This window comes from Bacillus testis (genome assembly GCF_001243895.1).
Taxonomy (GTDB): Bacteria; Bacillota; Bacilli; order Bacillales; family DSM-1321; genus Bacillus_AD; species Bacillus_AD testis.
This window is the reverse complement of sequence record NZ_LN851186.1, coordinates 935920-993590: the sequence shown is the minus strand read 5'-3', so window position 1 is coordinate 993590 and position 57671 is coordinate 935920. Positions and strand designations below refer to the sequence as shown.

General features: G+C 41.4%; 50 protein-coding genes, 25 tRNA genes, 2 rRNA genes, 4 pseudogenes and 1 other annotated feature (2 of these 82 only partly in view). Of the genes and pseudogenes, 17 read left to right on the top strand and 64 right to left on the bottom strand.

All coding sequences use genetic code 11. From position 1 onward, the window contains the following. Nucleotides 1–1019: the 5' portion of an N-acetylmuramoyl-L-alanine amidase gene (locus BN1765_RS05555; protein WP_050614174.1), read on the bottom strand. 388 nt of this gene lie to the left of the window's left edge; the window shows 1019 of its 1407 coding nt (coding positions 1–1019); it begins with the start codon at nucleotides 1017–1019; the stop codon falls past the left edge of the window. A gap of 507 nt (nucleotides 1020–1526) precedes the next feature. Here BN1765_RS05555 and BN1765_RS05550 point away from each other — a divergent pair. Continuing rightward, nucleotides 1527–2471, top strand: coding sequence for a YsnF/AvaK domain-containing protein (locus BN1765_RS05550; RefSeq protein WP_050614173.1), 945 nt, complete (start codon nucleotides 1527–1529; stop codon nucleotides 2469–2471). 225 nt (nucleotides 2472–2696) lie between these two features. On the opposite strand, the gene BN1765_RS05545 is transcribed toward BN1765_RS05550, so the two are convergent. Then, entirely contained in the window at nucleotides 2697–3290 is a 594-nt protein-coding gene (locus tag BN1765_RS05545; RefSeq protein WP_147554152.1) for a hypothetical protein, read from the bottom strand. 66 nt (nucleotides 3291–3356) lie between these two features. Here BN1765_RS05545 and BN1765_RS20560 point away from each other — a divergent pair, with 66 nt between their 5' ends. Continuing rightward, nucleotides 3357–3485 carry a hypothetical protein gene (locus BN1765_RS20560; protein WP_261797552.1) on the top strand — a complete coding sequence of 43 codons (129 nt, stop codon included), beginning with the start codon at nucleotides 3357–3359 and terminating at the stop codon, nucleotides 3483–3485. A gap of 186 nt (nucleotides 3486–3671) precedes the next feature. Here the strand turns inward: BN1765_RS20560 and BN1765_RS05540 are convergent. The 4 genes and pseudogenes from BN1765_RS05540 to BN1765_RS05525 all read right to left on the bottom strand — a co-directional run bounded on the left by BN1765_RS05540 (nucleotide 3672) and on the right by BN1765_RS05525 (nucleotide 8335). Next, nucleotides 3672–4460: pseudogene (locus tag BN1765_RS05540) on the bottom strand (SDR family oxidoreductase). A 106-nt stretch (nucleotides 4461–4566) separates the two neighbouring features. Beyond that, complete coding sequence (locus BN1765_RS05535) at nucleotides 4567–6471, bottom strand: endonuclease MutS2 (protein ID WP_050614171.1); 1905 nt, start codon at nucleotides 6469–6471, stop codon at nucleotides 4567–4569. A gap of 651 nt (nucleotides 6472–7122) precedes the next feature. Next, the gene (locus BN1765_RS05530) at nucleotides 7123–7347 is read right to left on the bottom strand and encodes a hypothetical protein (protein ID WP_050614170.1); all 225 of its coding nucleotides are present in this window, start codon (nucleotides 7345–7347) and stop codon (nucleotides 7123–7125) included. Nucleotides 7348–7426: 79 nt separating this feature from the next. Continuing rightward, complete coding sequence (locus tag BN1765_RS05525) at nucleotides 7427–8335, bottom strand: SDR family oxidoreductase (protein ID WP_050614169.1); 909 nt, start codon at nucleotides 8333–8335, stop codon at nucleotides 7427–7429. Between the two features lie 142 nt (nucleotides 8336–8477). Here BN1765_RS05525 and BN1765_RS05520 point away from each other — a divergent pair, with 142 nt between their 5' ends. Together BN1765_RS05520 and BN1765_RS05515 are read left to right on the top strand one after the other, a co-directional pair. Next, nucleotides 8478–9293, top strand: a complete 816-nt coding sequence (locus BN1765_RS05520; RefSeq protein ID WP_069202996.1) for an MBL fold metallo-hydrolase — start codon at nucleotides 8478–8480, stop codon at nucleotides 9291–9293. A gap of 108 nt (nucleotides 9294–9401) precedes the next feature. Next, nucleotides 9402–10142 (top strand): thermonuclease family protein, encoded by a 741-nt coding sequence (locus tag BN1765_RS05515; protein WP_050614168.1) that lies wholly within the window; start codon nucleotides 9402–9404, stop codon nucleotides 10140–10142. Nucleotides 10143–10189: 47 nt separating this feature from the next. On the opposite strand, the gene BN1765_RS05510 is transcribed toward BN1765_RS05515, so the two are convergent. After that, entirely contained in the window at nucleotides 10190–10672 is a 483-nt protein-coding gene (locus BN1765_RS05510; protein ID WP_050614167.1) for a hypothetical protein, read from the bottom strand. 428 nt (nucleotides 10673–11100) lie between these two features. Then, complete coding sequence (locus tag BN1765_RS05505) at nucleotides 11101–12522, bottom strand: hypothetical protein (protein ID WP_050614166.1); 1422 nt, start codon at nucleotides 12520–12522, stop codon at nucleotides 11101–11103. A gap of 492 nt (nucleotides 12523–13014) precedes the next feature. On the opposite strand from BN1765_RS05505, the gene BN1765_RS05495 reads away from it, so the two are divergent. Continuing rightward, on the top strand, nucleotides 13015–13239 hold the full coding sequence (locus BN1765_RS05495) for a hypothetical protein (RefSeq protein ID WP_147554151.1): 225 nt from the start codon (nucleotides 13015–13017) through the stop codon (nucleotides 13237–13239). A gap of 68 nt (nucleotides 13240–13307) precedes the next feature. On the opposite strand, the gene BN1765_RS05490 is transcribed toward BN1765_RS05495, so the two are convergent. The 37 genes from BN1765_RS05490 to BN1765_RS05305 form a co-directional block, all read right to left on the bottom strand. Beyond that, nucleotides 13308–14147, bottom strand: coding sequence for a manganese catalase (locus BN1765_RS05490; RefSeq protein ID WP_050614163.1), 840 nt, complete (start codon nucleotides 14145–14147; stop codon nucleotides 13308–13310). Nucleotides 14148–14260: 113 nt separating this feature from the next. After that, nucleotides 14261–14953, bottom strand: coding sequence for a hypothetical protein (locus BN1765_RS05485; protein WP_050614162.1), 693 nt, complete (start codon nucleotides 14951–14953; stop codon nucleotides 14261–14263). Between the two features lie 153 nt (nucleotides 14954–15106). Continuing rightward, nucleotides 15107–15874 (bottom strand): hypothetical protein, encoded by a 768-nt coding sequence (locus tag BN1765_RS05480; protein WP_050614161.1) that lies wholly within the window; start codon nucleotides 15872–15874, stop codon nucleotides 15107–15109. A gap of 129 nt (nucleotides 15875–16003) precedes the next feature. After that, nucleotides 16004–16732 (bottom strand): YqjF family protein, encoded by a 729-nt coding sequence (locus BN1765_RS05475; RefSeq protein ID WP_050614160.1) that lies wholly within the window; start codon nucleotides 16730–16732, stop codon nucleotides 16004–16006. 362 nt (nucleotides 16733–17094) lie between these two features. Then, nucleotides 17095–17168 (bottom strand) — tRNA-Arg (locus tag BN1765_RS05470). Nucleotides 17169–17178: 10 nt separating this feature from the next. Beyond that, nucleotides 17179–17269 (bottom strand) — tRNA-Ser (locus tag BN1765_RS05465). 10 nt (nucleotides 17270–17279) lie between these two features. Beyond that, a tRNA-Asn gene (locus BN1765_RS05460) sits at nucleotides 17280–17354 on the bottom strand. An 18-nt stretch (nucleotides 17355–17372) separates the two neighbouring features. After that, nucleotides 17373–17449: transfer RNA gene (locus tag BN1765_RS05455), tRNA-Ile, on the bottom strand. A 10-nt stretch (nucleotides 17450–17459) separates the two neighbouring features. Further along, nucleotides 17460–17533, bottom strand: a tRNA-Gly gene (locus BN1765_RS05450). Between the two features lie 5 nt (nucleotides 17534–17538). Next, nucleotides 17539–17613, bottom strand: a tRNA-Gln gene (locus tag BN1765_RS05445). 13 nt (nucleotides 17614–17626) lie between these two features. Then, nucleotides 17627–17702: transfer RNA gene (locus BN1765_RS05440), tRNA-His, on the bottom strand. Between the two features lie 29 nt (nucleotides 17703–17731). Next, nucleotides 17732–17815, bottom strand: a tRNA-Tyr gene (locus tag BN1765_RS05435). 115 nt (nucleotides 17816–17930) lie between these two features. Then, nucleotides 17931–18006, bottom strand: a tRNA-Asp gene (locus BN1765_RS05430). 7 nt (nucleotides 18007–18013) lie between these two features. Further along, nucleotides 18014–18087 (bottom strand) — tRNA-Met (locus tag BN1765_RS05425). A gap of 15 nt (nucleotides 18088–18102) precedes the next feature. Beyond that, nucleotides 18103–18195: transfer RNA gene (locus BN1765_RS05420), tRNA-Ser, on the bottom strand. Nucleotides 18196–18208: 13 nt separating this feature from the next. Next, nucleotides 18209–18284 (bottom strand) — tRNA-Ala (locus BN1765_RS05415). 17 nt (nucleotides 18285–18301) lie between these two features. Then, nucleotides 18302–18378 (bottom strand) — tRNA-Pro (locus BN1765_RS05410). Nucleotides 18379–18403: 25 nt separating this feature from the next. Next, nucleotides 18404–18480: transfer RNA gene (locus BN1765_RS05405), tRNA-Arg, on the bottom strand. A gap of 9 nt (nucleotides 18481–18489) precedes the next feature. After that, nucleotides 18490–18564: transfer RNA gene (locus BN1765_RS05400), tRNA-Gly, on the bottom strand. Between the two features lie 3 nt (nucleotides 18565–18567). Next, nucleotides 18568–18652: transfer RNA gene (locus BN1765_RS05395), tRNA-Leu, on the bottom strand. Nucleotides 18653–18661: 9 nt separating this feature from the next. Further along, nucleotides 18662–18737: transfer RNA gene (locus tag BN1765_RS05390), tRNA-Lys, on the bottom strand. Nucleotides 18738–18753: 16 nt separating this feature from the next. Beyond that, nucleotides 18754–18829: transfer RNA gene (locus tag BN1765_RS05385), tRNA-Thr, on the bottom strand. A 14-nt stretch (nucleotides 18830–18843) separates the two neighbouring features. Continuing rightward, nucleotides 18844–18919 (bottom strand) — tRNA-Val (locus BN1765_RS05380). 10 nt (nucleotides 18920–18929) lie between these two features. Continuing rightward, nucleotides 18930–19004: transfer RNA gene (locus BN1765_RS05375), tRNA-Glu, on the bottom strand. Between the two features lie 9 nt (nucleotides 19005–19013). Continuing rightward, nucleotides 19014–19129 (bottom strand): 5S ribosomal RNA (gene rrf / locus BN1765_RS05370). 114 nt (nucleotides 19130–19243) lie between these two features. Next, nucleotides 19244–21148 (bottom strand) — a sequence feature (most likely nonfunctional fraction of RNA operon). Beyond that, a tRNA-Leu gene (locus tag BN1765_RS20385) sits at nucleotides 20031–20097 on the bottom strand. (Overlaps the previous feature by 67 nt.) Then, nucleotides 20115–20190: transfer RNA gene (locus BN1765_RS20380), tRNA-Lys, on the bottom strand. Next, nucleotides 20207–20282, bottom strand: a tRNA-Thr gene (locus BN1765_RS20375). After that, nucleotides 20297–20372, bottom strand: a tRNA-Val gene (locus tag BN1765_RS20370). Next, a tRNA-Glu gene (locus BN1765_RS20365) sits at nucleotides 20383–20457 on the bottom strand. Before the next feature lie 330 nt (nucleotides 21149–21478). Beyond that, nucleotides 21479–23028 (bottom strand): 16S ribosomal RNA (locus tag BN1765_RS05335). 523 nt (nucleotides 23029–23551) lie between these two features. Continuing rightward, nucleotides 23552–24259 (bottom strand): ABC transporter ATP-binding protein, encoded by a 708-nt coding sequence (locus BN1765_RS05330; RefSeq protein WP_050614159.1) that lies wholly within the window; start codon nucleotides 24257–24259, stop codon nucleotides 23552–23554. Then, nucleotides 24259–25041, bottom strand: coding sequence for an ABC transporter ATP-binding protein (locus tag BN1765_RS05325; protein WP_050614158.1), 783 nt, complete (start codon nucleotides 25039–25041; stop codon nucleotides 24259–24261). Before BN1765_RS05325 ends, BN1765_RS05330 begins: the two co-directional genes overlap by 1 nt. Further along, a complete protein-coding gene (locus BN1765_RS05320; RefSeq protein ID WP_050614157.1) occupies nucleotides 25016–25978 on the bottom strand; it encodes a branched-chain amino acid ABC transporter permease in 963 nt (320 codons plus the stop codon). The genes BN1765_RS05325 and BN1765_RS05320 overlap by 26 nt, the downstream gene beginning before the upstream one ends. A gap of 13 nt (nucleotides 25979–25991) precedes the next feature. Continuing rightward, entirely contained in the window at nucleotides 25992–26870 is an 879-nt protein-coding gene (locus tag BN1765_RS05315; protein WP_050614156.1) for a branched-chain amino acid ABC transporter permease, read from the bottom strand. Nucleotides 26871–26997: 127 nt separating this feature from the next. After that, complete coding sequence (locus BN1765_RS05310) at nucleotides 26998–28176, bottom strand: ABC transporter substrate-binding protein (protein ID WP_050614155.1); 1179 nt, start codon at nucleotides 28174–28176, stop codon at nucleotides 26998–27000. Nucleotides 28177–28519: 343 nt separating this feature from the next. Then, nucleotides 28520–28897: a winged helix-turn-helix transcriptional regulator gene (locus tag BN1765_RS05305; protein WP_230199500.1), complete on the bottom strand. Its 378-nt coding sequence runs from the start codon at nucleotides 28895–28897 to the stop codon at nucleotides 28520–28522. A gap of 133 nt (nucleotides 28898–29030) precedes the next feature. Here BN1765_RS05305 and BN1765_RS05300 point away from each other — a divergent pair, with 133 nt between their 5' ends. The 4 genes from BN1765_RS05300 to ligD all read left to right on the top strand — a co-directional run bounded on the left by BN1765_RS05300 (nucleotide 29031) and on the right by ligD (nucleotide 33839). Next, nucleotides 29031–29669: a nitroreductase family protein gene (locus BN1765_RS05300; protein ID WP_050614154.1), complete on the top strand. Its 639-nt coding sequence runs from the start codon at nucleotides 29031–29033 to the stop codon at nucleotides 29667–29669. 1096 nt (nucleotides 29670–30765) lie between these two features. Then, on the top strand, nucleotides 30766–31608 hold the full coding sequence (ku, locus tag BN1765_RS05290) for a non-homologous end joining protein Ku (RefSeq protein WP_050614152.1): 843 nt from the start codon (nucleotides 30766–30768) through the stop codon (nucleotides 31606–31608). Nucleotides 31609–31640: 32 nt separating this feature from the next. Then, a complete protein-coding gene (locus tag BN1765_RS05285) occupies nucleotides 31641–32582 on the top strand; it encodes an ATP-dependent DNA ligase (RefSeq protein ID WP_050614151.1) in 942 nt (313 codons plus the stop codon). Between the two features lie 15 nt (nucleotides 32583–32597). Beyond that, the gene (ligD, locus tag BN1765_RS05280; protein WP_050614150.1) at nucleotides 32598–33839 is read left to right on the top strand and encodes a DNA ligase D; all 1242 of its coding nucleotides are present in this window, start codon (nucleotides 32598–32600) and stop codon (nucleotides 33837–33839) included. 61 nt (nucleotides 33840–33900) lie between these two features. On the opposite strand, the gene gshAB is transcribed toward ligD, so the two are convergent. The 5 genes from gshAB to BN1765_RS05260 all read right to left on the bottom strand — a co-directional run bounded on the left by gshAB (nucleotide 33901) and on the right by BN1765_RS05260 (nucleotide 39775). Next, entirely contained in the window at nucleotides 33901–36186 is a 2286-nt protein-coding gene (gene gshAB, locus BN1765_RS05275) for a bifunctional glutamate--cysteine ligase GshA/glutathione synthetase GshB (protein ID WP_050616677.1), read from the bottom strand. Between the two features lie 528 nt (nucleotides 36187–36714). Further along, nucleotides 36715–36864 carry a hypothetical protein gene (locus tag BN1765_RS20230; RefSeq protein WP_187119423.1) on the bottom strand — a complete coding sequence of 50 codons (150 nt, stop codon included), beginning with the start codon at nucleotides 36862–36864 and terminating at the stop codon, nucleotides 36715–36717. 211 nt (nucleotides 36865–37075) lie between these two features. Further along, nucleotides 37076–38287, bottom strand: a complete 1212-nt coding sequence (locus tag BN1765_RS05270) for a Bcr/CflA family multidrug efflux MFS transporter (RefSeq protein ID WP_050614149.1) — start codon at nucleotides 38285–38287, stop codon at nucleotides 37076–37078. Nucleotides 38288–38502: 215 nt separating this feature from the next. Then, nucleotides 38503–38940 (bottom strand): ferritin-like domain-containing protein, encoded by a 438-nt coding sequence (locus BN1765_RS05265; RefSeq protein WP_050614148.1) that lies wholly within the window; start codon nucleotides 38938–38940, stop codon nucleotides 38503–38505. A 133-nt stretch (nucleotides 38941–39073) separates the two neighbouring features. Continuing rightward, nucleotides 39074–39775 carry a YoaK family protein gene (locus BN1765_RS05260; protein WP_050614147.1) on the bottom strand — a complete coding sequence of 234 codons (702 nt, stop codon included), beginning with the start codon at nucleotides 39773–39775 and terminating at the stop codon, nucleotides 39074–39076. Between the two features lie 236 nt (nucleotides 39776–40011). Here BN1765_RS05260 and BN1765_RS05255 point away from each other — a divergent pair, with 236 nt between their 5' ends. The 4 genes from BN1765_RS05255 (at nucleotide 40012) to BN1765_RS05240 (ending at nucleotide 42991) form a co-directional block, all read left to right on the top strand. Further along, entirely contained in the window at nucleotides 40012–40443 is a 432-nt protein-coding gene (locus BN1765_RS05255) for a MarR family winged helix-turn-helix transcriptional regulator (protein ID WP_050614146.1), read from the top strand. Further along, nucleotides 40444–41634 carry an MFS transporter gene (locus BN1765_RS05250; RefSeq protein ID WP_050614145.1) on the top strand — a complete coding sequence of 397 codons (1191 nt, stop codon included), beginning with the start codon at nucleotides 40444–40446 and terminating at the stop codon, nucleotides 41632–41634. It begins immediately after the preceding gene. Between the two features lie 290 nt (nucleotides 41635–41924). After that, nucleotides 41925–42239 (top strand): metal-sulfur cluster assembly factor, encoded by a 315-nt coding sequence (locus tag BN1765_RS05245; protein WP_050614144.1) that lies wholly within the window; start codon nucleotides 41925–41927, stop codon nucleotides 42237–42239. Between the two features lie 26 nt (nucleotides 42240–42265). Beyond that, nucleotides 42266–42991 carry a class I SAM-dependent methyltransferase gene (locus BN1765_RS05240; protein ID WP_050614143.1) on the top strand — a complete coding sequence of 242 codons (726 nt, stop codon included), beginning with the start codon at nucleotides 42266–42268 and terminating at the stop codon, nucleotides 42989–42991. A gap of 135 nt (nucleotides 42992–43126) precedes the next feature. On the opposite strand, the gene BN1765_RS05235 is transcribed toward BN1765_RS05240, so the two are convergent. The 8 genes from BN1765_RS05235 to BN1765_RS05200 all read right to left on the bottom strand — a co-directional run bounded on the left by BN1765_RS05235 (nucleotide 43127) and on the right by BN1765_RS05200 (nucleotide 49791). Beyond that, complete coding sequence (locus tag BN1765_RS05235; RefSeq protein ID WP_050614142.1) at nucleotides 43127–43804, bottom strand: Crp/Fnr family transcriptional regulator; 678 nt, start codon at nucleotides 43802–43804, stop codon at nucleotides 43127–43129. Between the two features lie 533 nt (nucleotides 43805–44337). Next, nucleotides 44338–45141 (bottom strand): arsenite methyltransferase, encoded by an 804-nt coding sequence (locus tag BN1765_RS05230; RefSeq protein WP_050614141.1) that lies wholly within the window; start codon nucleotides 45139–45141, stop codon nucleotides 44338–44340. 270 nt (nucleotides 45142–45411) lie between these two features. After that, on the bottom strand, nucleotides 45412–45696 hold the full coding sequence (locus BN1765_RS05225; RefSeq protein ID WP_050614140.1) for an iron-sulfur cluster biosynthesis family protein: 285 nt from the start codon (nucleotides 45694–45696) through the stop codon (nucleotides 45412–45414). A 30-nt stretch (nucleotides 45697–45726) separates the two neighbouring features. Continuing rightward, the gene (arsA, locus tag BN1765_RS05220; RefSeq protein WP_050614139.1) at nucleotides 45727–47487 is read right to left on the bottom strand and encodes an arsenical pump-driving ATPase; all 1761 of its coding nucleotides are present in this window, start codon (nucleotides 47485–47487) and stop codon (nucleotides 45727–45729) included. Nucleotide 47488: 1 nt separating this feature from the next. Continuing rightward, nucleotides 47489–47857 carry an arsenite efflux transporter metallochaperone ArsD gene (arsD, locus tag BN1765_RS05215; protein ID WP_050614138.1) on the bottom strand — a complete coding sequence of 123 codons (369 nt, stop codon included), beginning with the start codon at nucleotides 47855–47857 and terminating at the stop codon, nucleotides 47489–47491. 107 nt (nucleotides 47858–47964) lie between these two features. Then, nucleotides 47965–48387, bottom strand: coding sequence for an arsenate reductase (thioredoxin) (gene arsC, locus BN1765_RS05210; protein WP_050614137.1), 423 nt, complete (start codon nucleotides 48385–48387; stop codon nucleotides 47965–47967). Nucleotides 48388–48413: 26 nt separating this feature from the next. Next, entirely contained in the window at nucleotides 48414–49472 is a 1059-nt protein-coding gene (gene arsB, locus BN1765_RS05205; RefSeq protein ID WP_050614136.1) for an ACR3 family arsenite efflux transporter, read from the bottom strand. 16 nt (nucleotides 49473–49488) lie between these two features. Further along, nucleotides 49489–49791, bottom strand: a complete 303-nt coding sequence (locus tag BN1765_RS05200) for an ArsR/SmtB family transcription factor (protein ID WP_050614135.1) — start codon at nucleotides 49789–49791, stop codon at nucleotides 49489–49491. 339 nt (nucleotides 49792–50130) lie between these two features. Between BN1765_RS05200 and BN1765_RS19450 the strand changes: the two are divergent. Continuing rightward, nucleotides 50131–50598, top strand: a pseudogene (locus BN1765_RS19450) (SDR family oxidoreductase); the annotation flags it as partial. On the opposite strand, the pseudogene BN1765_RS05190 reads toward BN1765_RS19450, so the two are convergent. Together BN1765_RS05190 and BN1765_RS05185 are read right to left on the bottom strand one after the other, a co-directional pair. Further along, nucleotides 50594–50857: pseudogene (locus tag BN1765_RS05190) on the bottom strand (SDR family NAD(P)-dependent oxidoreductase); the annotation flags it as partial. The pseudogenes BN1765_RS19450 and BN1765_RS05190 overlap by 5 nt on opposite strands. A gap of 26 nt (nucleotides 50858–50883) precedes the next feature. Then, the gene (locus tag BN1765_RS05185) at nucleotides 50884–51897 is read right to left on the bottom strand and encodes an AraC family transcriptional regulator (protein WP_050614134.1); all 1014 of its coding nucleotides are present in this window, start codon (nucleotides 51895–51897) and stop codon (nucleotides 50884–50886) included. A gap of 302 nt (nucleotides 51898–52199) precedes the next feature. Between BN1765_RS05185 and BN1765_RS20720 the strand changes: the two are divergent. Beyond that, nucleotides 52200–52371: pseudogene (locus BN1765_RS20720) on the top strand (aldo/keto reductase); the annotation flags it as partial. Between the two features lie 54 nt (nucleotides 52372–52425). On the opposite strand, the gene BN1765_RS05180 reads toward BN1765_RS20720, so the two are convergent. Next, nucleotides 52426–54336, bottom strand: coding sequence for a heavy metal translocating P-type ATPase (locus tag BN1765_RS05180; protein WP_050614133.1), 1911 nt, complete (start codon nucleotides 54334–54336; stop codon nucleotides 52426–52428). Between the two features lie 573 nt (nucleotides 54337–54909). On the opposite strand from BN1765_RS05180, the gene BN1765_RS05175 reads away from it, so the two are divergent. Together BN1765_RS05175 and BN1765_RS05170 are read left to right on the top strand one after the other, a co-directional pair. Then, nucleotides 54910–55248, top strand: coding sequence for a PadR family transcriptional regulator (locus BN1765_RS05175; RefSeq protein WP_050614132.1), 339 nt, complete (start codon nucleotides 54910–54912; stop codon nucleotides 55246–55248). Between the two features lies 1 nt (nucleotide 55249). Further along, a complete protein-coding gene (locus tag BN1765_RS05170) occupies nucleotides 55250–55588 on the top strand; it encodes a DUF1048 domain-containing protein (RefSeq protein WP_050614131.1) in 339 nt (112 codons plus the stop codon). 176 nt (nucleotides 55589–55764) lie between these two features. Here the strand turns inward: BN1765_RS05170 and BN1765_RS05165 are convergent, their stop codons facing one another. From BN1765_RS05165 to BN1765_RS05155, 3 genes are all read right to left on the bottom strand, one after another. Further along, nucleotides 55765–56850 carry a DUF4236 domain-containing protein gene (locus tag BN1765_RS05165; protein ID WP_050614130.1) on the bottom strand — a complete coding sequence of 362 codons (1086 nt, stop codon included), beginning with the start codon at nucleotides 56848–56850 and terminating at the stop codon, nucleotides 55765–55767. 100 nt (nucleotides 56851–56950) lie between these two features. Continuing rightward, a complete protein-coding gene (locus tag BN1765_RS05160; RefSeq protein ID WP_050614129.1) occupies nucleotides 56951–57448 on the bottom strand; it encodes an LURP-one-related/scramblase family protein in 498 nt (165 codons plus the stop codon). Nucleotides 57449–57651: 203 nt separating this feature from the next. Further along, nucleotides 57652–57671, bottom strand: partial view of a winged helix-turn-helix transcriptional regulator gene (locus BN1765_RS05155; protein WP_050614128.1) — the 3' portion only. The gene runs 325 nt beyond the window's last position; 20 of the gene's 345 nt are visible here — the last part of the coding sequence; its start codon lies off the right edge, out of view; its stop codon occupies nucleotides 57652–57654.

The window sequence follows — 57671 nt, the reverse complement described above, 5'->3', positions numbered from 1 at the left end:
CCCTGAAGTGTAACGAATACATCTGTTTCCCTTGTCATCTTGATATTAAAAGGGGTTTTACTGAACAAGCTTTTTAGTCGTTTGCCCGTATCCAATACGACATCCTTCTCCTTTAGCCCGAAGCCGACTGCCCCTGGGTCTGTTCCTCCATGGCCAGGATCGATGACAATCGTTTGCGAACTAAGTGATGTATTGCCTGTATTATTTGCCGGAGGCGCGACTGTCTCAGAGCTACTGCTTAAGTAGGATTCATGAACAAAGCCGATTACACCTGAGCTTCCCTTAATCAGTGCCCAGCTGCCAACTCGGTAACCGAGGCTGACTTTTTCATTGTTTTTCAATGTTCCAACCTTATTGTATAAAGTGGATGGACCTGTACGGATATTCAATGAATCTACTTTAACAATTCTCTGACTGCTGAATGATATATGTTGCTTTGTTCGGTATGTATAATTGATAGCCCGTACAATGAATACAGCGCTGGCTTCTCTTGTAGCTCTTGAAGCCGTACCGAAATTCGCTGTTGTTTCTGAAGATATCCCCAACGATACTAGTGCTTTGGCAGAACCTGCCGATGTATTGTTCGTGGAGTAACCGAACGCCCTGCAGATCATGGTTGCCACTTCCCCTCGGGTGATCAAACCATTGGGCCTGAATGTGCCATCTGGATAACCACTTATTATTTTTTGCTTCGTTGCCTGCTGGATATAGCCCGAAGCAAAGTTCCCCGCTCCCACATCCCTAAAAGATGTTTTTTGTTTAGTCCCGTCAAAACCTAATGCCCGTCCCAACATTGCGGCAAACTCTGCTCTTGTTACATTGTTTTTCGGTTTAAAATATCCTTTCGTGTCTCCACTGACGATTTTGCCCTGCGCTAAATAAGAAATTTCTTTATAAGCCCGATGATTGGATGGGATATCCTTGAATACATTAGATGCTGCTCTAGCAATAGAGCCATCCATCGCTAAAGTAGAGATCCATACTAAGATGCACAATAACAGTGTCAGTCCTTTTTTCAATTGTTCCCTCTCCTTTCATCTCTTAACTTAACATATTACTGAAATAATTTATGGCTATTCACAATATTTACTCAAAATAAACAAAATACAATCATTTTTTCCATGTTTATGCCTTTAGAGTTCCTAAATAACACTTTGACAGACAAGGGGCATCCATCCCCTGCCTATCATTAGTTGAACCACTCTGATCCTTACTGGTTCTTGATTATAATGATACCTGTTCATTTTTATTCTTGTGTTAAAGCGGAAGTCTTAGCTCCCATTAAAACGGAAGAAACCAGAACGGCTTCCGTGGAAATACGCATTACAAAAATTCCATACAGAAGGTATTTAACATAGATAGATTCCCTCAAAAATAATATATCAATATATTTAAATATTCATTTTAATAAACCCAAAGAAAATAATCATCACTGAAACTGGCCATCGCTTTGGTTTGTCTCTTCAAACATAGGGTATTAGAAATATAGATCACAAAACACATGAAAAATCAAGGAGGAATTTAATATGAATAAAACATTATATGGTGTATATGAAACGAGCCCAGAAGTAGTACAAGCCGTTAACAGTTTAAAAGCAAAAGGATATGACAGCAGCGACATCACAATCGTGGCCGATGAAGCCAATAGACTTGCTGCAGTAGATACAGCAGGCACAGAAGTAAAAACAGTGACCGATGATGATTCATTCATGGATAAAGTAAAAAAATTCTTTTCTGGAGACATGGGCGGCAATGCTGACCATGCATTTGATGACCTTGGCGTGACAAGCGTAAAAAGAGATGAATATGCTCGAAACATCCAAGACGGCAAAATCCTTGTATTTGTGGATGGAAACCGCGGTATATTGGACGGAAGAGAGACAGCAGCCACTGCTGAACCAGCTCTTGGGGTAGACCGTACCAATCCTGTCAATACAGCCCTTAATGGAGGAGACAGAACGCCTGGAGATCTGGAAGAGGAGCAAAAAATCCGTTTGCGCGAAGAAAAACTTCAAGTTGAAAAAGATGCCGTGCAAACAGGAGAAGTTGTCATCAACAAAGAAGTGCATTCAGAACCAAAAGAAGTCAAAGTGCCGGTCGAACACGACGAAGTATATGTGGAACGCCGTCCAGTGACAGATCCAACTGCCGATACAAACGCTGGTATCATCGCTGATGATGACGAAACCATCCGCATCCCAGTAGTCGAAGAACAAATCGAAGTGACGAAAAAACCTGTAGTAACAGATGAAATCGTCATTGGAAAAGAAAAAGTCCAAGAAACAAAAACAGTCCATGATAACGTCAAAAAAGAGGATGTCCGCGTAGATAAAAATGGCAATCCAATTCTTACAGGAGACGCTGATGAACAAACAGACCTTCCATTGGAGAAAGACCCATTAAACCCTCTAAATGATACAGACACCACCGACCCATTGTTAAGAAACAACGTAGACACAGATAAACTGTAATCCAATACAGATAAACTGTAATCCAATATTAACAAGCAAAAGGCCTCCGCCCATAATAGGTGGAGGCCTTTTGCTTATTGCTTTCATATTATACAAATATTAAATTCCCCAGAGAGTTGACTATTGGCCCGAAAAAACGCAGCCGTTATAAATAATCTTAAGAAAACGGTAAAAATAAAGGCTTCGAAAATACCGCCGAATATCCTACCATCCTTCGCCTAGGACTTAATTGCTGAATGTACATTTAACCAGGTATACTGTCCCATAACCAGCTAATGCAGCTCCCGGGTCTTTTTCAGCATCTTCAAATATACTAGCCGATAACGATGCATTTCCATTAAAGAAACCAGCAAGAATCAATTCTTTTCCATCAACAATTTTACTTTTTGGATTAACTGTCGACATGTTTAAAGAAATTGGTTCATCTGCTTCGGTGGCATTCGATACCGATCCGCCATTGCCGCCGATGGCCAATTTGAATGCAGGGCGCATTCCTTTTATGTTTGAATTCATATTAGTGAGAGAAACGATCAATTGCCCGTTTTTCTTTTCAGGTGCTGTACTTATTTTACCGATTGACGCTGATCCTTTTTTGCCATTATCATATTTTTCTATCCAAATGGATGTTTTCTTGTAGGGCTGCGATAGCTTATAATCGAATACAAATACTTTATCATTCAAGCTGCTAAGAATTGTTTTTTCCCTCTCCGTTAATTTTGTCTCCGTAACTAAATTTTTTTCTTTTTCGCCAATAGACGCTGTAGAGTGGCTACATGCGGTGACTGCTAAAAGGAACAAGGCAGCCAATAGTAGTCTCAAAATTTTATTTATAACCCTCACACCTTTCTTTACGCCCATCAATATGTCTTTAAGGAGGAACTGATTATGAGAGAATTGATCGGCTATTGTTCTCAATGCCAGAAGGAAATTTTTTGTCTGGATGGATTTTTCAACGGTGTTATGCTGGACGGTGAATTATTCTGTTTTGAATGCGACCATGAACGATTTAAATGAAGTCGCCTCTCCTTGCCCTATCAGGTTGCATCTCAACGATCCTATCATCCTATTCACCGGAGACGGCCATGATTCCTCCCTTGCGGCTCCTTTTTTCGATCCTTCACACTTCAAAAGTGAGACTTTGAAGTGTGAATTCTATCTCTAATATGCCTCTCTATACTTCCTGTATTTTTCTCTTTAAGATCAACTCCAAAAACCCCCATCGGAATGGATGATTTGCCCCGTCACCCATTGTGCTTCATCGCTTGCCAGAAATGAAACCAGACGACCTGCATCCTCTGGAGTCCCAATTCTTTTCAGTGGAAACTTAGACTTTAAGTAAGCTTTCGTCTCATCACTCATCCAACCGGTATCCGTCGGTCCTGGATCCACCGCATTTACGGTAATCCCCAATGAAGCTACTTCAAGCGCCATTGTTTTAGTAAAGGCGGATACAGCCCCTTTTGTGGCTATATAAGCGAGATTCCCAGGTTCAGGGCTTTTATCCTGTCCAGATACCAAATTAATGATTCGCCCTCCCCTTCTGCCCTCCAGCCTCTTAGCAAACTCTGCGGACAACATGCATGTGCCTACTATGTTGATGTCACAATGCTTAGATAGAAGCTCGGCACTCAATTCCCGGAAACTGGCCTCTACACAATACGTGGCATTATTGACCAATATATCCGCTTTTCCAAAAACACCATCCACTTTATCCAAAAGGGCTGAAGGGGCACCCCGATCACTGAAATCCAACTCCATGCTTTCCGCCCGTACGCCTAGCTTCCTTAATTCTCCCTTGAATTCCTGGGGCCACCCGCGATCTATTCCTTGATAATTCATCATCTCATCATATTTATAAAGATGTGTAAAGAATATGGATACGCCTTGTCGGGCCAACTCTCAGCATATCCCAGCCCCTATGCCATTGGCACGGCTGACGCCGGTCACCACTGCACACTTGTTATAACCCAACACACATCTCCCCTTCATCTTATAATAATTAGTCTAAAGGTTTCGTATCTTCAATGAGTCCCTCAATTAAAGTGCTGTTCACCAAGTAACAATAACTTACTTCATTCCCGCTTCGATCTATACCCTATTCATCTAGTTTTTTACGGATTTCGGCAGCTACTTTTTTCAATGCTTTTTTTGATCCCCGTTCAATGTCATGCTTTAATTTACGGTCTTTGTAACCCACAAAAAGAGTATCCAAATCATAACCTTCCGGATATAAATCAACCGCTTTCAATTCCAATTCCACTCTTTTAACATTCACCTCTTTAAATACCCCTTCATAAAACACAATCAAATTATGATTGGCGTCCGCCGGTTGATAGACAATTCCATGGTTGCCCTGCTCCAGCAATTTAACCCGATCTCCGACTTCATAGATCCATTGATTTGATCTGGATGCTGTTTTGCTTTCATCCTTCCCCATTTTTTTCATTGAAACACGTTCCAAGCCATATCCCTTATTGTCCATATAAGCCTGTGCCTTCTCCAGTACCGTGCTCGGCACATTCATTTTTTTCGCGATCCACAGGGCATTGCTATCTCCAGAAACACCGATTTGCAATTGATAAAGCGGTTCAAGCGTTTCACTGTCAAATTGCATGGCAGCGTTCATAAAATCACTGTGCATCTCCGAATAACGCTTTATTTCTCCATAATGGGTGGTAGCCACAGTAATACAGCCTTTCAGGTAAAAATCCTCCAATATGGCAATCGCCAAGGCGGCCCCTTCATTAGGTTCCGTGCCGCTGCCGATTTCATCGAATAACACTAAAGTGTTTCCAGAAGCCGTTTGCATAATATCAGAAATATTCTTCATATGGGATGAAAAGGTGCTGAGTGCGTTTTCGATACTTTGATTATCCCCTATATCGACGAAGATGGAATCAAACACAGCCAATTCCGTTCCTACCCCGCCGCTAATATGAAAACCAGACATTGCCGCCAGCGTAAGAAGGCCAACTGTTTTCAGGACAACTGTTTTCCCCCCGGCATTAGGCCCGGTAATCACTAAAGTACGATAGTCCTCCCCAATCCTAAAATCCAGCGGCACGCTGGTTTTCGGCAGAAGCGGATGACGGCAGCCTTTCAGCGCTATATAACCATGATCGTTCATTTTAGGCTCAACGGCATCCATACTTTTACTAAATTTGGCTTTAGCGAAAATCATATCATACTGACTGACCAATTCAATGTTGATCCTAATCGGCCGGATTTGTTCCAGGAGCATGCCGGTCAAGGTAGCCAAGATTTGATATTCTTCCATGGACTCCTCTGCCTTCAGAGCGGCGAGTTCCGTAGCGAGCACCGTTACAGCTGCCGGTTCCATAAACACAGTAGAACCCTTTGATGAAGTTTCCACAATGGTTCCATCCACATGATTTTTATAAGATGCCTTTATTGGAATCGTAAAGCGGTCCTCTTTTTTGCTAATAAAAAATTCCTGGATATACTCCTTATTGCTTTTGTTTTTTAGAAATTTCACCAATCGGTCTTCTATTTTAATCTCCGTTTTCTCTATTTGGCTGCGTACCTTTTTTAATTCTTTACTGGCTTCAGACGCGACACGATTGGCTTTGATGGCAAATTGGATTTCCTCTTCTATGGGCCTGAATTCTGTCATCGACCGAACATAAGTGGACAAGGTAGGTGCAAGGGAAACTTTATTCTCCATGAACCGCTTGATAAGTCGGCATCCCCGCAAAAAGTCAGCGATGGATACTAACTCTCCTGGATCTAAAATCATCCCTTTTTCTATTTTTTCAATATGCTGTGTGATATTAGAAATTCCTTTAAGCGGAATATGATTTTCTGCGTCAAGCAGGTTTCGCGCTTCAGTCGTTTCATTCAGACGATTGCGCACGACTTTCAGTTGGCTGCTTGGCTCCAACTGATCCAGGAGAGCTTTCCCTAAACCGCTAGCACAATGATGTTTGACCATTTCTTTTAGTTCAGTGTATTGTAATTTTTCATATGTCGCCTTATTCATTATTTATCCTCCTTGGTCGAATGGGGGGCCAATTCCCCGCTAAACAAAAAATGCCCGCGGATTGCCTTCCTACCTATTGATGGGACAGTAACGACCCTATCAACAAAAGCTCCCCGCGGGCATCGACCATGGTGGTCTGTATTAAAGACGCGCAACATTAATCTTGTTTGCCGCAAAAAAGCATGGCAGGACAAATCCCGCCATGCTTTCCGCCGTAACCCCGAACGTTTACGCGAATTTAATGGAAAAGGAGTCAGTCTTCAAGTAGGCATTCACAGGCAGAACGCTGTGAAAAAAGGCAACCTTAACAAACTGGCAAAAACCAGCCATTAACTACCTTATTCAACTAAATTAGTTGATGCCTACTCCTGACATAAAACACCACACCTTTTCTTAAGTTGGTAATAATATACCATTTTTCCAATAGAGAGTCAATCGGATAAGAGCCTTACTCTTAAAATGTAGCCGGTGAAAATCAACACATTCATTTGCGCTCACTTGTTCACCTGTAGTGTCATGGGTGTAATAACCAGCTTATGCAATATGTTTTTGTCCACATTGGCCTCATTGCCTTGTATGTAGAATATGAGGATGCCTGATTGCTTAACGAAAAAACCAGAGGCAAAATAAAAAAGCCAACAATCGTTGACTTTACTGGCTTGCCAGAATTGCGACCAGCACGAAGGCAATCATTAAGACAAAAAAACCAATCATGCTATAGCCGACCACCCTGATGCCTTTAGGCTGCCTTCCACCCTTTCTGTAGGGCGGTATATCATTTGTAGCTTTTAATAAGTCTTCAATAGGCGAGAACACGATTCCGCTATCCTGGCTGTTCTCCTTTTCGGATGAATGCGATTCTTGGATGTCCTTCACTCCTCTTCCCCCTATCTTTATCGCGTCAAATATAATAAAAGCCGTTTTCCTATACGATTGGTTTCCTGTTATTACTTCCCTATGAACCCGTTATGCTTCCTCCGTTCGGATGTAAAACCTGGCCGGACATATAACTGGAATCGCCCGAGGCGAGAAACACAAAGCCAGTAGCGATTTCAAAGGGCTGGCCGGCACGCTTCATTGGGGTTTCAGGCGTATATGATCCAAATGTTTTTACTTCTTCCGCCGAGAAAGATGATACCGTTAGCGGTGTCCAAATCGGGCCTGGCGCTATCCCGTTTACACGAATCCCTTTATCAACCAGGGAAAGAGAAAGGGAACGCGTAAAGGTAAGGATAGCCCCCTTAGTGGCCGAGTAATCAATCAAATCTTTATGCCCTTCATAAGCCGTGATGGAAGTAGTATTTATAATCGTACTGCCAGGAAGAAGATGGGGAAGAACAGCCTTTGTCATATAAAAGAAAGCAAATATATTCGTCCGGAATGTCTTTTCCAGCTGCTTCGATGTAATTTCCATAATGCTCCTCTGTACATATTGCACTCCGTGATTGTTAACCAGCGTATCAATTTTGCCGAATTGCTCCATCGTCCTCTTTACTACTTCCGCTGACATTTCTTCCTTCTGCAGGTCGCCGGGGATTAACAGGCATGACCGGCCTATTTCTTCAACCCTCGCTTTTGTTTCCAGCGCATCTTCATGCTCACACAAATAAGGGATTACTACATCGGCACCTTCTTTGGCAAAGGCATAGGCGACAGCTCTCCCGATCCCGCTGTCTCCTCCTGTGATGATTGCCACCTTATCTTGGAGTTTGCCGCTGCCGAGATAATCCGGATTTTCTGAAATAGGCCGGGGGACCATGATATATTCGAGGCCCGGATGCTGGTCTTGAAATTGCGGAGGAAAAGTGAGCGGTACCTCTTTGCATTTCTTTTCTGTTCCAAACGGTTGGTAGACTGGATACATAGCGCACCTCTTATGATGAGATTTATTGAACCCTAGATATATATTCATAAATGCACGGCCTCATGCCCCGCTCTCATAATAATCCCCGTCAATGGAGAGACTACTTTTATGACCTCACCTAAAAGGATGCGACACACAACCCATGAAAAAATTACTGAGCGACCAAAATACATTCAAACGTTCCTTCCTGCCTTTTACAAGCTTGAAAAACAATACTTGGCACTATGTGACGGACGGAGTCTGGGTTTATTTAAACCGTATTGTGAATATTGCCGTTGTTCAAGTCTCACCTAAGGAGCTTGTGATCATCGATGCTGGAATGCCAAAAGACAGCCAAAAACTCATCCAAAAAATAAAGCAGCGCTTTCCTGAAGCCAAACCCATAGCCATCATTTTGACGCATGGCCACTTCGATCATGTCGGTTGTCTGGCCCATTTTATCCGTGAATGGCAGGTTCCGGTTTATGCAAGCACCTTGGAGATGCCGTACTTGACTGGAAAAGAAGATTATCCGCCAGGGAAAATCACAATGAAAGGGTTGGTATCGTTGCTTTCCAGAACCTTTCCCAATCATGGAATCGATCTAAACGGCCATCTATCAGAACTGCCAGCCGATAAAAGCGTACCCTATTTGCCCGGATGGGAATGGATTCCCACCCCCGGCCATACACCAGGTCACATTTCGTTATGCAATTGGAAAAATGGCATCCTGATTGCTGGAGATGCCGTAGTAACCGTCAAACAAGAAGCTCTCTTCCCCGTTATATTCCAAACTTTTAGCCTGAACGGTCCTCCCGATTATTTTACGCCAGACCGTAAACAGGCAAAACAATCATTAGTTGCCCTTATGCAGTTTCCCGCTAAACATTTAATCACCGGACACGGAACTGTCTTAAGCGGACGTGAACAAATCAAAGAAGAAATGAAGAAGCTGCTGCAATCCTATAGTGGCGAATGAAAGCGCATCGCCTTGGAGATGCGCTTTTTGGGGCTGCCTGCAGCCTGTGTCCTGCAAAAAGCGGACATGCCATGTTAGAATGAACATTCAGAAAGGATGAGAGACAACATGAAATGTTTAAGCAGTATGATTCTTGCGGTGTTGTTGCTTGCCGGATGTTCCAATGGCAACATTACAGAAAACAACCCGTCGACCACTCACAAGCAATCGCAAACTAGCGAGGCACAGGATTCAGCGGCCACTAAAACGATTTCAGCAAAGGTAGTGCGTGTGGTGGATGGCGATACATTCATCGCTGAAATCAATGGCAAACAAGAAAAAGTAAGGCTGCTTTTGGTGGATACACCTGAAACGGTAAAAGCCAACACACCCGTACAGCCATTTGGCCCTGAAGCAAGCGCCTATACCAAAAGCCTCCTGACTCAAGGAAAAAACGTACAGCTGAGCTTTGATACAGAAGAACGCGATCAATACGGCCGTTTGCTTGCCTATGTAACGGTCGACGGGAAAATGCTGAACGAATTACTCCTGCAAAAAGGACTAGCGCGCGTCGTCGTTTTCAAGCCCAATGTAAAATATGTGGATACATTCAAAGAAATCGAGAAAAAAGCACAACAACAAGGGATAGGTTTATGGAGCCAGGAAAAAAGCAGCGGGTCCAAGAAAGAAACGACCGCCCAGGACAGCCAGCAATCCTGCAGCAATCCAACCATCAAAGGCAATATCAACCGTAAAGGAGAAAAAATATATCACCTCCCCGGCGGCCAGTCATACGGCCAAACAAAAGCCGAAGAGATGTTTTGTACGGAAAATGAAGCAAAGGCAGCAGGCTTCAGAGCAGCCAAATAATAAGAGAATCCTCCATATTGGAGGATTTTTGCCTATTTAATGTTTGTTTACCGCCGCCAAAATTTATCAGGCGCAAGGAATACAGCTGCCCCGATCAGAATGGCAAAAAAACAAATGCCGATGCCCCCTAAATAGCCAAGACCCCTCATAAATAGATCTTCTCCGGGATATAAAGGTGTCAATGTAGTATTTTTATATAAAAAATACACCAATAAAACCCCGTAAACCGAGTGGCCGATTAAAAAGGCATATGCCCGGCCCCAAAAAGGAGCAGTAAACCCAGCTCTGAAAAAAGTCCAAACCAACACACTGGCAAAAGGGGATCCCACCATTACTAAAGGAACCGGGACAGGTAGTTTAAAAACCCCGCAGACCGTTGCCGTTATGATCACTGCATTCACAAAAAGTAGTTTACTGCCCGCCCACCAGACGGACTGTTGTTTTGGATTTTGTTGGATAAGTGCTTTCGAAATAAACAGACAAAAGATGGAAACAACCAAAGCTAACACAAGCAAATTAGTAAAAGACATTATTTATCTCCCGCAACCATTTTTAACATTCATATAACATCATTTCACTTGTCCAAGTATTGCATAATAACCATCAAAAAGTAAATAAAAGGGAAAACATACTATCTTTTGATAAGGTGGTAAATGGAACTGAATGAATAATACAAAGAAAGGATCAATCATGATTGGGTTTTGTAGTAGGGCCATCATTGGTTGGATTGCCGGTTTAATTATAAGAAGAGATATATCATCGCAATAGTATTGCAGGTTGCTGGGTTAGGATCTTTATTACTGGTCGAACGGAAGATCAATCACTAAGAGGCTGAGTGTATTCAGCCTCTTTTTTGATTCTTATTGAGCATCATTAACTGAAGATGGGCCAGATGCCTCCCTGCTATTTAAATAAGTTCTTACGTAGATTGCTTACAGGGAAGAAAGGTTAAATGGCCTTAAGAATTCTTTCTTTTTTTTATCAAGCCACGAATATATTTTTTTACAAAATAATAGCCCATCACCATACTAATGGCCATAGCTGAAATGATCAAGAATAGACCAAAGTACTCTACCCAGGAAAAATGTGAAATCACATTCCAATTCCATCCATTCTTTAAATCATCTACGGCTATATTCATGCCGAGTATGCCAGAGATGACTGAATAGATGGTCAAAACCTGCAAGAGGTTATTGGTTCTGTTTGCTGTGAGTCTTTCATGGTTTTGATAAAGAGTCTCCAGTGTATTCCCCAAATGGCTCTGCAGGTATTCGATTCGAAACACCTCTTTGACGATTTCATACATATCTTTGCCAAAGGTGCTGTTATTCACCTCGGGGAAATAGTAATTCGCCGAAAACTCGGTGATATCAATAATCAGCTCTTCTATTCTTTCTTCATTCTGGTTAATATTCGTATCCGACTGACTATGCATCAGTTTCATTAAGACAATCCTATAGAAAAAATATAATAAGACTGAATAATAATGCTCACCATACATGGCACTGATGATCTTATTCTGCAAATCAGGACTATCTGATTTAGTTAGGCAAAAGAAATTGTAATTCGTTACTCCATAATACGTATCATTTGCCCAAGCATCATATATTCGTTTGTCATAATAACGATTAAGGAAATCAGGATTTGTCGGTCCTAATCGTGCTTGCCCTTGTTCATCGCATCCATATATATGACCGATCCGGTAAAGGTCCATACAGTCAATCTGAGATTCTGCTGTAAGTGCAACATAGCTAATCACGAACATTTTTTCATTCATAAAGAAGGGAAGGCTGCCAAAAAGAGGAGCCTGCTCATCTGCATTCTCCAAGTAATCCGCTATAAAGGGAGTTAACTCCTTAAAAAGAAAGTCTTTCATTTGCTCGTATTCGTGGCCATCAACCGAAATCTTAGCGGCATCTTTTTTCTCGAGAGGCTCAATTGTTCTAAAAAGATCAACGAACTCAATCGATTCATCAAAAGCCAGATTTTCCGGCAGATTTACACGTATAGTTATAATACCAATGTGAAACGGGCAAATAAGAATATCGAACGAAGGAATATGAAAAGGTATTTCCAAAAAATTTGCCGCCAATGTTCCTGACAAATCAAGTTTTTTTGTAAAACGTTTGATATCCCTCTTGCTCATCATTGATTCCGGAAACAACAGTTGTTCAATATTGGGAAGAAAGTACTTTTCCAGCTTTCTGTGAATGACATGGTGATCCCCGTAAAACTTCTCACCTTGACCTTCATCCTTTAACCTAAAAAATTCGAACCCCTCTTGTAATAGTTGTTTCCTTAGATGATCTTTCTGATTTTTTTTCAATAAGAATGGAAACATAAATTGATAATGGGAAGCGGTAGTTCTTTTTATTTCCATCTTTTCACCCCCGGGAGCGTGCCTAAAAAAGACAGCTAATCCTCTTTGAAAAAAGTTATGTGTATATTAAAACTACCCAGCGCCCTTCTCTTCAAACAAAAAAAAATTGACAGTATTGTGCCTATCAGTCAGGTTGGGCGCAAGTGATTTTGAAATGATAACCATTGCTTTCCGAATAGCTTACTGCCGTTAGCATGGTGCGACCCCCTACATGCAATAAAAAAAATATTGCTTTAAAGCATACACCGATTCCGCGGGCATTATCCGGAGACAATGCCCGCGATAACCCATATTCCTTCAGACCTTCGGAAACAAACTTCAAAGACAATAAGCAAAACAAACAAGGAGATGTATATACACATCTCCCTACTTTGATATTTTACAATGCTCTTTATAAGCATAAGGCACATTTTTTCAAATTTGGTGCTTATCCCCTCTCCTTTTTGATCAATATCAATATAATAAATTAATCTTATAAAAGGAAGTGTCTACATGGGTTACAAAAAATGCGATTGCGACAGTTACGACGATTACAGCTATGAGTATCACGATGAATCTCAAAGCTATTATGAATCATTCGATTTTCAAAGCCATAATGAGCAGTCCGGCAACAAATCCAGATATCATCACTATCAAGAAAACCAGTATGATCATTCCCATAAAAAAAGAAACCATCGCCCGTACGAAAAGAAATTTCATAGCTACTATTTTTGGTAATCGGTTTGCTTTCTTATCATTAAAATAACAAATAAAAGACGGCCTTTTAAGCGGCCGTCTTTTATTTGTTATTTAGTATTTGCTTGCATGTCAGCAGGCAATGTATTATGTGTTTTTAGAGGAGCAGGTTTTAAAATAGGTTTTGCTCCTTCTGGCTTAGGCTGTTGAACATATTGATATTCACCTTGGCCATCCAATGCAGTGCCTTGCGCCCAGCGTCCAGTGCTGCTTTCTTCGCCTTCTGAGAAGTTATATAGATTATAAGCAATATCCATACGTTCTTTTTCACGAGGGAAAGTGCTTGGCACTAGAATTCCTTCCTGTTCCTCAAGCTCTGCGATTGCTGCCGCCCATTGGTTTTGGTGGTAAGAATCACGCGCAATCAATACGGAAAGAAGATCTTTTACACCTTGGTCATCTGTCATTTCATAGATTCTGACAGCTTGAAGGCGCCCTTGCGATTCAGCATTCAAATTTGCGCGGAAGTCCGCTAATAAGTTGCCGCTAGAAGCTATATAGCTTCCCATCCAAGGGTTGCCAACACTATCAGATGGTCTTGCTCCTAAACCGGAAACAATCGCATGCTGAGGATTCATTCCAGAAAGGATAGCGCCAACGGCAGGATCTTTCATCGCTGCTTCCTGATCCTCGATTGGGCAATCATCCAACAATCTAGCAACCATTGTCGCCAACATTTCGATATGGCCGATCTCTTCCGTACCAATATCTAATAAAAGATCTTTGTATTTACTATTTCCTCGAGTGCTCCAACCTTGGAAAAGGTATTGCATAGCAACACTCATCTCTCCGTATTGGCCGCCGATTAATTCTTGTAATTTTTTAGCCATTAATGCATTTGGCTGATCAGGCTTTGCTTCAAATTGTAGTTCTTTAATATGATAGAACATTCTAATACCTCCTAATGTTTTAGTCTGCACTATCATATATACCACTTTGTCCCTATGCTAAACTGTGCCAACAAAACATTTTAATAGGCAATTCCATTTATTATAAGAAGTAATCAATCCAAGTAAAAAGTCCATCTATTAAAAATGTCTGCTATCTCTTTTCCAGAGATATCGAATCTATCTTTTAAAACTTCGATCACCAAATCGCCATCCATGTCTTTTCTTTCCTTCTTATTTATGGTTAGGGTTTTATGGAAAGAGAGTAGATACTCATATACCTCTTGTTCCGGATAACCACTTGACGTTTTTCTCTTCTTTAATTGTTCCAAGTAATCAGCAAAATAAGGTGATCTTAAAAATTCTTGCCTGGTTAACCTTTTTTTATTAATAGAAAGAATTCCGTTCGTCATATAAACAAGCTTCTTATTGGGGTAAGTATCCTCAAAATGATAATCAACGCCATCATCATAAGCTGTTATAGATATATTCTTTTGATAAAAGTAATTATAGGGATAATCCTGCTTTAGGTTATACCTTAGCTTTCTATGAATAGAGGAAAAAATCATAAACTGCTTTTCAGGGGGATTTTGGCTGAAGCCGTCCCTTAATTTGATGTGAAGAGCAATATCATTATTTTTGTAGGAGAGGCTGTAACCTTTAATATGTAGTTTCGCTTGATGCTCATTCAATACATTCTCCACCTCATAAACAAATTGTGCCCGAGTCATTTCACCACAAGCATAGCTGAGGAATAATGCAGCGACTACACAAATACTGAAAGCAAAGAATAAATATTTTTTTCTCATTCATACTCCACCTCGCTTCCCATTTGCTCACCAAGTATTATCTTAACATAATAATATAAATCAGACATTTAATAATATTAGATAATTTAACAAATCTTAAAAACCCTGCTTTTTAAGCAAGGTTCAAAAATGATTTCTTAGGTTTCACTTGTATTACAATTTTCCGTTCTTTATTGATAACACATCGTTCATTGCCTGTTTAAAAGAACCAAAAGTCCGCGCGTTCACAGAGATATTTCTTTGGATGAGGTTTTGGACCAATTCAGCGGACATGCCAGCTATCATCAGCTTAGCTCCCATTAATCCAAGTCCTTCTGCTAAGGATTCTAATTCATATAGATAAGAATTTACCGTCAGCCCAGTTACACCAGTAAAATCGATGATAAATATTTCCCCTTTTCTTTTTCCGCATTCTATCATCACTGTTTCCTTCATTATTCGCAGACGATCATCTGTCAAGGTTCCGACTATTGGTATCATATAGACATGGTCAATAGGTGTTTCAATGATTGGTGTATAAAGTTCTTCCAACAATTTTTTATTTCTTTTCTCATTCTCGGCAAATTCCGTAACGTCTTTCCAGGTAAGTACATACCCTTCATGTTTATTATGTATCATGAACGGATTCACAACAATGCCGGCAGTAAATTTATTGAATAAATTGATAGTTGTTTCATAGGGAAAAGGCACATTTGTAAGGATATACTCCTGTTTAGCTGGATTGACATGAAAGTCCTTAATATGCCTTCCGATCAATTCTTCTCTTTTGGTTATTTTTATATAACTTCCAATCTTTTCAATTAATTTGTCAGCATACTTATTTACCCATATAATAAAAAAATCATTATCACAAACAAATATATTTTCCCCTATAGAGTCAAATAATTGAACATATGCTTTTACCTCAGCTGGCGTTTCCATGTATGATTTCCCCTTCTCCTTATTCTTATTTTAATATACCACTCTATTCATTTAGCTGGCAATTTTATGATTCCCCCCTAAAAAAGAGGCAACAAAAAAAAACAGCCTATCATGTAGGCTGCCTCTATCTTAAATTTGTTTAAAAGGATAGAAATAAACGTGGCGCTCTTTAGAAAAGTGACACAGCTCCGGTTCTTTTTTCAGGAGAAAGGACAACATGCTATTAGCACGCAATTCCACTTTTGTTTGCGTAACCTTCCATTTATCATGGTGGATATCCCCCCTTAATAACATACCTAACCGGAATGTATACAAGCAATATCTTTCTAACAACCAATGATCCAGTGTATCCGGCAAATTTTCAATCAAAACAGGGCCTTCCGTATAAGAAACGTCTAGCATGTGACTTCTTTGATCAAATCGCCTTGTGCTGTTGAAATGATAGGCATTATCATCATGGCGCATAGACATCCTTGCATACCGGTAAGGAAGCCCTGTACTTGCTTGTGCCCCTACGACAGCCAATAGCTCGCTTGCATCCAAACTGAAAAAATAAATACCCGGTATACCATCTTTTTTGACATAGGTTCTTACATTCAACTCTAAAAAAGAACTAACCAATGGAATGGCTGGCATGTACCGTACCCTCATATTAGTGATTTTAAATGGAAGGACAGTAATCCATGCTTGCCCATTAAATGTATCAATCTCCAATCCCTCCGGAATATGCGGACGCAAACAATCATATTGGATGGGATAATGCATGAATAGAACATTTTCCCACGTTTGAGTCATTATCCATGGTGACGCAGGCAAAGGATAAGGACGATGATCCAACTCTAGAAATTCTTTATGCATTGTCTTTCCTCCCTATCACTCTGTTTCTATATATGTTCTTAACTGCTTAGAATAGATAAGAAAAGAGGCAGGAATTCCGCCTCTTTTCCTCAAAAAAATTACTTATGCTTAATGAGAGATGCTTTTATTACATTTTATATTTACCACTTGTTTCAATTTCAAAACGGTATCTGAAAAAGCAGGAAATTTTATAAAGTGAACGACTAATCGGATTCTTACTGCGCTTGGTCTTCCAATTAAGCTTCTTCTTCACGCACTTTTTCACCCCAACATTTAGTATAGAACCTATAAGATTGGCTCCGTTCTAATATAGGCACTTCAAATAACAAAAAAAACTAACCTCCCGTGAGATTAGTTTTATACGCGCCTTAGAGGATTCGAACCTCTGACCGACGGCTTAGAAGGCCGTTGCTCTATCCAGCTGAGCTAAAGGCGCATGATATGTATGGCGGAGAAGGAGGGATTTGAACCCTCGCGCCGCTTGCGCGACCTACACCCTTAGCAGGGGCGCCTCTTCAGCCTCTTGAGTACTTCCCCATAAAAAAAATGGCTCCGCAGGTAGGACTCGAACCTACGACCGTTCGGTTAACAGCCGAATGCTCTACCACTGAGCTACTGCGGAACAATCAAATATTATTCATGGTGGGCCTAAGTGGACTCGAACCACCGACCTCACGCTTATCAGGCGTGCGCTCTAACCAGCTGAGCTATAGGCCCATATAAAAAATGGAGCGGGTGAAGGGAATCGAACCCTCATCATCAGCTTGGAAGGCTGAGGTTTTACCACTAAACTACACCCGCAAGGATGGCTGGGCTAGAAGGATTCGAACCTTCGCATGACGGAATCAAAATCCGTTGCCTTACCGCTTGGCTATAGCCCAAAAATAGTATGAATGGGGCGACTGATGGGAATCGAACCCACGAATGTCGGAACCACAATCCGATGCGTTAACCACTTCGCCACAATCGCCATGGTCATTTTCTTTCCTATAAGGGAAATGGTGGAGGGGGGCAGATTCGAACTGCCGAACCCGAAGGAGCGGATTTACAGTCCGCCGCGTTTAGCCACTTCGCTACCCCTCCGTATTAACATAAAAAATAAGCATCATTATAGCAATGGTGCCTGGAACTGAATGCCATCACCATCCATGGGATTATAAATCCCAATTTTATATGGAATGAACTAAAATACTATAAATGGCGGTCCCGACGGGAATCGAACCCGCGATCTCCTGCGTGACAGGCAGGCATGTTAACCGCTACACCACGGGACCTTCATGATTGCGGGGACAGGATTTGAACCTGCGACCTTCGGGTTATGAGCCCGACGAGCTACCGGACTGCTCCACCCCGCGATAATATGAAAATAATGGAGGAGGTAGAGGGATTCGAACCCCCGCGAGCCGTTAAGCCCCTGTCGGTTTTCAAGACCGATCCCTTCAGCCGGACTTGGGTATACCTCCACATTAAAATCAATGGTGGAGCCTAGCGGGATCGAACCGCTGACCTCCTGCGTGCAAGGCAGGCGCTCTCCCAGCTGAGCTAAGGCCCCATTTTAAAGATTCATAATGGTCGGGAAGACAGGATTCGAACCTGCGACCCCTTGGTCCCAAACCAAGTGCTCTACCAAGCTGAGCTACTTCCCGATTATACTTATAAATCAAATAAATATGGCGCGCCCGAAAGGAGTCGAACCCATAACCTTCTGATCCGTAGTCAGACGCTCTATCCAATTGAGCTACGGGCGCATATTTTATTGGAGCGGAAGACGGGATTCGAACCCGCGACCCCAACCTTGGCAAGGTTGTATTCTACCACTGAACTACTTCCGCATATGGTGCGGGTGAAGGGACTTGAACCCCCACGCCGTAAGGCGCCAGATCCTAAGTCTGGTGCGTCTGCCAATTCCGCCACACCCGCAAATCTGAATGGTGAGCCATGAAGGATTCGAACCTTCGACCCTCTGATTAAAAGTCAGATGCTCTACCAACTGAGCTAATGGCTCTCTATTAAAAGAAAGATGGTGCCGGCAAGAGGAGTCGAACCCCCGACCTACTGATTACAAGTCAGTTGCTCTACCAACTGAGCTACACCGGCATGTAAGAAAAATATGGTGGAGGATGACGGGATCGAACCGCCGACCCTCTGCTTGTAAGGCAGATGCTCTCCCAGCTGAGCTAATCCTCCATATGAAAAGTGGTGACCCGTACGGGATTCGAACCCGTGTTACCGCCGTGAAAGGGCGGTGTCTTAACCGCTTGACCAACGGGCCATCTAGATTGCCTGGCAACGTCCTACTCTCGCAGGGGGAAGCCCCCAACTACCATCGGCGCTGAAGAGCTTAACTTCCGTGTTCGGAATGGGAACGGGTGTGACCTCTTCGCCATCATTACCAGACATTCATTTGAGACAGATATCATTATATCTGCTTGCCCAAATAATTTCAAGAAGAAATTTATTCCTTCAAAACTAGATAACGGAAGGGTAAATCATGTGTCCAAACATATTAATTAGGTTAAGTCCTCGACCGATTAGTATTCGTCAACTCCATGTGTCGCCACACTTCCATCTCGAACCTATCAACCTGATCATCTCTCAGGGGTCTTACTAGCTTGACGCTATGGGAAATCTCATCTTGAGGGGGGCTTCATGCTTAGATGCTTTCAGCACTTATCCCGTCCGCACATAGCTACCCAGCGATGCCTTTGGCAAGACAACTGGTACACCAGAGGTGCGTCCATCCCGGTCCTCTCGTACTAAGGACAGCTCCTCTCAAATTTCCTACGCCCGCGACGGATAGGGACCGAACTGTCTCACGACGTTCTGAACCCAGCTCGCGTACCGCTTTAATGGGCGAACAGCCCAACCCTTGGGACCGACTACAGCCCCAGGATGCGATGAGCCGACATCGAGGTGCCAAACCTCCCCGTCGATGTGGACTCTTGGGGGAGATAAGCCTGTTATCCCCGGGGTAGCTTTTATCCGTTGAGCGATGGCCCTTCCATGCGGAACCACCGGATCACTAAGCCCGACTTTCGTCCCTGCTCGACTTGTAGGTCTCGCAGTCAAGCTCCCTTATGCCTTTGCACTCTACGAATGATTTCCAACCATTCTGAGGGAACCTTTGGGCGCCTCCGTTACATTTTAGGAGGCGACCGCCCCAGTCAAACTGCCCGCCTGACACTGTCTCCCACCCCGATTGAGGGGTGCGGGTTAGAATTTCAATACAACCAGGGTAGTATCCCACCGACGCCTCCACCGAAGCTGGCGCTCCGGCTTCAAAGGCTCCTACCTATCCTGNGGGACTTGAACCCCCACGCCGTAAGGCGCCAGATCCTAAGTCTGGTGCGTCTGCCAATTCCGCCACACCCGCAAATCTGAATGGTGAGCCATGAAGGATTCGAACCTTCGACCCTCTGATTAAAAGTCAGATGCTCTACCAACTGAGCTAATGGCTCTCTATTAAAAGAAAGATGGTGCCGGCAAGAGGAGTCGAACCCCCGACCTACTGATTACAAGTCAGTTGCTCTACCAACTGAGCTACACCGGCATGTAAGAAAAATATGGTGGAGGATGACGGGATCGAACCGCCGACCCTCTGCTTGTAAGGCAGATGCTCTCCCAGCTGAGCTAATCCTCCATATGAAAAGTGGTGACCCGTACGGGATTCGAACCCGTGTTACCGCCGTGAAAGGGCGGTGTCTTAACCGCTTGACCAACGGGCCATCTAGATTGCCTGGCAACGTCCTACTCTCGCAGGGGGAAGCCCCCAACTACCATCGGCGCTGAAGAGCTTAACTTCCGTGTTCGGAATGGGAACGGGTGTGACCTCTTCGCCATCATTACCAGACATTCATTTGAGACAGATATCATTATATCTGCTTGCCCAAATAATTTCAAGAAGAAATTTATTCCTTCAAAACTAGATAACGGAAGGGTAAATCATGTGTCCAAACATATTAATTAGGTTAAGTCCTCGACCGATTAGTATTCGTCAACTCCATGTGTCGCCACACTTCCATCTCGAACCTATCAACCTGATCATCTCTCAGGGGTCTTACTAGCTTGACGCTATGNTCTACCCCGTTCCTTTGTAACTCCATATAGAGTGTCCTACAACCCCGAAAGGCAAGCCTTCCGGTTTGGGCTATCTTCCGTTTCGCTCGCCGCTACTCAGGAAATCGCGTTTGCTTTCTCTTCCTCCGGGTACTTAGATGTTTCAGTTCCCCGGGTCTGTCCTCCATACCCTATGTATTCAGGTAAGGATACTGCTCCATTACGAGCAGTGGGTTTCCCCATTCGGAAATCTCTGGATCAAAGCTTACTTACAGCTCCCCAAAGCATATCGGTGTTAGTCCCGTCCTTCATCGACTCCTAGTGCCAAGGCATCCACCGTGCGCCCTTTCTAACTTAACCATTATGGTTATCGCATCTTCCGTCAGGAAGAATACGTTCAACATTTCGCAAGAAATATTGGTTTTACTTGGTGTGTTTGGATGCAAAAATTTACTTTGCCTTCTTACTGTTATCTAGTTTTCAAGGAACAAATCCGTCGAATGATCAACTTCGTTCTTCTTCGTCAGCTTCAATCACTCAGTCACTCACTTATGCAAATAAGCTCGTTCCTTCGTTCAATCGCTTCCTCGAATAACTCGTTGCTGATTCGACTCAGTTTTATGTTTGAGAAAGGAATGCTCTCTCAAAACTAAACAAGACAGTCACGTAACATTCTTCTAATTTCCTTAGAAAGGAGGTGATCCAGCCGCACCTTCCGATACGGCTACCTTGTTACGACTTCACCCCAATCATCTGTCCCACCTTAGGCGGCTGGCTCCAAAAGGTTACCCCACCGACTTCGGGTGTTACAAACTCTCGTGGTGTGACGGGCGGTGTGTACAAGGCCCGGGAACGTATTCACCGCGGCATGCTGATCCGCGATTACTAGCGATTCCGGCTTCATGCAGGCGAGTTGCAGCCTGCAATCCGAACTGAGAATGGCTTTATGGGATTGGCTAAACCTCGCGGTTTCGCTGCCCTTTGTACCATCCATTGTAGCACGTGTGTAGCCCAGGTCATAAGGGGCATGATGATTTGACGTCATCCCCACCTTCCTCCGGTTTGTCACCGGCAGTCACCTTAGAGTGCCCAACTGAATGCTGGCAACTAAGATCAAGGGTTGCGCTCGTTGCGGGACTTAACCCAACATCTCACGACACGAGCTGACGACAACCATGCACCACCTGTCACTCTGTCCCCCGAAGGGGAACGTCCTATCTCTAGGAGTGTCAGAGGATGTCAAGACCTGGTAAGGTTCTTCGCGTTGCTTCGAATTAAACCACATGCTCCACCGCTTGTGCGGGCCCCCGTCAATTCCTTTGAGTTTCAGTCTTGCGACCGTACTCCCCAGGCGGAGTGCTTAATGCGTTTGCTGCAGCACTAAAGGGCGGAAACCCTCTAACACTTAGCACTCATCGTTTACGGCGTGGACTACCAGGGTATCTAATCCTGTTTGCTCCCCACGCTTTCGCGCCTCAGTGTCAGTTACAGACCAGAAAGTCGCCTTCGCCACTGGTGTTCCTCCAAATATCTACGCATTTCACCGCTACACTTGGAATTCCACTTTCCTCTTCTGCACTCAAGTCCCCCAGTTTCCAATGACCCTCCACGGTTGAGCCGTGGGCTTTCACATCAGACTTAAAGGACCACCTGCGCGCGCTTTACGCCCAATAATTCCGGACAACGCTTGCCACCTACGTATTACCGCGGCTGCTGGCACGTAGTTAGCCGTGGCTTTCTGGTTAGGTACCGTCAAGGTACCAGCAGTTACTCTGGTACTTGTTCTTCCCTAACAACAGAACTTTACGACCCGAAGGCCTTCTTCGTTCACGCGGCGTTGCTCCGTCAGACTTTCGTCCATTGCGGAAGATTCCCTACTGCTGCCTCCCGTAGGAGTCTGGGCCGTGTCTCAGTCCCAGTGTGGCCGATCACCCTCTCAGGTCGGCTATGCATCGTTGCCTTGGTAAGCCGTTACCTTACCAACTAGCTAATGCACCGCGGGCCCATCTATAAGTGATAGCCGAAACCATCTTTCCTTCTTCCTCCATGTGGAGGAAGAACCTATCCGGTATTAGCCCCGGTTTCCCGGAGTTATCCCAGTCTTATAGGCAGGTTGCCCACGTGTTACTCACCCGTCCGCCGCTGACTTCCGGGAGCAAGCTCCCTTCTGTCCGCTCGACTTGCATGTATTAGGCACGCCGCCAGCGTTCGTCCTGAGCCAGGATCAAACTCTCCAATAAGCGTTTGACTTGCTCATAAAATAAAACTTGTGTGTTTCAACTCTGTTGAAACGTTTAGTTAGAATTAACGTTGACGTGTTGTCTTGTTTAGTTTTCAAAGAACATTTTTTGCTCACAAGAAGCTTTTTTATTATATCACATCTTCTTTAGTGAGTCAAGAACTTTTTTAAAATATTTTTTCGTCGTTTTAACGACTTGATTATCTTAACATTTCTTTGTGTTGCCTGTCAACAACTTTTTTCACTCTTTTAAAAGTGTTTCGTTGTTGTCCCGGCGACGTTTATTAATATACCAAGATAATATTATATAGTCAATAACTTTTTTAAAAAAAATCTCTATTAAATTTGAAAAGTTGCTTTGATAAGCAAATCCATGAATGAAACCAATAAACATAGTGATCTTCCACCACACTGTCAATGACTAGCTCTCTTCGAAAAATGAACTGCCGCTATCCCTTTCTTTTAAACTAGACAAATAAAAAGCAACGCTTGAATCATTGTTGGATGAATCAAGCATTGCTTTTTTAATGGCCGCCTAAATAGGCTTTCTTTATCTCTTCACTTGCATTTAATTCATCCGCTTCTCCTGAAAGGACGATTCTTCCTGTCTCAACTACATACGCACGATCAGCAATTGAAAGAGCCAAATTTGCATTTTGTTCTACTAATAAAATGGTCGTTCCGGTTTTCTTTATTTCTTCTATAATGTTAAAGATTTGCTTTACAAGCAAAGGAGCCAATCCCATGGACGGTTCATCTAACAGCAGCAACTTGGGATTAGCCATCAATGCCCTTCCCATTGCGAGCATCTGTTGTTCGCCGCCTGATAGCGTCCCGGCAAGCTGCTTTTTCCTTTCGTGCAACCGTGGAAACAGTTCATAGACCCTTTGGGCATCATTTTTGATTCCTTCTTTATCTTTCCGCAAATATGCGCCCAGCTGAAGATTTTCCTCTACGAACATATTGGCAAAAACTCGCCTACCTTCCGGAACTTGCGAAATACCCCGTTTTACGATGTGCTGAGCTGGTTTTCCGGCAATGGATTGTCCTTCATAGAGGATTTCTCCCTGTTTTGGTTTTAGTAAGCCTGATATCGTTTTAAGTAATGTACTTTTTCCCGCTCCATTCGCCCCTATCAAGGTGACAATTTCCCCAGCATTCACTTCCAGCGATATACCTTTGAGTGCTTGGATGTTTCCATAATAGACATTTATATCATTGACTTTAAGCATTAGGATGAAACCTCCTCGCCGAGATATGCTTCAATTACTTTCGGGTTGTTTCGAATCTCATCAGGTTTTCCTTGAGCAATTAGCTGACCGTGGTCAAGTACATATATCCTTTCACAAACCCCCATCACTAGCGGCATATCATGTTCAATCAATAATACAGTCAATTTAAACCGCTCGCGGATAAAGGAAATTAAATTCATTAATTCATTGGTTTCCTGTGGGTTCATGCCAGCAGCAGGTTCATCTAACAGAAGTACCTTGGGATCAGCCGCCAAAGCCCGGGCTATTTCTAATCGGCGCTGTTGCCCATAAGGTAAATTTTTGGCCAGTTCATGCTTATAAATGTCCAATTTAAAAATTTTTAGAAATTCAATTGCCTTTTCGTCCATTTCTTTTTCTCCTTTAAAAAAGGGCGGAAGACGGAGAATGGAACTTACAATACCATGTTTCGCCAACGAATGATAAGCGACCTTTACATTATCGATCACTGTCATATCGCCGAACAAGCGAATATTCTGGAATGTACGGCTGATGCCTTTTTGATTAATTTTATAAGGAGGAAGCTTTTTTAATCGCTTACCATCTAAAGAAATTGTTCCCTCTGTCGGTACGTATACGCCCGTCAATAAATTAAAGAATGTCGTCTTTCCTGCCCCGTTCGGCCCTATCAATCCAACCAGCTCTCCCGGATACAACTCCATATCTACGTCAGAAACAGCCCTCAGTCCTCCAAATCGTATGCCAATAGAATCTACTTTAAGTAACGGATTGGTTGCGTTCATGTTTAGCCCCCCCTTTGCGTGTGAAGTAGCTTGTCAGTTCTTTCGTTCCCATTAGTCCCTGAGGGCGGTAAATCATCATAATAATAAGAACAAGACTATAGATGATCATTCTTGTTTCAGGATAGTCCTGCAAGAATGTGGTGACAAGCGTCAAAAGAATCGCAGCCAATACTGCGCCTGAGAGGCTCCCTAACCCTCCCAATACGACGAAAATTAATATATCGAAAGACTTTAAAAAGCCGAAATTGCCAGGTTGGATAATATAAAAATTATGCGAGTAAAGGCCACCGGCAATTCCCGCAAAGAAAGCCCCTAACGCAAAAGCCATAACCTTATAATAGGTTGTATTGATTCCCATAGAATCGGCTGCTGTTTCATCTTCGCGTATGGAAATGCAAGCCCGACCATGTGTCGAAGTAGTAAAATTCCTGATGACGATAACAGTGATTACAACAGATGCAAAAACCCAGGGCCATGTTGTCAGGTGGATGATCTGCATGCCACTTGCCCCGCCTACATAGTCTGTATTCAACAGGAATATCCGGACAATTTCCCCAAAACCAAGAGTTGCAATAGCCAGGTAATCACCTTTTAGCCTTAAGCTCGGGATGCCGATCAGTAGTCCGGTTAAAGCGGCTAAAATTCCTCCGGCCAGCAGAGAGATAATGAAAGGCATTTCGAAATTCATTGTCATAACTGCCGACATATACGCACCTACCGCCAAAAAACCGGCATGACCAATCGAAAATTGCCCGGTAATGCCTATGATCAAATGAAGGCTCACCGCTAAAATGATGTTAATACCAATGAACATCAAGGTATTTTCATAAAAAGGATTCAGCAACCCGCCACTGATCAAAAATTGGATAACAAAGAAAACCATCAATGAAAGTATAACCGAGAGCCAAAACCCCTTCACCCGCTTAAATGTCCCCATAACGTTGTCTCCTTTATACTTTTTCTTTTTTGTTTTTTCCAAACAGCCCCTGCGGCCTAAAAATTAAAATAAGAATAAGGACAACAAAGGCTGCTCCATCACGCCAGAGAGAATAGCCGATTGCACTTACCAGTGCTTCAATGACTCCCAGCAGCAATCCTCCAACCATCGCTCCTGGGATGATGCCGATTCCTCCCAATACAGCGGCTACGAATGCCTTTAAACCAGGTAGTACGCCCATTAGGGGTTCGATTTTAATATAATAGATTCCAAAAATAACTCCTGCCGCACCAGCCAAGGCAGAACCGATAGCGAAAGTGGCCGATATTGTGTTATTTACATTAATGCCCATTAGTTTTGCTGCATCCGCGTCAAAGGAAACAGCGCGCATCGCTTTTCCAATCTTTGTTCTATGTACAATCACTTGTAAAATAATCATTAAAACGACCGAAACAGTAAAAATCAAAATGGATTGGCTATTGATTGTCACCCCGAATAGATTCAGGGTTGAAGCCGGAAGCACATCATTCGGATAAGCTTCAGGTTGGGCGCCACGAACATATATAAATCCATATTCAATCAACAAAGACATGCCAATCGCTGTAATCAGTGCAGCAATCCTTGTTGCGTTCCTAAGCGGTTTATAGGCAATTCTCTCTATCAAAACACCAAAGATCGCACATACTGCCATAGATATTAAAAGAGCGGGGAAAAAGGATAAATCCAATACCGTGATGGAATAAAAGCCGACAAATGCGCCGACCATGAAGACATCTCCATGCGCAAAATTGATCAATTTTACAATTCCGTAAACCATCGTATAGCCAAGTGCAATCAGGGCGTAAATACTGCCAAGCGATAGTCCGTTAACGAGCTGTTGTATTATTTCCATGTACGTCTCTCCTTGCTATAGTAATTCGAAAAGCGGAACATCATGATAAGGACGTTGAATAGGATGTGGACGCGAGCTGTCATTTAAAAATAGGAGGCCAAAATAGCCTCCTATTTGCCATGCGGTTTTATTTTGGGTCGATTTTAGCTTTATATTGTTGTTCACCATTCACAAATTCCAAAATTGTAGCCGATTTAATCGGATTATGCTTCTTGTCGAAGGTGAAGTCACCTGATACCAATTCCAATCCTTTTGTTTCTTCAAGAGCTTCTTTGATTTTTTTCGGATCAGATGAGCCTGCACGCTTAATGGCATCAGCCAAAAGATAGCCTGTATCATAGCCAAGCGCAGTGAAGGCATCCGGCGATTTACCACCATTTGCATCCCCATAGGCTTTTACAAATTCTTGGATTTTTTCGTCCGGGTCACCAGAGGAATAATGATTGGTGATGAATGTATTATTCAGGGCTTCCTTGCCGGCAATCTCTATTAGCTTTGGAGAATCCCAGCCGTCTCCACCCATGAAAGGGACATTCAGGCCGGCTTCGCGGGCTTGTTTAACGATGAGCCCCACTTCTTCGTAATAGCCAGGCAGGAAAATAAAATCAGGATTCTGTGATTTCAATCGCGTTAAAGTAGCCCGAAAATCGGTATCTTTGGCTACAAAGGCTTCATTTCCTACAATGGTGCCGCCATTTTCTTTGAATTGTTTGGTAAACGCATCCGCAAGGCCTTTCGAATAATCACTTGAGCTATCCAAGTAGACAGCCGCTTTTTTGGCTTTCAGTTCTTCGGTTGCAAAGTTGGCTGCGACTGTCCCTTGAAACGGATCAATGAAACAAGTCCTAAAGATATATTCATTCAGTTTGCCATCCTTATAAGTTAAATCTGGGTTTGTTCCAGTCGGCGTAATGACCGGCACTTTCTGCTTATCTGCGATTTGCAGTTGGGCGGTCGTATCTCCGCTGGTTGCTGCACCGACGATCGCCGAAACTTTCTTTTGTGTGATCAACTTAAGGGCAGCACTAGTGGCTTCTGAAGGTTCTGACTTATTGTCCACCTTGATCAACTTGATTTTCTTTCCGTCGATTCCTTTTTTATTGATTTCATCGACAGCCAATTCAAGCCCTTGCAGGATTGATTGCCCGTAAGACGCAGTTCCCCCTGATAATTCAAGGTTTGCCCCAATGTTAATGACATCGCCTTTGCTTCCACCCGATCCATTCGTAGAATTTGAGCAACCCGCCATGACTCCTGCCGCCAAAGAGAGAGACAAAACGATTCCAGCCAACTTTTTCTTTTTCATATTAACCCCCCATATCATTATTTGACACAATACATTTCTGATTTTTCTAAATATTTAAAATGATATTTGTTAGCAATATCTTACATTAGAAAAGGATAAGCCGTCTATACCATCTTTCATTTTTTGGAAATTATTTTTTGAAAAGCAGATGTCTAATCACTATATCCAGTTAAAAGATTCTTTCGCTAACTGCTCCCCTTTTTATATTTGATATGAAGAACATAAAAAACAGCCAAAAAGCCCATCGATTTGATGGGCTTGCAGTGTACTCTTTTCTACGACTTTTTATTTTTGGAGAAGTCTTGGTAGAGGGAAAGATATAAAATACATTCATCCCTGTGCCTTATTTGTTTTCTAGTTGCTGGTGATGGCAGCCGTTCACCTTTACCCATTTAATGATCGCTTCAATAACCTCTTCCAGTTCTTTCCCTTTTGGAGTCAGCTCATACTCTACTTTTCTGGGTGATGACAGGGATGTTTTTTTCACAACTAATCCTTGCTGCTCCATTTCCCGCAAGCGCTCAGTCAATAATCGATCTGAAATACCGTGGATATTGGCCAGCAACTCATGATAGCGCATGGGGCCTTTCAATAAATGATAGATAATGATGCCCATCCAACGTTTACCGATAAATTCAATCGTGCCATGAAAACTGTCGCAGATTGCCATGCCTTTTCCTTGTGAAGCTGATTGAATCAGATTGTCCATTTTTTCTTCCATAATTAAAACTCCATTCTTTTACTACTGCCAGTTTAGCATATTCTAATTTGACAACTCAAACTTACTTATAGTAACCTAAAATCGGACTTACTAAAAGTAAGTTAATTAAACAGCCTAACAACGGAGGTCAAATATGTCACAAAAATACAATAACCTAATGGACATTATATATGAACGTAAATCAGTCAGAAAGTTCGACCCTGCTTATAAAATTGATCGAGCCACTATCGATGAAATGTTAACAGAAGCTACGCAGGCCCCTTCCTCTAGCAACTTGCAATCTTGGCGGTTCATGGTTATCCAGGACGACGAAACGAAGAAGAATATTCAAAAATTCTCATTCAACCTCCAACAAATCGAGACGTCCTCAGCTCTAATAGCAGTGATCGGCGATACAGAGGCTTACCATAATATCGATGAAATTTATCACCGCAACCTAGAAGCAGGTTTTATCGATCAGGTAAACATGGAACGGCAAATTTCCAATGCTAAAGCTCTTTACCCTAATGCCCCTTTTGAAGCCAGATTAAATATCGCCAACTTCGATGCCGGACTGATTTCTATGCAATTCATGTTGATTGCCAAAGCAAAAGGATTGGACACAGTATGCATGGGTGGCTTCGACAAGGATCAGTTCGCAAAACAATTTGGGCTAGACAAGCGGTACGTTCCGCTTGTCTTAATTGCTTTGGGCAAAGCTGCGGCTCCTGCCTATGGATCTACACGGTTGCCACTCGAAGATTTAATGCTGCAACCTGCCAATAATAAATAATCAGGAATAATGACGGAAGTCCCTATCTATACGTTAGCGGGCTTTCGTTTCTTAATAAGTGTTCTTCAAGATATGAAAGGGTCTTTTTTATTTGAAAGGCGCAAGGCATTAAAAGAAACCATCATAGGAAGAATGGTTTTTCAATTTCCCTTTTATCACATATTTTAAGTAAAACCTGCCCTCATGCTTCCCAAAAAAACCTACATATTCTTCACTTGTTTTATTGAAACGTATATATTCTTGCCGAACTCCTAAAGAGGAATGGCTCGCTCCTGTCGAAGACCAAGAATAATCTAACTCTGGTATGGATCTGTAATACAGCCATGTCTCATCTTTAATCGAAAGCCCTCTATCTCGGAAGACATATATACGGAACATCATTATTGATGAGGTTTGCCCATATATATTTATGTTGTTCTGTATCTTTGCATCCGCCTTAAAGGAAGTCATATATTCCACTTTCTCAAAAGCCTGTAGCTGTTCATGAATCGCCTTTACCTCATTTGTCTGATGGATAGAAACGGGCGGCAACATATAGTTATTTAAAATAAATTGGAATAAGGCAAATAGAAGCACCATTTTCTTTATGCCGATATTAGACTTTGTCCATTTCCTCAAGATAAGATATCCAATTAATAAACCAAGTGGAAGATGAATGCGGCCAAAAGAAAACGAGACGAAGAAGGACAAAAATAAAAGTGCGACCTTCCCCCAAAAAAAGCCTTCCTTTTGATACCCTTCTCTGCGGATCAAAATGATCAGCAATACAAAAATAAGCATTGTAACAAGATAAATGATTGCCCTCACTCCCTTCCAAATCCAATCAATTAAATCGGAACATATTATAAGAATTGAAATGAGTTCTATTTTTGCAGGCTTTCAAAATGGACATGAGTCGGCCGCTCCGCCAACAGTGGATGAGCCGTAATCTTAGCAATTATTTTAAAAAAACCTCCTCCCTTTTTTGGTATTGCCATAGAAAAGCTTCATAGCCACACCGCACCAACACGCAGTTTATGGAAACTGTAAAATATCCACATATAATACCCGCCATGGCAGAATCTAACGGTAAATCAAATGAAAAGGAGATCCTTTTATGCATACAGTTTGGAAAGGCAGCATTTCATTTGGACTTGTCAATATACCGGTCAAGCTTTTTTCGGCTGTTGAGGACCGCGATATCAAGTTCCGCCAATTCCACAAGGAATGCCTATCGCCTATTAAATACCGCAAAGTGGCCGAGTGCGATGATGATGTGACAAATGATGAAATTATAAAAGTGTACGAATCCCCAAATGGACGGTTTGTGGAGATAACCGAAGAAGAAATCAAGAAATTGAAAGAAGAGCATGAATTAAAACAGGTGGCTATCATTGACTTTGTAAAACTGTCGGAAATTGACCCCATTTATTTCGACAAAACCTATTTTATCGGCTCTGACAGCGGCGGAGCAAAACCGTACACGCTAATCTCAGAAATCCTGAAAAAAACCAAGAAAATCGGCATAGCCAAGATCACCATCAGAAGCAAGGAACGTTTGGCGGCGATCAGGCCCCATAATAATATGCTGCTTCTCGAAACGTTGCATTTTCCCGATGAAGTCCGAAGCTCAGCGGATGTTCCTCTCGGCGCGGCAGATAAGTCAGCGATTTCCGAGAAAGAATTCGACGTCGGGCTGATGCTGATCGACCAGCTTACCACTAAGTTTGATCCAACTAAGTATACAGATACGTACCGGACAGCCCTTGAGAAGCTCATTCAGGATAAGATGGCAAGAAACGAGTACATTCAGACAGCCGAAACACCGGCTAACGAGGATCGGAGCAACGTGGTCGACCTGATGGCCGCTCTCCAGGCTTCTATCGAAAAAACAAAACCAAAGCCTGCGGCCAAGCCTAAAACGGCTAAAGCTAAGCAGACAACGAAAAAAACGAGTTAATCCGCCGCCATGTGGGAAAAGGAGTGTGACATATGACATTGCAACCCATCATCCCTTTTGAGCCCGTGTCCTCGGATCAAATCCCTAATGGGACGGACTGGATTTCCCAGATTAAATGGGACGGGGTTAGAGTGCTATCCTACTTGGACGGAAAAGAAACAAGACTGTATAACAGGCAATTGAATGAACGGACCCGCATTTTCCCGGAAATCGCGGATGCAGCGGCTTACACAGATGCTTCGTCCGCCATCCTTGACGGTGAAGTGATTGCCCTTGATGAAACAGGCACCCCCTCCTTTCATAAAGTAATGAGAAGGGACGGAATAAGGCGATTAGACAGAGTGCCGCCGATGATGGAGAGCGTTCCCATCTATTACATGGTGTTCGACGTGGTCTATTACAATGGAAAATGGGTCAACGTCCTGCCTCTCTATGAACGGCTACAGCTTCTGGATCGGATACTCCTTCCCAATGCCCACGTCCAGCTGGTGCCACGCCAGCAGGATGGCAACCAATTGTTCAACGTGGTCAAAGAAAGAAATATGGAAGGGATCGTCTGTAAAAAGTTGTCCAGCACTTATATTCTCGACGGCAAAAACGACAACTGGCGGAAAATTAAAAACTATAAAGACATCATTGCTGTCGTTGGCGGGGTGACATACCGTTCCGGTATCGTCAATTCCTTACTGCTTGGGCTGTATGATCAAGGTGAGCTTTTGTTTATCGGCAGCGCCGGCACCGGCAAGCTGACGGCCGCCGACTGGCGCCATTTAACTGAATCCTTGGGGCCTTTTAAAATCGAAGCTGCTCCTTTTAAAGCAATCCCGAAAAGCATCAAGAATATCCAGTGGCTAAAACCGGTGATCACCGTAAAAGTCCAATTCATCGACTGGCCTGAAGGACACTCAATCCGCCAGCCGAGCATCCAGGCATTCGTCCAGCAAAAACCGGAAACATGCCTGTTTCCTCAGTAAAGAAAGGAGCTATACATGAATATCCGTTTTCCTATGGGCAAAGGAAAGTACAAAGGGATTTTCTTCATTTTAGGAATGGAAACAAGCCGGAAGTCTTTCCTGGCAGGCGTACTGAAGGAAGGAGAAATAATAGCTTTAGGCTCTTTCTCCGCCGGTATAAAATCAACGGAACGCCAGTCTTTAGAAGAAGCAATCCGCAATAACCAAACGTGTTCAGAGGCTCAGATGATTCATATCGATCCCGCCATATGTGTCGAGCTGTCTTACATAGACATACAAGATGGGCAGCTGATCGAGCCATCTTTTATTTCTTTCCAGTTGCAGGAGCATTGGGAAACTTGTACATGGGACCGATTGATTCTCGCTGCTGCAACGGAAGAGAAAGTGAACATCACCCATCCTGAAAAAACAATATGGACCATTCCTTCTATACCTAAAGAACGCTTTCTTGCTTATCTGATCCGGATTTCTCCTTACATGCTTCCTTTTTTGGCTGATCGAAGGCTGACGGCCATCCGGTTCCCAAATGGCATTCCCGGAGAGTCCTTTTTCCAAAAGAACTGCCCGGATTATGCACCTGATTTTATTAAGATCGCACCAGCTGAAGGAAATAATTATATCGTATGCGATTCACTCTCCTCCCTACTCTGGCTCGGAAACCAATCAGCCATTGAATACCATGTCCCTTTTTCGCAGGTCGATTCCAATCTGCCGGTGGAAATTGTCTTTGACCTTGATCCGCCTGACCGGGACGCTTTTCACTTAGCGATCAAAGCAGCGCGGCATCTCAATGACATCTTCACGAGTTTCCGGATTGTCAGTTTCCCCAAGCTATCCGGAAGCAAAGGGATCCAGGTCCATATCCCGATTGCCCAAGACAGTCTTACTTATGAGGATACACGCGTCTTTACTGAATTTGTCGCTTCCTATCTCACCGAGCAGTATCCTGATTCCTTCACGACGGAAAGATTGAAAAAAAACCGGGGCGGACGGCTTTATCTTGATTATGTTCAGCATGCACCAGGCAAAACAATCATTTGTCCTTATTCCCTCCGTGGAAAAGAGGGAGCCACCGTTGCTGCCCCTCTGTTTTGGGAAGAAGTTAATAAAGACCTGCGGATGGAAGATTATACGCTTACTACAGTCCTTGAACGGCTGGATAAGGGAGACTGCCCGATGAAGGATTACTGGAAGCATGGCAATCCTTCATTAACAGGCATTATCAGCCAGCTGAAGGAAAATAAAGTGAAACTTTGACTGGCAGAGATATTCAAAAAAGCAAACAGCCTGAGCGGATTGTGCTCAGGCTGTTTGCTTATTATAATTCCAACAATTCAAGGATTTTTCCGGCGATATTCCGCTCCTTCCCTTCATAAGGATAGGAATGGATATGGATGGCTGGATTAAAGTTCAACTCAATAATCGAATAGGAATGTGATGGACTCTCTAGATCTTCAATAATCATATCGACGCCGCATATATTTGCTCCTACACACTTGGCTGCCTGGACAGCAATCTCTTTATAGTAAGGCGGGACCACATCTGTTACATCTATGCTGTCTCCTCCAGTGGAAATATTAGAGTTTTCCCGTAAGTATTGGACTTTACCGTCTGGTAAAACGCTGTTTATCGTCAACCCATGCTGCCGTAAGAATAATCTCATATTATCATCTATCTGGATGATTTCGAGCGGCGTTTTATACCCTTCTCCACGCAAGTCGTCCAGATTTTTTTGGGCGATCAAATCTGCTATGGATGAGCGGCCGTCCCCCTTCACATTGGCCGGCACTCTATGCAGTACAGCAGCAGTTTCGTCGCCGATTGTTAAGAAACGGTATTCCTTCCCTTTAATGAAAGGTTCGATCAATACCGATGTATCTTCCTTAAAAGCAATCCTGAACGCTTCGGCTAAGCCTTCCTGATCTGTCCCCTCCGAAAAGACCGAAATTCCCAAACCAAAATTGGTCGACTTAGGTTTGACGACAACCGGTCGGCCTATCCATTCATCCACGGCGCCAAGCGCTTGCCCCATCTGCTGGAATTCCTCGCCTGATGGTGTAGAAATGTTGTTTTTAGCAAGGATTTTCTTTGTCACACTCTTGTTTTCCATGATCAAAAAACTGATGTATTGGTCTTTGCTTGTTTTCGTCGCTTGTTTAACATATTCCGTCTTTTGCCCTTTTTGCAAAGCGATAAAATTTTCTTTCCGATCTAGTATGTCAAAGGAAATCCCTCTTTTAATGCTTTCTTTTAATAAAATTTGAGTGGATAATTCAAGATCTGTATAAGGGGTTAAGCGAAAGCGTTCCTGTCTGGCTTCTTCTTTATACTTTTTGGCGAGATTCATATGGGCGCCGATATAGCCGCTCTTCTTGCACAACTCCGAAATCCGGTAGGAATATGTCTTTTCCGGATGATTCAGCACATCCAGTTTCTCTTTTACAAGATCTATGAAAGGAAGCTCTGCATCTTCCACAAATTGCAGAATTTCTTCAAGTATTTGTTCTCCCCAGTCACACAGGGAGACGGCCTTGCCATCACGCAGCAATTCAGTACGGAAATCCAATCCTCTTTTAGCTGCCATTTCTTTATTCGCTATACTTTCAGTTTGCCAGCCTTCGTACTCGCTCTCTTGCTTAAACAGACAAAATAATAAAAATACATGGATAAAATCCAAATCATCTTTACTCAATCCGCTTTTCAAGAAAGGATTTACATCGATGCTCCGCAATTCTACGTATTCTATTCCGTTTTCCATCAGCTGGTCCAAAGATTGCGGCTTCTTCCCTTTCAGTCTTATGGGCGAATATAATTCTTGCATATTTGCGATCACACCTGTGTTGATGGCTTCCTGTATCGATTTCACATACGTTTCAATAGATCCATAATCAAGAATAATGTGTTCTTTATTCTGGTAGCCGCATGAACTATTCCGGAATGAAACGGCCCGGGCATCTGAATAGGTTTCAGCATTCACTTGGTCAAGCTCATTCACGCACTCTTTATCATAAGTCTTATGAAGTGTATTGGCTGCACCCAATAAATAGACAAGAAGCCAGTTATATCGCAGGAAATTGCGGGACAATTTTAGATAGATGCCGTTCTTAAAGGCTGGAAAAGCCTGCCCATTGGCTGACTCCTTATGTAACGTCTTCAGAAGGCGGTCACTGAAAGAAAAATTGATATGTATCCCGGAAATCAATTGCTTTTTACCCCCGTATTTATCCATCAGGTAAGCCCGGTACTGATCCTTTTGGCTGCCCCGCTCCTGATCGAACACAGCCAACGGGATGTCTACGTCTTCAGGTGTAATGGCCGGCATGGATTGCGGCCAAATAAATTCATCCTGAAGGGCTGAAACGGCAATATTATACAGCGAATCCAAAAAACCGACCGCCTCGTTTGAAGATGAAAAAACAGGTGTGATCAGTTCTAATTGGCTCTCAGAAAAATCCGTTGTAATATAGGGATTTTCATTCTTGTCGCCAAAAGCTTCCGGATGTTTTTTTAAGGAAAGCGAACCATCGCCGGCCACTCTCAACCCCTCTCTCTCAATACCGAAATTTGCTTCCAGCAATCTTTCTTTTGTGATAACATTCTGCATTCTGTTCCCGCCTTTCTGTATTGGTGTTAATTCTTTGAATGAAACAGGCAAGCCCAAGATAATAATTTTAATCATCATTTTTATATTGATCCGCGATAGCAAGCTAGAAAACAGGATGGACATCTGTATGAAAGAACAAAAACATGCTCATTTGTGCTGATCATCACGCATTCCAGACATTCTTACTTACTATTGCACTATATCCTTTCCCTTTAAGCAATGAAGATTCCTAGACAATTTTCTATCTAAATAAGCAAATACATATATAGGTTTTTTATTCATTCTGGCACTCGATTTCCCTGAAATTAGAGCCTTTACTCTATTTTGAATGAGGATTCTTGCACGCTATTAGGACGGGGGCAAACATTTATTGGATGGCAGTGAATGAAAAGCGAGCATTCTGACAGTCTAAAGGCTATCTACGAATTACATACAAGCAACGACGGCTGGAACATAGCCAAGGCAAAAAAAGCAATGAGGCATACCCGCCACATTGCTTTCATAACAATAAAAAATGTAATATGTTGCTTACGAATTTTCATTCACTTGGCCAATTTCCTTTGAAGCGGCCCATACATTTGCCTCTTCCTGTACTCTTAATTTATCAATAGAATCTCCGCCGTGCTTTAAATCATTCTTTACATACACCTTATCTTTATAGCCTTCCTTATTGTCCATAAGTATGCGCTCCTTTTTTTAGTCTCACCCTTACTGTTCGAATTCAGGATGAAATTTATTCATCTTCCTGTATGCAAACCATAAATTGAAATTCATTACATTTTCAAACGAATAACAGAGTGTATAGGGAATCTGGGCAAAAAAGGTTGACTGATCAGGCCTTGCCGGAAGTAAACAAAAGCCACAACTTTTTTAGAGCTGTGGCTTTTGTTTAGGAAGATTCTTGATTGGCAATTTCCTTTGCTAAAAAGAGGAAAGAAAGAAGAGCAATAATAGAAGTGGCAAACAGAATAACGGCCATTGGAACAGCAGACTTTTCTGTAATCCCTACTAGAGGTGCCACAATCGCGCCGATGATCAATGGAGACATCCCCAACAGGGCACTAGCACTGCCGGCTCTATGCGGTTGTTTGTCTATTGCAAGCGTGTAAGAGGTAGTCAAAATAATTCCCATGCATGTCATGTAAATAAATATAGCCATGACGATCAACGCTAATGGCGCCTTTATGATAGCCATGGCCACTAAACAAGCGGTGGCTGCCGAAGCTATGGCCACTCCTATTCTGAGTAATGTTCTCTCGGAAATACGGCCTGCGAATCTGCCGACCAGCCATGTGCCTATAATGATGGCCAATCCGTTTATGCCAAATAAAACGCTGAATGTCTGCGCTGACACCCCATATATGCCTTGATAAACAAAAGGAGTACCCGAAACATACGCAAAGCTTCCCCCATGGGCAAATCCGATTGTCAGCACATACCCCATGAAAGAGCGGTCTTTAAACAGTTCCCCAAAAGAAGTGAAGATCGATTTGATGGAACTTGGCGTCCGGCGTTCTGGAGGATGGCTTTCCTTTTGCTTCCATGCTGTGATTAGAACAATCAGGACTCCTACAATCGCCAGGAAGTAAAAAATCTCCTGCCAGCCAGCAAACGGGAACCATAATATCGCTCCGCCAATGAGTGGCGCCACTAATGGAGCAACCGCATTAATAACCATTAACAAGGCATAAAACTTAGTCAATTCATTGCCGCTGAACACATCCCTTACCACAGCGCGAGAAATAACGACGCCGCCTGCCGCTGTAAATCCTTGCAAAAACCGGCCGAACACCAGCCAGGTAATGGAAGGCGCCAATGCACACAGCAATGAAGCGAATGTAAATAAAATAACAGAAACAATCAATGGCTTTCTGCGTCCTTTTGCATCGCTGATTGCCCCAAACAAGAGCTGCCCCAATGCCAGTCCGAGCAAACACGCCGTCAAGCTTAGCTGAACCATTGATTCGCTTGTTCCTAGATCTTCAGATATGTACGGGAAGCTCGGTAAATACATATCAATGATTAAAGGTCCCAGTACCGCCAGCATTCCCAGCAAAAAGGCCAGTGCCAGCCGTTCTTTCCCTTTTGGATTTTCTAACATATCATGTGAGCTCCAATCAAAATTACTTATAAAATGGATCCTACTGAGATTTTATTATACAAAAGGAAACGAGCCGATCATACTGTTTTATAAAAAATAGAAGGAATGCTTCCAAATCCTCAAACTGCAAAGCAGACGTATGTAAACCAAACACCCTACCACAGAATGTGCAGGGTGTTTACGAATGTTCCTTTATACTATCCGTTCTTCGCTGTTCATTTAAGTAGCTTCGTAAAAAAATAAAGAAACCATACTGCATGATTTTGCTCATCGGCCGCCACTCTTCTAAAGGCTTCTTTTATTTGCCCATTCGTAGCCTCATCGGACACGCTTAAATAAAAATCGACCGTCTCCTGTTCATCCTTGATTGCAGCTTCTAATCCTTCCATATATTGTTTGGCGCATTCTTCCGACATTACTGGTTGTGGCTGGTTTCCTGTCAATTGGGTATAAAATTGGCTGAAAAGCTGAAAATGCTTGATTTCATCTTCTCTGATCTCCATAATTTGACGGCGTTGCTGCTCATTTGCCGCCATTTGTGCAAGCCGGGCATAGCACTGAATGGCACTGTATTCCCCATTAATGGCTTTTTCCAAATCGGCAATCAACTTCGTATTTTGCCTGTACATATCTTGATGGTAGTCTATATACATACAGTATCGGCCTCCTTCATCATTCAATATCCTACTGTATGTTGTAAACGACCAGTGCGTACCTCGTCTTATAAAGAAACCGATAAAACACAAATAAGCCTCCGTATAGCAGAAGGCTTATTGCATCTTTATTCTATATGCCGCTATTATTGGACGATTGCCCTTCTGCCATGTTCTCTTTGCTTTTTTGATATAAGAAAACCGTCAAAAGGATAATCCCGGCCGCAATCCAGATAGCCCTGTTCCCCAGATAAGTACTAGAAAACGTTCCAAGCAAGGCGCCGCCTATAAAAGAAAGAATAATCGCAGCGAAACCTTTGAATTTCCTCATCGATTCCGGATCATGTTCCACGAATGCCGCATAGGAAGCTTGTGCCGCAGTGCGCAGATTCCCTGTTGTAATCGTTGAATTATAACTCCAATTTTCCAGCTTATTAAAGGTAGCTATTTGCAGGGATGAAACAAAAGCAATACACATGGTAATGAGCATATTCGGCACGCTTCCCGGCAAACACCCAACGATGAATAATAGCGAGCATTCCAATATGAGGATCGCCCGACCATGTTTAGTATGCTTATCCTTTATATATTCCGCCACCAAGACACCGGCGACAAAAGCCAGGAAAGGCGGGACGTTCTGGATTGCCCCATTGTATTCAGGACTGGCAGCCCTCACCGCAAACAAGACTGTATTCCCCGTTTGTGCAGTTGCAAACACTCCGTCCCTCGTAATATATGTATAAGCGTCTAAAAAGCCTCCGACTAAAGCTAATATGACTCCCATGACCAATGAATTAGACGATAATAAAAAGAACCGTTTCAGTTTATTTCCCATGTGGTTGATCTCCTTATTGAATATACACACCTAGTATGTCCATGCATATTGAATTTGCTTTGAAAGGGTGTTTATAGCTTCACCGAACGGTTATTATTTATTCTGTTTTTGGCCATAGCCTGGCGCCGCTTGGAATGGGATCAAACATATCATTTTACTTTTATATGAAAAAGCGTATAATCATTTACGGAAAATAGTTATCATTGATAACTAAAATAGGAGGTAAGAGGATCACTGTGTACCAACAATTATTTTTCCAATTGATTTTAGCGACCCGCCCGTTTGATACCCAATTAAAAGAACAGCTTGCCAAATATAATCTGCATCGCACAGAGTGGGCTGTGCTGACTTACCTTATGACGGATGAAAATATGAGCTTGGTAACAATCGGCAGGGTATTAGGAATGGATAAACCTAATGTTACACGTACGGTCAAACGCCTTATCGAGCTAGGCTATATCGAACTGCATCCTTCCGAGAACGATCGGCGCATCAAAATGGTAAAGATCAAAGAAACAGCCCGCAGTCTTTATCAGGAAATCCGCACAACGATCGATGCCTTTGAGCAAGAAATATTGGGAGGTGTTTCAGAAGAAGAACAGCAAGCAATGTACAATGGTTTAAAAAAAATACGCGAAAACTTAATTAAAAGGGCTGGGGATATTTAAATGAGTCAAACAAAAGAAAAACTATGGACAAAAGATTTTGTGTTCATGGCTGTCATTAATTTTATACTGATGGTCATATTTTATTTATTGATGGTCACCATGGCTTCATACGCTGTTAAAGAATATCATTCTTCTGTTTCGCAAGCTGGCCTTGTAACCGGGATTTATATTGTCGGAACATTAATAGGACGAATATTTACAGGACGGATTATTCATAAAGTAGGCACGAAAAAAATATTAATGATTGGTCTAATTCTCTTTCCTATCACCATGGCCTTTTATTTTATCCAGGCCGGTATTGCTGTATTGATTATCAGCCGTCTGGTAAACGGGATTGCAGTTGGTATTGCTTCAACCGCTACCAGTACAGTCGTTGCTCAAATCCTACCCAATTCCCGTAAAGGTGAAGGAATTGGCTATTTCAGTATGAGTACAACACTCGGAACAGCCATCGGACCATTCTTCGGCCTTATGTTGAGCCAACATACGACTTATTTTGTTATTTTTATGTTATGTATGCTTTTAGCAATCATCGCTTTAATTAGTTCCTTGTTTGCGAAAATACCGGCAAACGATCCATATACCACCGCCCCGGAAGAGAAAGGTTTTCGCATTTCTCAATATATTGATAAAAAAGCACTTCCTATAGCCATAATAATGTTATTGTTTTCCCTTGGCTATGCAAGTGTGCTCTCCTACCTGAACTTCTTTGCTGAAGAACGGGATTTGGTCAGCACATCAAGCTTTTTCTTCTTTGTATATGCCCTATCAATCCTTTTTACACGTCCATTTACAGGTCCTTTAATGGATACAAAGGGAGCTAACTATGTTGTATACCCATGTGCGATTTTCTTCGGAGCAGGCCTGATCCTATTAAGCTTCTCTCATAGTCCCTTTGTTCTATTGTTATCAGGCGTTATCATCGGCATTGGCTATGGGAATATTTCTTCCGTCCTTCAGGCGCTTGCCATTAAAGTTACGACTCCGGAAAAAATGGGACTTGCCACTTCCACATACTTTATCGGTTTAGATGTCGGCCTTGGCTTCGGGCCCTATTTATTGGGGTATTTGGTGCCATCCCTAGGATATAGCCATTTATACGTTTGGTTAGGCATCTTTATGTTCTTCCTAATGATTCTTTATCTCTTTTTACACGGAAAGAAAGACCATTTACTATCAAACAATCAATAACTGTCTAAACTACGCTAACATTATTTTCTCGTCTTATAGATGAATACGAGCCTGATCCCGTGGTGGATCAGGCTCTTTATTTTCCTCCTTAAAAGATTATCCATTGAATAAACCTATTGCCAAATTATTCATCGTTCCATTGTGTTCTGAGTCACATTTTTTTGATTGAAAATCACTTATAGTTAATCCATCAATTGCTGCCACCTGGAAAGCAGGATGATTGTTCGAATAACAAAATATCAATATTCAGCTTTCTATTAGACAAATATAAATTGAAAGGAACTAAAGCGATGGATACCTTAACAAAAGAACATGTTCTTGAAAAACTGGAAAATGTACTCGATCCCGAGCTTGGAATTGATATCGTGAACCTTGGGCTCGTATATGATGTCACATTTGTCGGACCTGACCATCTGAAAGTGACCATGACAATGACATCAATGGGTTGCCCTATGGCAGGCCATATTGTCGCTGAGGTAAAAGAAGCATTGCTTATCAATCTTCCTATCCTGAAAAAGGTTGAAGTTGAAGTGGTGTGGACACCTGTTTGGACAAAGAGCCGCATGTCACGTATAGCAAAATTAGCTCTAGGCATACATGGTTAATAAATAAAAAGAAGAGGTGATTGATCATGTCATTCTATAAAACACTAACTCCCTATTACGATCAAATTTTTCCTGCAAACGAAAAGGCTTTATCATTCTTAACATCCCATTTCAAAAAAGGAGACACCCTTTTGGATGTAGGTGCGGGTACAGGCAATATGGCCATTTCCCTCTCACAACAAGGTTTTCAAGTAACAGCAATGGAACCAGAAGAGGGTATGGCAGAACAAATTCAAATTAAATCCGAGTCTTGTCACCATCCAGTCACCGTTACTACCAAAACAATGGAACAAATAGAAACAATCGATGAAAATTATAATGGGATCTACTGTATAGGGAATACTCTCGTTCATTTAAATAGTTTTAAGGATATCCATTCATTTTTTAAACAAACGTTTCAAAAATTGCATTCAGATGGTGTATTTATCTTGCAAATTGTTAATTTCGATAAAGTTTTGATAAAGAAAGATTTCACCTTCCCAGTCATAAAAAAAGAGGCTTTTACGTTTGAACGCCATTACGATCTGGATGAAAACCATATCCTTTTCACAACAACACTTTCGGCTAATGGAGTTTCCCAAAAGAATACGATCCCATTATATCCAGCCACTTCAACTCAACTGATCCCACTATTAGAACAATGCGGTTTTGAAAGGATCAAAGCATACGGAAACTTTGAATATAAAGCTTATTCAATTGATTCACCAGCATTAATAATAGCAGCTAAAAAAGGAAAGCAGGAATCGTTATGAAATTAGATGAATTAGAATCATTCATTTTAGAAAGGATCACACTGGAGAAAAAGAGCCTGCCCGCTCCACTCTCCTGCTAACTAAACATCCCTCCATACCCATGTATAGGAGGGATGTTTCATATAAGTCCTTATATTAAAACAACTCTTTTAAAGCCTTTACATCACAAATTTGTATTTGTCGGCCCGATATTTTAATGTATCCTTTTCTTTGGAAAAATGAAAGTTTCCTGCTAAGCGTTTCCCTTGTAGTGCCTAACATTGAAGCAATATCCGTTTTATTAGTCGGGAATTCAAAAATCAAATTCTCGCTATTTTCGCCATGTTGAAGAATAAATGCAGCTACTCTTTGAGCTACATCTCGGTGGTTAAACTGACTTAATTGAAATTCTGCTTTTTCAAGCCGTTCACTTAATTGATCCAGCATATTAAGCATTAAACTTGGTGATTTTTCTAGTGTTTTTTTGAATTCCTCCCCTTTTACCAAACATATTTCAGTTAATTCAATGGCTTCTGCATTTGATGTTAAAGAGTTATTTCTAAATAAAGATAAATCGCCAAAAAAGTCTCCCTCTTGAATAATTCGAATGACTTGTTCATGGCCTTCTTCAGTAACGCGCGTAATTTTCACTTTTCCTTTACGAACGACAAACAAATGATTATTTAAATCACCAGCTAAAAAAACGGGTTCTCCCTTTTTATATGTCCTGTGGATAATAATCTTAGACAGTTCTGCCATTTCATCGTTGTTTAAACCTTGAAATATAGGCACAGAAGACATACAATACCTTCCATTGCATTGCGAACAATCCATTGTTCTCTTGCCTCCTCCTGTAACAATATGTATTTTGTATAAATGACCATGACCGCTTTTCTAAAAAGCAGAAGAGCCTTGAATACGTTCATTCAAGGCTTTTGTCCTACATATTATTATTGCATGATCATTTGATTTTAATAACTGAGCATATCATTGCTGCATTTCCATCAAAACTTATTTTCGAATATTTTATGCAGATCAATCGCCATTGCTTACTAAAACAAAATCACAAATTTTATCTGAGCAATGTCCATATTCCCGAATGGAACAAATGAAGAAGGAAGAAACGTAGCTTTAACATTGTTTCTGCCTTTTGTTTTTATTTGTTTATGGAGAAAAATGATCTCTTATGAGACAGCCCCTTCCCCATCAGCTCATTCCGTTACTAATTGTTCAAAGGCCGTTAAGAAACTTTGATACGTATGCTGTCCGTACTGAAGGGGGTCTCCTTTAAAAAAGTGGTTCTCCATAAATATACGTACTTCTTCCTTTGAAAAACTTCTTTTTCAATAAATTAAAAATCGAATCCATTATTTTGTTGCTTCAATAATCGCCGAGACAATATATTCTTCTACTTTATGGTCAGGTGCCCATTCCTTAATGAATTCTTTTGATTCATCTTTTGGCACAATGGAAACATTTCGAAAACCAGCTTGTTCTATAATGGATGTCAGCTCTTCAATGGAGGATGCACCTGAGATACATCCCGAATAGAGATCCATATTCGTTCGCAATTCTTCTGGTAAGTTTGCTGTCATGACAACATCAGAAATAGCCAAGCGACCATTTGGCTTCAAGACGCGATAGGCTTCTTCAAACACTCTCTTCTTATCAGGAGAAAGATTAATCACGCAATTGGACATGATGACATCGGCAACTTCGTTTGCCACAGGCAAATATTCTATTTCACCCAAACGGAACTCCACATTCTCAAACTTATTTTTAGATGCATTCCGACGTGCTTTTGTAATCATTTCAGGTGTCATATCCACGCCAATGACTTTCCCTGTTGCTCCCACCTTAGGAGCAGCCAAGAATGCATCAAATCCGCCACCGCTGCCTAAATCAAGCACTATTTCTCCCTCTTTGAGGTTGGCGATGGCTTGCGGATTACCACATCCTAATCCCATATTGGCGCCATCAGGGATGTTTTGCAGTTCTTCCACGGTATAGCCCATCTTTTGGGAGATTTCTTCTACTGAAATGTTTTGATTGGTATCTGGTGAGCAACAGCTGGGTGCACAACAACTAGTATGATCAATTACCTTTAAGGCGATCTTTTTATAATTATCACGAACTTCATTCCGAATTTGGTCTTTCTTCATATCACTCATTTTTCTTTCCCCCATCCTTATCTTCAATCTACTTACCGACTTCAGTTTCATGAATGCGCTTCTTGGTTGCCAAGAAAAACAGGTATCCCTGGGACCCGTTAAAAAGACGGCTACAAACCAGTTCAGCCAATGTTCGGTAAGGGATGAATAAAAACCCCCACCAATCAAAGTTTTACGAAATAGTGTCTGTTGAATAATGAAAAAACAAGATGGAACCACCGAACATGGGCGTTGGCTCCATCCATTCTATTTTTGGTAACTTAAAACGACTTAGCAACAAGAATTAGCGTCATATCCATTAAGGACGATGCCCATTTCTCCGTTTTCTTCTTCCACGTCCACAGTCACACCATTTAATTGGTCTTTGACATCAGGGTGTATGGCCACTTTTATCCCATTGATTTCTTCTACGCTGTCTTTCTCTTCAGCTTCTTGTAAAGCGACCCCTAAATTCACGCCACAACATCCTGCAATCCCATAAAAACGCAATGTTGATACATCACTGTCCTTCATAGCTTGTTGAATATAGCCTTTTGCTTGATCTGTAATATTCATTTCAATTCCTCCACTTATTCTTTATTTGGTTTATAGCAGATGGTTCAAACCATCAGTCCCTTTTGGTTCCTGTACACTCCAAGGAATAATCACCATGTGTCCGTTCGATAATTCATTGACTCGTTGAATCCAATTCTTTTCCGCCTGCGCTTTTTGGGCTAAAATGGCGTCCAAAGTGTCCGTGACATAAAAACTTTGATTAATTACCCACCAGTGGATGGCAATATTCGCTCTTTGTAAATCTTTTTCCAACCGAGTAGCTTCAAAGACTGGTGTTGCTTCTGGCAACGTAGTGATGATAATACTGGTGTATGATTCATCACGCAATTTCGGCAGCAACTCCCGAACGGATTCAGGGATCTCGCCTGAAGAACGAGAAATTTCTTTATGATAGGCTTCTGATGCATCCAATAACAGAAGAGTATGCCCAGTAGGTGCGGTATCAATGACTACAATCCGATCTTTGGATTCCGCAACCACGTCTGCGAATGCTCGAAAAACGGCAATCTCTTCTGTGCACGGGGATTCAAGGTCTTCTTTGATATAAGCTAACCCATCTTCATCCATCGTCTCACTGGCTTTAGAAATGACTTCATCCTTATATTCCTGAACCACTTTTTTAGGATCAATGGAGCTGATGGACAAGTTTTCATGCAGCCCGTTTTTCCCTAAAGTCCAAGCAATATGGGCGGCAGGGTCAGTAGTAGTCAAATGAACTTTTTTTCCTCTCTCTGCTAAGCCGAGGGCAACGAGGGAAGCAACCGTCGTTTTTCCGACGCCGCCTTTCCCCATCGTGAAGATGACCCTTTGTTGATGCTCTTCATAAAAATCAAGCATATCCTGAACTGATTGATATGAAAGTGGCTCTTTCACTGTTTCCACAGAAGCCATTTCAAAATCATGATTCAACCATTTTTCCATTTGTTTAGTGCCTGTAATGGAGAAAGGGGCCAAAGGCAAATAATAGACAGGATACAGTGATAGGCCTGTCGGGATTTCCTGCAACGCTTTCTGTTGTCTTTCATACAGGGTCTTAGCATAATGGTCTTTCAACGCCGTTTGCTCAAAAAGGCCATTGATGATGACTTGCTGGTTGCTTATCCCGATGTCTTTCAGTTCATTAGAAGCCCGTGCAGCTTCTCGTAATGGACCTTCTTCAGGACGACTGACTAATAAAAGCGTGGTCCGATTGGCATCAGATAAGACTTTCACGGCTTCGCTATACATTTGTTTCTGGCTTTCGAGGCCTGCAAGTGGTCCTAAACAAGAAGCGCCATTCGTATTATCCTCCAGGAATCCCGACCAGGCAGTCGGCAATTGAAGCAAGCGCAAGGTATGACCTGTCGGTGCCGTATCAAACACGATTACATCGTATTCAGCATTTATCTGTTTATCGGTCAAAAGAGATGAAAATTGGTTGAATGCCGCAATTTCCACTGTACAGGCACCTGACATTTGCTCTTCCATCGAAGAAAGAACGGCTTCAGGCAACTTTCCTTTATAAGGAGCAATCATGCGCTCTTTGTATTCGGCAGCTGCTTGAATAGGGTCCAAGTTCAGTGCATACAAATTAGACGTATCATGAATCAACGTAGGATGATTGGTCAATGTTTGGCCAAAAACATCTTGTAGGTTAGAAGCTGGATCCGTACTGATTAATAGGACTCTTTTTCCTTGTTTGGATAAGGTCAGTGAAAGGGCACTGGCAACTGATGTTTTTCCTACACCGCCTTTACCTGTAAAAAAGAGATAATGGGTAGCCGGAAAATCTTCTGGTGTGAATCGTTTCAATTCAATTCCCTTCTTTCTTTGCTTTAAGAGATAAACGAACCTTTGGCTTTTGTGTCAATTCTTCCGCCGCAAATCCCGTCCATTGCTCAAACTCCTTGTTCGAAGGGTATGCTCCTGTTAACTCCACTTGGCCATCCACCAATACAATTGGCAAAACGGAAGGCCCTTTTTCATTCAATAATTGATTCACTTTAGCATTCTTCATGAAATGCTCGGTATCATTCGCCAAATTAAAACGCTCGATCGGATACTCTTTTTTGGATAAGTTACTGACAATAAAAGAAACACGCAATAATTCGGGATCAATGGACGGTCCACAAACACCTGTTGAACAGCACATGGCTGGGTCAAAAATTTGAATCTGTTTCATGTTACTCCACTCCTTTTTCTATTGGCATGTTGATTCACTTAAAAATAAGCATACGCTTATATATTTATTAAAGAGATAGCCAAGAAAATCCCTTGGCTATCTGTTTGTCATTCTCCCGTACGGGCAAAACGCTCAATACGTTCCCCAATTTCATCCCGCACTCGTTGGAAGAAAGCCCATTTTTCTTCATCTGTACCTTCTGCTTTTGCTGGGTCATCAAATCCCCAATGCACGCGTTTCACGTGAGGAGGAGTCATTGGACAATGTTCATTGGCATGGCCGCATAACGTCACTACCAAGTCTGCATTGTTTAGAATAGCTGGATCAATGACATCGGATGTTTGATTGGAAATATCAATGTCGACTTCTTTCATGGCTTTTACAGCATTAGGATTTAACCCGTGTGCTTCCAAGCCTGCGCTTTTCACATTCCAAGTGCCATCCAGATGTTTTTTTGCCCATCCTTCAGCCATTTGGCTGCGGCACGAATTTCCTGTACAAAGAAAGTAGATGGTTTTTTTCTGTGTCATACCGGTCTTTCCTCCTGAATAAATAACTACAATTTAATAGTCCTAAAATATTTCTTTTCCCATCTTAAAGCTACGTTGACCAGAGCAATTAAGACAGGAACCTCCACCAACGGTCCGATAACGGCCGCAAAGGCTTCTCCACTGTTGATGCCAAAAACTGCAACAGCAACCGCAATCGCCAGTTCAAAGTTATTGCTTGCAGCTGTGAAGGAAAGAGAAGCTGTAACTGGATAAGACGCGCCAGCTTTCTTGGACGCAAAGAACGAAACCGCGAACATGATCAAGAAATAGATGAATAATGGAATCGCAATTCGAACCACATCCATCGGCAAGGCAATAATTTTGTCTCCTTTTAAAGAGAACATCATGATAATCGTAAACAATAGCGCGATGAGTGTAAGGGGTGAAATTTTCGGTAAAAACGTTTGTTCATACCACTCTTTCCCTTTTATTTTTAAGCCGACGATTCGAGTAAGAATGCCTGCTGCGAAAGGAATCCCTAAATAAATCAATACGCTTTTGGTGATTTCCCACATAGAAATGGAAACCGCCATATTCTCTAATCCAAAAACGCCAGGCAAGACATTTAAGAAGAAATACGCGAATACGGAATAAAACACAATCTGGAAAATCGAGTTAAAAGCAACCAATCCTGCTACATATTCGCGATCACCACGCGCCAGGTCATTCCATACAATAACCATGGCAATACAACGGGCTAGACCAATCATAATAAGGCCTGCCATGTATTCTGGGTAATCATGTAGGAACAAAATAGCCAAAAAGAACATTAGGAAAGGTCCCAGTAACCAATTTTGAAATAATGATAGCAATAAGACTTTCCAATCTTTAAAGACTCGCCACATTTCCTCGTATTTCACTTTCGCCAGTGGTGGATACAACATGATAATCAATCCAACAGCAATCGGAATGGATGTTGTACCTACCGAGAATGTATCCAGTGTGTCTTTAAAGCTTGGTACGGAAACCACCAATAAAATTCCAATAGCCATGGCCACAAAAATCCAAAGCGTCAAATAACGATCCAAAAATGAAAGCTTCTTCGTTACACTTTTTTCTGCCATTTCAGCCCCTCCTCTTCTAACATCGAGGAGAACATTTGGTGACTCGGATTGGCTCCAACTCATCAATAATGGATTGGATGTATGGTTCTTGACGATCGTTTAGTCTGAAGTGTTTCCATGTCCCTTTTTTACGTTCAAGAATAATGTCTGCTTCTTTTAGCTTCTTTAATTGTTGACTGACGCCTGGTTGTGAAATCTGTAAGACTTCCACTAAGTCACAGACACAAACCTCTCCTTGTTTCAAACAAGCAAGGAGCTTCAACCGATTGGCATCACTGACAGCTTTTAATAAAGTAGCCATACGGTCCATTTTATCCATTCTTAGTCCTCCTCTTATAATATTACCAATCACTTATATAAGATATTACTTATATTAGCAGTATATGCTTAAACAATGCAAGTGTGCACGGTTAAAACCTACTATATTTCCATACAGATTGTTGCTTTCTTATTCAACAAACGGAGGAGTCTAGTTGAATAAGACATTATAAAATTTAATAAACAAAAGAATTATTTTGTTACAAAAAATACGCCCTACAAATGTAAGGGCGTATTTATTTGATTATTCCTTATTTTCCGTTTCCATATGAAGAAGAGGAGGAACTAACCATCCTGCAAAACTTAAAAGCATCCAAAGATACAGTATGGAAACAAACGAGAAATGATGCAATATGAAGATGTCACTGATGAAATATGGAAAAAATACTTCCATACTAACGTATTAGCTGCAAATGGGCTATGTAAACTCTACCTTCCAAAAATGCTGAAAAATAATGATGGCCGCATTATTTTTATTGCAAGTGAAGAAGCAATAATGCCTTCAGGACAAATGCCTCAGTACTGTATGACAAAATCAATGCTGCTATCATTGTCAAAAAGCTTATCTAAATTAACAAAAGGAACAGAGGTTACAGACAATACGATTATGCCTGGACCAACACTTTCTGAAAATGTACAAGAAATAATTGAGGGTATCTACAGTAATGAAAACATGTCTTTTTCAGAAAAAGAAAAACAATTCATGGTCAATAATCTGCCCCAATCTGAAATACAGCGATTTATTAGACCAATTGAAATTGGAAGACTAACTGCATTCTTATGCAGTCCCTATGCCTCTGCGTGTTAACTAACATATCTACTCTAGGGTACTTTGAAAATAACGCCTCTCTTTGTTGAGCATCCACAATATCCGCTGCAGCATTTTGAGGTGAAGTTAGCGGGAATTCTGATTTAATTTCTTGTACAGTTCGTTCTGCCTCTTCATAATTCCGTCCATTTATGAGTACGTTAACTCCTTCTTTAGCGAGTTCTTTTGCTATTGCTTTACCTATACCTTTTGTTGAGCCTGTAACTAAAGCCGTTTTATTATTTAATCCCATTTCCATCATACATTACTCCTTTAGGTTGGTTTTCAATGTAGTTCGTTTATAAGTGCATGTTCAGCACGCCAATTTAAAGGGGTTTCACCTTCCCAACTGCGGAAAGCTCGATAGAACGAGCTCTGATCTTTATATCCAACAAGAAAAGCCACTTCTTTAATATCTAGAGCAGGATCAGCCAAGTACTGTCTTGCCTGTTCATGACGGGCTTTCTTTAGCAGTTCCTTAAAGCTGGTTTTGGCATCAGTAAGCCGACGCTGTAAAGTACGTTCGCTCATGGCCAACTCACTTGCTACATCTTGTATGTCGAGTCTTTCTCCTGTTAAATTGCGTTTTATAATCCACTTAACTATCTCCGTTATTGAGTGATTGCGATGCTGCTCATCCAACGTCTGCTCCAAAACTGGTGTTAAAATCTCCAGTAATTCAGCGTTGTATGAAATAAAAGGACGATCGAGATCTTCTCTTTGCAATGTCATTCTATTACGTTTTGCACTAAGCTGAATAGGACAGCCAAAGTATTCTTCAAGTGTCTCTACTTGACCAAATGAATGTGTAAATTCTACTAATCTCGCTTTTAAAGGATTACCGATTCCTCGTCGTCCTAGTTCCAGTAAAAACGCGAGTGTCGTTCCAATTAGCATTGGCGGTCCGGCTTGCTCCGTGTCCAACCATTCAAGTTCAATCACACAACTTTTGCCTTCCTCCACAATGCGTAATTTTTCAGGGGGACACATTTCCTTATAGCGCACCATTCTTTGTAAAGCATCTCGATAATCACGAGCATGGTAAGCTGCCAGTACAGATGGGGGATACTGCGCTGTTTCAAATACTATCGGAAGTTTAAGAATTCCAGCTTCCATGTCACCGATGATATCCGAATATGCTTGCCATAATGCGTAGTATTGTTCGACAGTGACAACTGATTCAGTGATTACAGTAAGCGGCAATTTTGCTTTTCGAACTAAATCTCGTGTATTAACTCCAAGTTGTTTCAGTCCTGTCCAAAGTCCATCCGGTATTCTAATACGAGTATTTGTAGTCATATTACACCTCTCTATCTATCAGCACATTACGTTTCAGCTTGTATTTGTTAACGGGATAGTCATTTCATTTTACTTATATATAGTCTTTCTGTAATTAGCAAAGAGCGACAATCAATTCGCCAAAAACGCCAATAATAAGAAATTTATATTAATTATAACAACTCTTCCTTAATGTATTTTATGATCTACTATATATCTCTTAAAGCTACTTTAACCAAAGTTTAAATTTTTTGCTTAACCTCAAGAAAACTCTAACTCTTATGATGAAAAAGCACTAAATTTCTATTATTGGAGTGGATAACATGAAAGTAAGAAAACTTGGACATAGTGATTTGGAAGTGTCTTCTATAGAGGGCTAGGCTTGATGGAGATGCCACCAGAATTTAGGGTCAGACGTATGATGAGGAATCAATTAAAACAATTCATCGTGCTATGGAATTGGGCGTGACATTGTTAGATACTGCAGATGTTTATGAAAAAAAAAGCAAGTGAAACTAATTCATAGTTCCCTTGCTTTTTATTAAATATTTATTCCTTGATTGACTTTAATAAACGAAGTCCATTCAGAATAACAAGAATAGTACTTCCTTCATGGCCAATTACCCCAAAAGGAAGGCTAATTGTTTGTAAAAAGTTAGAACAAATTAATAACACTATTACACTTATAGAGAATATAACATTTTGTTTAATAATCTTATTCATCTTTCGAGATAGGACAACTGCTTCGGCAATTAGAGATAAATTGTTTTTCATCAATACGACATCAGCTGTTTCAAGTGCTACATCCGTTCCTTCACCCATTGCGATCCCGATGGAAGCTGTCGCTAATGCAGGTGCATCGTTAATTCCGTCCCCAACCATCGCTACTGTGCCATACTTCTCTTTTAATTTTTTCAGTTCATCTACTTTCGTCTCTGGTAAACATTCTGCAACAAATCCATCTACGTGGCTTTCACTTGCGATTGCTTGAGCTGTTGCTGTACCATCACCTGTTAGCATAAATGTGTAAACACCCACAGATTTTAACTTTTCAATAGCATCTATGGTTTCTTGACGAACCGTATCTTTTAACGTAATTAAGCCTGCAATCCCTTTGTGATCACTGGCAAAGACAATCGTTTTGCCCTCGGCTGCCAATTGTTTGGCAATGCCATTTTGAAAAGCAGCAGCAGCTTCTGCTCCAACAAAATCTGCTTTACCTACTTTCCACTCGACTCCCTGCAATATTGCTTTTACTCCAAAACCTGATAGATCCTCTGATGTTTCAGGTTTAATAAACGATAGATTCATATTGTCCGCAGCATACTTTACAATAGATTGCGCTAATGGATGGTTGGAATATTTTTCGACTGATGCCACACACTGAAGAAAATTCTCTTTCGTAAAATCATCTCTGAATAACACATCTGTCACTTCTGGCTTACCTTTAGTCAATGTCCCTGTTTTATCTAGGGCAATAGCCTTTAAATTCCCTAAGTTTTCTAAGTGAACGCCACCCTTGAATAAGATGCCTCTTTTTGCGCCATTTGAAATAGCAGAAAGTGTAGCCGGCATAACAGAAGCTGCTAATGCACAAGGAGATGCCACTACTAAAAGAACCATTGCACGATAAAACGTTTCATTCCAACTCCAGCCCAAAATAAAGTGAGGCAAAAATAGCATGAATGCCACAACAATCAATACAACATTTACATACATACCTTCAAATTTTTCTATAAACAATTGTGAAGGAGACTTTTCACTTTGTGCTGACTGTACCAACTGAATAATTTTCTGGAATAGTGTTTCTTCCTGAGGTTTCGTTATTTCAACCGTAATCGTTCCTCGAAGATTTACAGTACCGGCAAATACTTCATCACGCACTTTTTTACTAACTGGCATCGATTCACCAGTGATGGCTGCTTCATCAATATTTGTCGTACCTTCAATAATGGTGCCATCAGAAGGTACTCGTTCACCCGCTTTAATTAAGATATGGTCTCCTATTTTCAAATCAGCTGCCGCAACTAATGATTCATTTCCTTGGGGATCGATTAATAGTGCCTTTTCAGGCTGTAAGTCCATTAAAGCTGATATTTCTTTATGACTCTTGTTCATTGTATATGTCTCAAGTGCACCACTTAAAGAGAAGATAAAGATTAGAATCGATCCTTCAGCCCAATAACCAATAATAGCAGAGCCAACGGCAGCTAATATCATAAGAATTTCAACATTCAATTTTTTCGTTTCGATTGTATCCAATATACCTTCTTTTGCTTTAGCGAATCCGCCAATAGCAAAAGCTAATAAATAGGCAATAATCGAAAATGCCACCATGTCATTTTTAGATAAAGTCCAACCAATCAAGATAAATAAACCGCTTATTAATGCCGCAATTAATTCAATATGTTCCCATGCTTTTTTCCAGATAGACATTTGAATTGTTTTTTCTGAAGCCATTATTATTCCCTCCTATTCTTAGCTGTTATTTATATAAAATCGCTTTTTTGTTATGCTCCATCTTTAATTCAAGCATAACAATCTCAATCTCAGAAGTCAATCTAATTGAGAAAATAATAATCTAATCGAGAACGATTATTAGTTATAACAACAAAAATCTAATAAATGATAATAATTATTATTAATAATGGTTCTCATTTGCAACTAGGGGCCTTTAAGAAACCCATCAGATCAAGGTTAAAATAAAGGAGCCTATTGGAGTCCGTTCTAAAAAAGAAATAGGAATGGATTTTCTTATTTAATGCATTCCTTTTAGAAACATTTCTCTCCAGTAATAAACGGGGATTGAGATATTAAAGACTTATTAACCGAGGATGACTATCCCTTAAATAATACGAACATCGAATTAATGGACTGTAATAACAGGATTATTTGCGGAAATTTTCTTGTCAAAAGACTCTATTCAGTTATACTATATACCAGTAGTAAGTGGTACTGAATATTAGTAATACAAACTATCAGTGAGACAGATACCGAGAAAAGATAAGTACAATACAATTGGAGGGGCAAAAATTGAAAAATATAACGGAAATGCTGAAAGGGGTGCTTGAAGGTTGTGTGCTTGAGATTATTAGCCGCGGTGAAACTTATGGCTATGAAATCACGCAACAACTGAGAGAACTTGGCTTCACTGATGTAGTTGAAGGCACAGTTTATACGATTCTTATGCGGCTTGAGAAAAACAACCTAGTAGAATTGGAGAAAAAACCATCCACTATGGGTCCGCCGAGAAAATTTTACACGCTCAACACAGCAGGTCAAAAGCATCTAGAAGTTTTTTGGGATAAATGGGATTTTGTTTCAAGTAAAATGAACGAACTCAAAATTAAACACATTCCAAAGGAGGATTAAAATGAGTATACTTGAAAAAATTATCGGAAGTTTGAATGCCAAGCGAGAATGGAGGGAGATTGAGGCGCGTGGGAAGGCACTTCCAAGTGAGTACCGTAACGCTTACAATGCTATCAAAAAATATATGTATACCTGCGGCGGCCCCACAGACTGGAAGGACACCAGCTGCATTTTCAGTACCCTTCTCGATCTCTTCGAGGAAGGCGCAGCGGAAGGAAGGAAAGTAACTGACCTCACTGGCGAGGACGTAGCTGCTTTCTGCGATGATCTAGTGAAGGATGTGAAAACTTGGAGTGATAAGTATCGTACAATTCTGAATGATACTATTCACCGCAACTAACGACTGAATCCGAGCAGAGTTTCGCCTAATATCAACACTGGATGACAAACTATTAGCTGATTTCGTATTATAAGGTCAACCAATTAACTTGGTCAACCTTATAATACGAAGGGGCAGTATTCTTGTAACAACTCCATTTTTAAAATTCAAAGAGAAACTTTTTAATCATTCTTTCTTCATAAGCTGCATTTATCAACTGATTCAAAACCTTTCGTTTTCTTAAACTGCATATGGTGTTGAAAATTCGCCATTGAATCGGAGCAATCTATATGATCTAAATCCAAAGAGTTTAAAATGTCACGTTCTATTTTAACAGACAATATTAGAATACGTTCATTATATCCTGTAGCAGTATTTAACTTTTCTTCATAGGTATGAATAATAACAGTCTTTAATGGTAAAAGAGCAAATAAATCTCTAGCAATCCGTATTGTGCAGCTACAAACATAATCTTGCTGTAAATCAAAATAACGTGTTTTAGTCATCTGTTTTATGGATAATTTACCCGTTTTAGTTAGACGTTTTTCCTCAGTTGGAATGACATCTTTAAAATGAGCATCAAATTCAACCTCCATATAGGAAGGGTCATCGGTTGAAAATTCAAACCCACTTCCAAATTCGCTTAAATCTTCTAATGGATTCATTTCTTCAATTACCTTTAGATAAGTGTCGATATTACCATTGAGCACTTCTTCTGCAATTGCAACTGTATTCTTCCATTCATTGTATTCTTTTTGATCCTCTTCTTTGGCTGCCTCAATCTCTTTAGCTAATTGGTTATACACTTTTTCTTCTCTTTTAAATAACCGATCAATGAATGTAAGTTTATGATTTTCATACTTCTCTTTTGCTTCTAATTCATGTCTCCCAATACCGCCTAATGGATAAGGTGGTTGACTGTTTAAAATGGTATGCCAATCGACATAATCATCACATTCTTTATGAATGGATTTTACTAACTCACACTGATTTTCAAATACAGCTACTTCATATTGCGCTTGTTCTCTTTCTTGCGCTTGTTTAATAGCTCTTTGTTGTGATTGTAGATTATTCCTAGTTTGATAAGCTTTTGTTTTATAGTTTTTTGAGGATGTATATGATAACCCAGTCCCTGGTACACCCACAGTCGTTGTAGATCTACCTCTGCTGTTAACACTATACCGCAAACCTTTTCCACCAACACTTATACCTGCACTCTTTCTCCCTACATTAAGTCTAACTCCAGGTGCAATCTTTATGCTTTTACGAAATCGTAATCCCATCCTAGTCCCCTCACTTTATGAATAAACTTTTGTTGTTATTTTAATTTTATAATAATTAAGGATGTATTTCTTGTAATCCTTTTAATTTTGAATTTCTGCTTTAAATCGACGCTGCTGAGGAAGCAGCTGCTTGATCAGCCTTCACACAATCAATTGCAATAACGAGTGCAATAATAATAGTTTCCATTTCTTCATCTACTATTTGAACCTTGTAGCTGTCGCCCCAAGTGAACCACTCCTTGCCCACTTCACCTACAATTTTACCATTCTGCAAGACTTGAAAATCCATATCCCACCAATTACCATGCACTTCTATTCCTGCCGCATCAATTGTATATCGTGCTTTAAAGAAGGAAAATTCCTTCTTTATTGTGAATACCTCTCGACCATTCACCTCAACCAAAAACTTCGGCAAAAGGCTGAATACTTTTTTCGTAATGAGTGCTACTTCATCTCTTGCTGTATTCATAATGGAGAAAGTCTTTGGAACTTGCATAAAACTTCCCTCCACGTAATATATATCCTTCTCCTGCTGATCCTTTACTGTAAATTTCCCGCCAAGACTGAATACCTTTTGCTTTATATAAAGCTGCCTCATACTTACGCCTCCGAACTTAAGTCTTTTACATTACTTACGTTTGAAATAAGCATTGGTTCCAATCATGAGCTTTGAAAGTAATTACAATAAACTTGATTGAACAAATAAGCCTTGCCTAATCGGCATGGCTTTAGATTACTCAAATAAAAAATCAGGAAAATCCATTTGCTTCCTTTATATTTCCGTATTTGGGCTCCCAAAATCTAGATTAGATAATTTTGCC

Coding starts and splice junctions, on each gene's coding strand:
- BN1765_RS05550 (WP_050614173.1), top strand. CDS start 1,527: ATGAATAAAACATTATATGGTGTATATGAAACGAGCCCAGAAGTAGTA.
- BN1765_RS05200 (WP_050614135.1), bottom strand. CDS start 49,791: ATGGATAAAATGGACCGTATGGCTACTTTATTAAAAGCTGTCAGTGAT.
- BN1765_RS05330 (WP_050614159.1), bottom strand. CDS start 24,259: ATGCTTAAAGTCAATGATATAAATGTCTATTATGGAAACATCCAAGCA.
- ligD (WP_050614150.1), top strand. CDS start 32,598: ATGAATATCCGTTTTCCTATGGGCAAAGGAAAGTACAAAGGGATTTTC.
- arsC (WP_050614137.1), bottom strand. CDS start 48,387: ATGACACAGAAAAAAACCATCTACTTTCTTTGTACAGGAAATTCGTGC.
- BN1765_RS05495 (WP_147554151.1), top strand. CDS start 13,015: ATGGGTTACAAAAAATGCGATTGCGACAGTTACGACGATTACAGCTAT.
- BN1765_RS05240 (WP_050614143.1), top strand. CDS start 42,266: ATGTCATTCTATAAAACACTAACTCCCTATTACGATCAAATTTTTCCT.
- arsD (WP_050614138.1), bottom strand. CDS start 47,857: ATGAAACAGATTCAAATTTTTGACCCAGCCATGTGCTGTTCAACAGGT.
- BN1765_RS05520 (WP_069202996.1), top strand. CDS start 8,478: ATGAAAAAATTACTGAGCGACCAAAATACATTCAAACGTTCCTTCCTG.
- BN1765_RS20230 (WP_187119423.1), bottom strand. CDS start 36,864: ATGGACAATAAGGAAGGCTATAAAGATAAGGTGTATGTAAAGAATGAT.
- BN1765_RS05305 (WP_230199500.1), bottom strand. CDS start 28,897: ATGGAAGAAAAAATGGACAATCTGATTCAATCAGCTTCACAAGGAAAA.
- BN1765_RS05225 (WP_050614140.1), bottom strand. CDS start 45,696: ATGAATATTACAGATCAAGCAAAAGGCTATATTCAACAAGCTATGAAG.
- BN1765_RS05270 (WP_050614149.1), bottom strand. CDS start 38,287: ATGTTAGAAAATCCAAAAGGGAAAGAACGGCTGGCACTGGCCTTTTTG.
- BN1765_RS05185 (WP_050614134.1), bottom strand. CDS start 51,897: ATGACTACAAATACTCGTATTAGAATACCGGATGGACTTTGGACAGGA.
- BN1765_RS05485 (WP_050614162.1), bottom strand. CDS start 14,953: ATGAGAAAAAAATATTTATTCTTTGCTTTCAGTATTTGTGTAGTCGCT.
- BN1765_RS05165 (WP_050614130.1), bottom strand. CDS start 56,850: ATGGGATTACGATTTCGTAAAAGCATAAAGATTGCACCTGGAGTTAGA.
- BN1765_RS05510 (WP_050614167.1), bottom strand. CDS start 10,672: ATGTCTTTTACTAATTTGCTTGTGTTAGCTTTGGTTGTTTCCATCTTT.
- BN1765_RS20560 (WP_261797552.1), top strand. CDS start 3,357: ATGAGAGAATTGATCGGCTATTGTTCTCAATGCCAGAAGGAAATTTTT.
- BN1765_RS05525 (WP_050614169.1), bottom strand. CDS start 8,335: ATGTATCCAGTCTACCAACCGTTTGGAACAGAAAAGAAATGCAAAGAG.
- BN1765_RS05285 (WP_050614151.1), top strand. CDS start 31,641: ATGACATTGCAACCCATCATCCCTTTTGAGCCCGTGTCCTCGGATCAA.
- BN1765_RS05325 (WP_050614158.1), bottom strand. CDS start 25,041: ATGAACGCAACCAATCCGTTACTTAAAGTAGATTCTATTGGCATACGA.
- BN1765_RS05505 (WP_050614166.1), bottom strand. CDS start 12,522: ATGGAAATAAAAAGAACTACCGCTTCCCATTATCAATTTATGTTTCCA.
- arsB (WP_050614136.1), bottom strand. CDS start 49,472: ATGGCAGAAAAAAGTGTAACGAAGAAGCTTTCATTTTTGGATCGTTAT.
- BN1765_RS05475 (WP_050614160.1), bottom strand. CDS start 16,732: ATGCATAAAGAATTTCTAGAGTTGGATCATCGTCCTTATCCTTTGCCT.
- BN1765_RS05260 (WP_050614147.1), bottom strand. CDS start 39,775: ATGGGAAATAAACTGAAACGGTTCTTTTTATTATCGTCTAATTCATTG.
- BN1765_RS05480 (WP_050614161.1), bottom strand. CDS start 15,874: ATGGAAACGCCAGCTGAGGTAAAAGCATATGTTCAATTATTTGACTCT.
- BN1765_RS05315 (WP_050614156.1), bottom strand. CDS start 26,870: ATGGAAATAATACAACAGCTCGTTAACGGACTATCGCTTGGCAGTATT.
- BN1765_RS05230 (WP_050614141.1), bottom strand. CDS start 45,141: ATGAGTGATATGAAGAAAGACCAAATTCGGAATGAAGTTCGTGATAAT.
- BN1765_RS05490 (WP_050614163.1), bottom strand. CDS start 14,147: ATGTTCTATCATATTAAAGAACTACAATTTGAAGCAAAGCCTGATCAG.
- BN1765_RS05180 (WP_050614133.1), bottom strand. CDS start 54,336: ATGGCTTCAGAAAAAACAATTCAAATGTCTATCTGGAAAAAAGCATGG.
- BN1765_RS05320 (WP_050614157.1), bottom strand. CDS start 25,978: ATGGGGACATTTAAGCGGGTGAAGGGGTTTTGGCTCTCGGTTATACTT.
- BN1765_RS05265 (WP_050614148.1), bottom strand. CDS start 38,940: ATGTATATAGACTACCATCAAGATATGTACAGGCAAAATACGAAGTTG.
- ku (WP_050614152.1), top strand. CDS start 30,766: ATGCATACAGTTTGGAAAGGCAGCATTTCATTTGGACTTGTCAATATA.
- BN1765_RS05170 (WP_050614131.1), top strand. CDS start 55,250: ATGAGTATACTTGAAAAAATTATCGGAAGTTTGAATGCCAAGCGAGAA.
- BN1765_RS05515 (WP_050614168.1), top strand. CDS start 9,402: ATGAAATGTTTAAGCAGTATGATTCTTGCGGTGTTGTTGCTTGCCGGA.
- BN1765_RS05235 (WP_050614142.1), bottom strand. CDS start 43,804: ATGGATTGTTCGCAATGCAATGGAAGGTATTGTATGTCTTCTGTGCCT.
- BN1765_RS05250 (WP_050614145.1), top strand. CDS start 40,444: ATGAGTCAAACAAAAGAAAAACTATGGACAAAAGATTTTGTGTTCATG.
- BN1765_RS05535 (WP_050614171.1), bottom strand. CDS start 6,471: ATGAATAAGGCGACATATGAAAAATTACAATACACTGAACTAAAAGAA.
- BN1765_RS05310 (WP_050614155.1), bottom strand. CDS start 28,176: ATGAAAAAGAAAAAGTTGGCTGGAATCGTTTTGTCTCTCTCTTTGGCG.
- BN1765_RS05300 (WP_050614154.1), top strand. CDS start 29,031: ATGTCACAAAAATACAATAACCTAATGGACATTATATATGAACGTAAA.
- BN1765_RS05160 (WP_050614129.1), bottom strand. CDS start 57,448: ATGAGGCAGCTTTATATAAAGCAAAAGGTATTCAGTCTTGGCGGGAAA.
- BN1765_RS05245 (WP_050614144.1), top strand. CDS start 41,925: ATGGATACCTTAACAAAAGAACATGTTCTTGAAAAACTGGAAAATGTA.
- gshAB (WP_050616677.1), bottom strand. CDS start 36,186: ATGCAGAATGTTATCACAAAAGAAAGATTGCTGGAAGCAAATTTCGGT.